48 protein-coding genes (2 of these 48 cut by a window edge) are annotated in these 57,671 nt (G+C 67.9%); 9 read left to right on the plus strand and 39 right to left on the minus strand.

Translation table 11 applies throughout. From position 1 onward, the window contains the following. Together ACQPYH_RS32180 and ACQPYH_RS32185 are read left to right on the plus strand one after the other, a co-directional pair. Positions 1-981, plus strand: partial view of a RuBisCO large subunit C-terminal-like domain-containing protein gene (locus tag ACQPYH_RS32180; RefSeq protein WP_432879044.1) — the 3' portion only. It extends 570 nt beyond the left edge of the window; 981 of the gene's 1,551 nt are visible here — the last part of the coding sequence; its start codon lies off the left edge, out of view; it ends in the stop codon at positions 979-981. Next, positions 974-2,755 carry a four-carbon acid sugar kinase family protein gene (locus ACQPYH_RS32185; RefSeq protein WP_432879045.1) on the plus strand — a complete coding sequence of 594 codons (1,782 nt, stop codon included), beginning with the start codon at positions 974-976 and terminating at the stop codon, positions 2,753-2,755. Before ACQPYH_RS32180 ends, ACQPYH_RS32185 begins: the two co-directional genes overlap by 8 nt. On the opposite strand, the gene ACQPYH_RS32190 is transcribed toward ACQPYH_RS32185, so the two are convergent. From ACQPYH_RS32190 to ACQPYH_RS32245, 12 genes are all read right to left on the minus strand, one after another. Continuing rightward, entirely contained in the window at positions 2,733-3,932 is a 1,200-nt protein-coding gene (locus tag ACQPYH_RS32190; protein ID WP_432879047.1) for a glycoside hydrolase family 28 protein, read from the minus strand. The two genes, ACQPYH_RS32185 and ACQPYH_RS32190, sit on opposite strands and share 23 nt — an antisense overlap. Before the next feature lie 64 nt (positions 3,933-3,996). After that, positions 3,997-6,057 carry a hypothetical protein gene (locus tag ACQPYH_RS32195; RefSeq protein ID WP_432879050.1) on the minus strand — a complete coding sequence of 687 codons (2,061 nt, stop codon included), beginning with the start codon at positions 6,055-6,057 and terminating at the stop codon, positions 3,997-3,999. Then, positions 6,057-7,211: a DUF5605 domain-containing protein gene (locus ACQPYH_RS32200; RefSeq protein WP_432879052.1), complete on the minus strand. Its 1,155-nt coding sequence runs from the start codon at positions 7,209-7,211 to the stop codon at positions 6,057-6,059. The genes ACQPYH_RS32195 and ACQPYH_RS32200 overlap by 1 nt, the downstream gene beginning before the upstream one ends. Continuing rightward, positions 7,208-8,626 (minus strand): DUF5060 domain-containing protein, encoded by a 1,419-nt coding sequence (locus ACQPYH_RS32205; protein WP_432879054.1) that lies wholly within the window; start codon positions 8,624-8,626, stop codon positions 7,208-7,210. The genes ACQPYH_RS32200 and ACQPYH_RS32205 overlap by 4 nt, the downstream gene beginning before the upstream one ends. Next, the gene (locus ACQPYH_RS32210) at positions 8,623-9,687 is read right to left on the minus strand and encodes a sialidase family protein (protein ID WP_432879056.1); all 1,065 of its coding nucleotides are present in this window, start codon (positions 9,685-9,687) and stop codon (positions 8,623-8,625) included. The genes ACQPYH_RS32205 and ACQPYH_RS32210 overlap by 4 nt, the downstream gene beginning before the upstream one ends. Then, entirely contained in the window at positions 9,684-11,186 is a 1,503-nt protein-coding gene (locus ACQPYH_RS32215; protein WP_432879058.1) for an ABC transporter substrate-binding protein, read from the minus strand. The genes ACQPYH_RS32210 and ACQPYH_RS32215 overlap by 4 nt, the downstream gene beginning before the upstream one ends. Before the next feature lie 14 nt (positions 11,187-11,200). Continuing rightward, on the minus strand, positions 11,201-12,208 hold the full coding sequence (locus ACQPYH_RS32220) for an ABC transporter ATP-binding protein (RefSeq protein WP_432879060.1): 1,008 nt from the start codon (positions 12,206-12,208) through the stop codon (positions 11,201-11,203). Beyond that, positions 12,208-13,209: an ABC transporter ATP-binding protein gene (locus tag ACQPYH_RS32225; protein WP_432879063.1), complete on the minus strand. Its 1,002-nt coding sequence runs from the start codon at positions 13,207-13,209 to the stop codon at positions 12,208-12,210. The genes ACQPYH_RS32220 and ACQPYH_RS32225 overlap by 1 nt, the downstream gene beginning before the upstream one ends. Before the next feature lie 8 nt (positions 13,210-13,217). Further along, complete coding sequence (locus ACQPYH_RS32230; protein ID WP_432879065.1) at positions 13,218-14,342, minus strand: ABC transporter permease; 1,125 nt, start codon at positions 14,340-14,342, stop codon at positions 13,218-13,220. A gap of 3 nt (positions 14,343-14,345) precedes the next feature. After that, positions 14,346-15,344 (minus strand): ABC transporter permease, encoded by a 999-nt coding sequence (locus ACQPYH_RS32235; RefSeq protein ID WP_432879068.1) that lies wholly within the window; start codon positions 15,342-15,344, stop codon positions 14,346-14,348. Positions 15,345-15,347: 3 nt separating this feature from the next. Then, positions 15,348-17,339 carry an ABC transporter substrate-binding protein gene (locus ACQPYH_RS32240; RefSeq protein ID WP_432879070.1) on the minus strand — a complete coding sequence of 664 codons (1,992 nt, stop codon included), beginning with the start codon at positions 17,337-17,339 and terminating at the stop codon, positions 15,348-15,350. 8 nt (positions 17,340-17,347) lie between these two features. After that, positions 17,348-19,723 carry an Ig-like domain-containing protein gene (locus ACQPYH_RS32245; protein WP_432879073.1) on the minus strand — a complete coding sequence of 792 codons (2,376 nt, stop codon included), beginning with the start codon at positions 19,721-19,723 and terminating at the stop codon, positions 17,348-17,350. A gap of 208 nt (positions 19,724-19,931) precedes the next feature. Here ACQPYH_RS32245 and ACQPYH_RS32250 point away from each other — a divergent pair, with 208 nt between their 5' ends. Next, the gene (locus tag ACQPYH_RS32250; protein WP_432879076.1) at positions 19,932-21,701 is read left to right on the plus strand and encodes a glycoside hydrolase family 127 protein; all 1,770 of its coding nucleotides are present in this window, start codon (positions 19,932-19,934) and stop codon (positions 21,699-21,701) included. After that, a complete protein-coding gene (locus ACQPYH_RS32255; protein WP_432879078.1) occupies positions 21,698-24,502 on the plus strand; it encodes a glycoside hydrolase family 2 TIM barrel-domain containing protein in 2,805 nt (934 codons plus the stop codon). Before ACQPYH_RS32250 ends, ACQPYH_RS32255 begins: the two co-directional genes overlap by 4 nt. Here ACQPYH_RS32255 and ACQPYH_RS32260 read toward each other — a convergent pair. The 10 genes from ACQPYH_RS32260 to ACQPYH_RS32305 form a co-directional block, all read right to left on the minus strand. Further along, a complete protein-coding gene (locus ACQPYH_RS32260; protein ID WP_432879081.1) occupies positions 24,486-26,585 on the minus strand; it encodes a DUF6351 family protein in 2,100 nt (699 codons plus the stop codon). The two genes, ACQPYH_RS32255 and ACQPYH_RS32260, sit on opposite strands and share 17 nt — an antisense overlap. 8 nt (positions 26,586-26,593) lie before the next feature. Then, positions 26,594-28,021, minus strand: a complete 1,428-nt coding sequence (locus tag ACQPYH_RS32265; RefSeq protein ID WP_432879083.1) for a cellulase family glycosylhydrolase — start codon at positions 28,019-28,021, stop codon at positions 26,594-26,596. A gap of 13 nt (positions 28,022-28,034) precedes the next feature. Next, positions 28,035-29,594 carry an FAD-dependent oxidoreductase gene (locus ACQPYH_RS32270; RefSeq protein ID WP_432879086.1) on the minus strand — a complete coding sequence of 520 codons (1,560 nt, stop codon included), beginning with the start codon at positions 29,592-29,594 and terminating at the stop codon, positions 28,035-28,037. A gap of 4 nt (positions 29,595-29,598) precedes the next feature. Beyond that, positions 29,599-30,636 carry a LacI family DNA-binding transcriptional regulator gene (locus ACQPYH_RS32275; RefSeq protein ID WP_432879089.1) on the minus strand — a complete coding sequence of 346 codons (1,038 nt, stop codon included), beginning with the start codon at positions 30,634-30,636 and terminating at the stop codon, positions 29,599-29,601. Next, positions 30,633-31,589, minus strand: a complete 957-nt coding sequence (locus ACQPYH_RS32280) for an ABC transporter ATP-binding protein (RefSeq protein WP_432879092.1) — start codon at positions 31,587-31,589, stop codon at positions 30,633-30,635. The genes ACQPYH_RS32275 and ACQPYH_RS32280 overlap by 4 nt, the downstream gene beginning before the upstream one ends. Beyond that, the gene (locus ACQPYH_RS32285; protein ID WP_432879094.1) at positions 31,586-32,557 is read right to left on the minus strand and encodes an ABC transporter ATP-binding protein; all 972 of its coding nucleotides are present in this window, start codon (positions 32,555-32,557) and stop codon (positions 31,586-31,588) included. Before ACQPYH_RS32285 ends, ACQPYH_RS32280 begins: the two co-directional genes overlap by 4 nt. Further along, complete coding sequence (locus ACQPYH_RS32290) at positions 32,554-33,414, minus strand: ABC transporter permease (protein ID WP_432879096.1); 861 nt, start codon at positions 33,412-33,414, stop codon at positions 32,554-32,556. The genes ACQPYH_RS32285 and ACQPYH_RS32290 overlap by 4 nt, the downstream gene beginning before the upstream one ends. Before the next feature lie 2 nt (positions 33,415-33,416). Further along, positions 33,417-34,424, minus strand: coding sequence for an ABC transporter permease (locus tag ACQPYH_RS32295; protein WP_432879098.1), 1,008 nt, complete (start codon positions 34,422-34,424; stop codon positions 33,417-33,419). A gap of 2 nt (positions 34,425-34,426) precedes the next feature. Then, the gene (locus ACQPYH_RS32300) at positions 34,427-36,073 is read right to left on the minus strand and encodes an ABC transporter substrate-binding protein (RefSeq protein WP_432879101.1); all 1,647 of its coding nucleotides are present in this window, start codon (positions 36,071-36,073) and stop codon (positions 34,427-34,429) included. A 116-nt stretch (positions 36,074-36,189) separates the two neighbouring features. Next, the gene (locus ACQPYH_RS32305; RefSeq protein WP_432879102.1) at positions 36,190-37,251 is read right to left on the minus strand and encodes a methyltransferase domain-containing protein; all 1,062 of its coding nucleotides are present in this window, start codon (positions 37,249-37,251) and stop codon (positions 36,190-36,192) included. Positions 37,252-37,479: 228 nt separating this feature from the next. Between ACQPYH_RS32305 and ACQPYH_RS32310 the strand changes: the two genes are divergently transcribed. Next, entirely contained in the window at positions 37,480-38,490 is a 1,011-nt protein-coding gene (locus ACQPYH_RS32310; RefSeq protein ID WP_432879105.1) for an alpha/beta hydrolase, read from the plus strand. Here the strand turns inward: ACQPYH_RS32310 and ACQPYH_RS32315 are convergent. The 13 genes from ACQPYH_RS32315 to ACQPYH_RS32375 form a co-directional block, all read right to left on the minus strand. Continuing rightward, a complete protein-coding gene (locus tag ACQPYH_RS32315) occupies positions 38,481-38,912 on the minus strand; it encodes a DUF2550 domain-containing protein (protein ID WP_432879108.1) in 432 nt (143 codons plus the stop codon). The genes ACQPYH_RS32310 and ACQPYH_RS32315 overlap by 10 nt on opposite strands. Positions 38,913-39,017: 105 nt before the next feature. After that, positions 39,018-39,407, minus strand: coding sequence for a F0F1 ATP synthase subunit epsilon (locus ACQPYH_RS32320; protein WP_432879111.1), 390 nt, complete (start codon positions 39,405-39,407; stop codon positions 39,018-39,020). Position 39,408: 1 nt separating this feature from the next. Beyond that, complete coding sequence (atpD, locus tag ACQPYH_RS32325; protein ID WP_432879113.1) at positions 39,409-40,863, minus strand: F0F1 ATP synthase subunit beta; 1,455 nt, start codon at positions 40,861-40,863, stop codon at positions 39,409-39,411. A gap of 5 nt (positions 40,864-40,868) precedes the next feature. Next, complete coding sequence (locus ACQPYH_RS32330) at positions 40,869-41,780, minus strand: F0F1 ATP synthase subunit gamma (protein ID WP_432879115.1); 912 nt, start codon at positions 41,778-41,780, stop codon at positions 40,869-40,871. Between the two features lie 3 nt (positions 41,781-41,783). Next, positions 41,784-43,421 carry a F0F1 ATP synthase subunit alpha gene (gene atpA / locus ACQPYH_RS32335; protein WP_432879117.1) on the minus strand — a complete coding sequence of 546 codons (1,638 nt, stop codon included), beginning with the start codon at positions 43,419-43,421 and terminating at the stop codon, positions 41,784-41,786. 49 nt (positions 43,422-43,470) lie between these two features. After that, positions 43,471-44,268, minus strand: coding sequence for a F0F1 ATP synthase subunit delta (locus ACQPYH_RS32340; protein ID WP_432879119.1), 798 nt, complete (start codon positions 44,266-44,268; stop codon positions 43,471-43,473). Beyond that, positions 44,268-44,837, minus strand: a complete 570-nt coding sequence (locus ACQPYH_RS32345; RefSeq protein ID WP_432879122.1) for a F0F1 ATP synthase subunit B — start codon at positions 44,835-44,837, stop codon at positions 44,268-44,270. The genes ACQPYH_RS32340 and ACQPYH_RS32345 overlap by 1 nt, the downstream gene beginning before the upstream one ends. Before the next feature lie 31 nt (positions 44,838-44,868). After that, a complete protein-coding gene (atpE, locus tag ACQPYH_RS32350; RefSeq protein ID WP_432879123.1) occupies positions 44,869-45,099 on the minus strand; it encodes an ATP synthase F0 subunit C in 231 nt (76 codons plus the stop codon). Between the two features lie 79 nt (positions 45,100-45,178). Next, positions 45,179-45,961, minus strand: coding sequence for a F0F1 ATP synthase subunit A (gene atpB / locus ACQPYH_RS32355; protein ID WP_432879126.1), 783 nt, complete (start codon positions 45,959-45,961; stop codon positions 45,179-45,181). A 130-nt stretch (positions 45,962-46,091) separates the two neighbouring features. After that, a complete protein-coding gene (locus ACQPYH_RS32360; RefSeq protein ID WP_432879129.1) occupies positions 46,092-46,307 on the minus strand; it encodes an AtpZ/AtpI family protein in 216 nt (71 codons plus the stop codon). Positions 46,308-46,397: 90 nt separating this feature from the next. Then, positions 46,398-46,862, minus strand: coding sequence for a hypothetical protein (locus ACQPYH_RS32365; RefSeq protein ID WP_432879131.1), 465 nt, complete (start codon positions 46,860-46,862; stop codon positions 46,398-46,400). A 204-nt stretch (positions 46,863-47,066) separates the two neighbouring features. After that, positions 47,067-48,185: a glycosyltransferase family 4 protein gene (locus ACQPYH_RS32370; protein ID WP_130448638.1), complete on the minus strand. Its 1,119-nt coding sequence runs from the start codon at positions 48,183-48,185 to the stop codon at positions 47,067-47,069. Continuing rightward, positions 48,185-49,018 (minus strand): L-threonylcarbamoyladenylate synthase, encoded by an 834-nt coding sequence (locus ACQPYH_RS32375; RefSeq protein WP_432879134.1) that lies wholly within the window; start codon positions 49,016-49,018, stop codon positions 48,185-48,187. Before ACQPYH_RS32375 ends, ACQPYH_RS32370 begins: the two co-directional genes overlap by 1 nt. 109 nt (positions 49,019-49,127) lie before the next feature. Here ACQPYH_RS32375 and ACQPYH_RS32380 point away from each other — a divergent pair, with 109 nt between their 5' ends. The 4 genes from ACQPYH_RS32380 to ACQPYH_RS32395 all read left to right on the plus strand — a co-directional run bounded on the left by ACQPYH_RS32380 (position 49,128) and on the right by ACQPYH_RS32395 (position 54,804). Further along, on the plus strand, positions 49,128-50,153 hold the full coding sequence (locus tag ACQPYH_RS32380; RefSeq protein ID WP_432879137.1) for an adenosine deaminase: 1,026 nt from the start codon (positions 49,128-49,130) through the stop codon (positions 50,151-50,153). Between the two features lie 17 nt (positions 50,154-50,170). Beyond that, a complete protein-coding gene (locus ACQPYH_RS32385; protein ID WP_432879140.1) occupies positions 50,171-52,975 on the plus strand; it encodes a BTAD domain-containing putative transcriptional regulator in 2,805 nt (934 codons plus the stop codon). A gap of 120 nt (positions 52,976-53,095) precedes the next feature. Further along, positions 53,096-53,926, plus strand: a complete 831-nt coding sequence (locus ACQPYH_RS32390; RefSeq protein WP_432879142.1) for a hypothetical protein — start codon at positions 53,096-53,098, stop codon at positions 53,924-53,926. After that, entirely contained in the window at positions 53,923-54,804 is an 882-nt protein-coding gene (locus ACQPYH_RS32395; RefSeq protein WP_432879144.1) for an endonuclease/exonuclease/phosphatase family protein, read from the plus strand. Before ACQPYH_RS32390 ends, ACQPYH_RS32395 begins: the two co-directional genes overlap by 4 nt. Positions 54,805-54,908: 104 nt before the next feature. Here ACQPYH_RS32395 and prmC read toward each other — a convergent pair whose 3' ends face one another. From prmC to rho, 4 genes are all read right to left on the minus strand, one after another. Further along, positions 54,909-55,730 carry a peptide chain release factor N(5)-glutamine methyltransferase gene (gene prmC, locus ACQPYH_RS32400; RefSeq protein WP_432879147.1) on the minus strand — a complete coding sequence of 274 codons (822 nt, stop codon included), beginning with the start codon at positions 55,728-55,730 and terminating at the stop codon, positions 54,909-54,911. Between the two features lie 224 nt (positions 55,731-55,954). Beyond that, positions 55,955-57,031, minus strand: a complete 1,077-nt coding sequence (gene prfA, locus ACQPYH_RS32405; protein ID WP_130448622.1) for a peptide chain release factor 1 — start codon at positions 57,029-57,031, stop codon at positions 55,955-55,957. A 90-nt stretch (positions 57,032-57,121) separates the two neighbouring features. Next, a complete protein-coding gene (rpmE, locus tag ACQPYH_RS32410; protein WP_130448620.1) occupies positions 57,122-57,328 on the minus strand; it encodes a 50S ribosomal protein L31 in 207 nt (68 codons plus the stop codon). 111 nt (positions 57,329-57,439) lie between these two features. Next, a protein-coding gene (rho, locus tag ACQPYH_RS32415; RefSeq protein WP_432879150.1) for a transcription termination factor Rho crosses the window boundary here: on the minus strand, positions 57,440-57,671 show its final stretch. Its footprint extends 2,006 nt past the window's final position; only the last 232 of its 2,238 coding nucleotides appear in the window; the start codon falls outside the window, past its right edge; it ends in the stop codon at positions 57,440-57,442.

Consider the following 57,671-nt stretch of genomic DNA (forward strand, 5'->3'; position numbering starts at 1 on the left):
CGCGGGACCCGCGAGCTGCTCGACCGGCCGGACGGCGTGCTGCTCGGGACGATCGTCAAGCCGAGCATCGGATTGCCGCCCGAGGAGCTCCGCCTACTCGTCCGCGAGCTCGCCGAGGCAGGCATCGACTTCATCAAGGACGACGAACTGATGGGCAACCCGCCGCACTCACCACTCGCCGATCGGGTCGCTGTCGTCACCGAGGAGCTCGACAAGGTCGCAGCCCGGACCGGCCGACGACCCATGTATGCGTTCAACATCACCGACGACCTCGACCGGATGGCAGCCAATCACGACCTGGTCCGCGCATCCGGCGGCACCTGCGTCATGGTCTGCGTGAATCTCGTCGGTTTCGCCGCCCTCGCCTGGCTTCGCGAGCGCTGCGCCCTTCCCATCCACGGCCACCGCGCCATGACCGGCGTGTACACCCGCGCGCCCCAGCTCGGGATCGACTACGTGGCGTGGTCCAAACTCGCCCGCCTCGCCGGCGCAGACCATCTGCACACCAACGGCTTCGCCAACAAGTTCTACGAGACCGACGAGGAGGTCCTCCGCTCCATCACCGCCGTCCGCACTCCACTCCTCGGCGGCTACGAAACCCTGCCTGTCCTCTCCTCCGGTCAGACACCCGGCCTCGCCCCCGAGACCTACCGCCGTGCCAACACCACTGACCTCCTAGTCCTCGCTGGCGGCGGCATCCACGGCCACCCCAGCGGCTCCGCAGCCGGCGTCACCGCCATGCGCGCCGCCTGGTCCGCCGCCGTCACCAATACGCCCCTCACAACAGCCGCCCGCCGATCCCCTGCCCTGCAAGAAGCCCTGACCACCTTCCCCACCTCACCCGGGAGCGGAGAGCAGGCCCTGGTCACCTCCCCCACCCCACCCGGGAGCGGAGAGCAGGCCCTGGTCATCTCGCCCACCCCACCCGGGAGCGGAGCCCTGGCTACGTTCCCCAGCCCGCCTGGGGGTGGGCATGGTTGAGGTGGCGTTCTACGGCGACGACTTCACGGGTTCGACGGATGCACTGGCCCAGTTCGCCAGGCTCGGGTTCCGGGCCGGCCTGGTGGTGAGGTTGCCGTCGGCATCCGAGTTGCGCGACCTCGCCTCGAGGTACGACGTGATCGGCGTCGCCGGCATCGCGCGCTCACTGCCACCGGACGAGCAAGAGACCGAACTCCGTCCGATCCTGGCGGCCCTCCGCGAGCTGAGGCCGAAGTTCGTTCAGTACAAGGTCTGCTCGACCGCGGACTCCTCCCCTACGCGCGGCAGTATCGGCCGAGCGCTGGAGGTCGGCCGCGACATCTTCGGGCCGGGGATCGTCCCGATCCTGATCGCTCAACCGGAGCTCGGCCGCTACACGGCGTTCAGCCACCACTTCGCCGCCGAGGACGGCATCGTCCACCGTCTGGATCGGCAGCCCACAATGTCCGCCCATCCCACAACCCCCATGCACGAGTCCGACCTCCGCCGCCACCTGGCCGACCAAACGACCCTCGACATCACGGGCCTGCACCTCACCGGCTACGTGGATCTCCCACACGTGTATGACGACCTGACCGGTGACGCGGTGGTCCTCGACGCCCTCACCGATGAGCATCTCCAAGCCGTTGGCAACACACTGCTCGCACACCAGCAATCCGCAGACGTCCCCACCTTCGCCATCGGCTCAGGAGGACTGTCCCGCGCCCTCGCACTCGCACTCCAAAGCACCAGCCCAGCCGCATCCCAACCGGACGCACCAGCCACTGACGGCCAGGTCCTGGTCGTCTCAGGCAGCCAGTCCCCACGCACCAGGCGGCAGATAGCCCACGCCCGCGAAGCCGGCTGGTCAGTGCTCAACCTCGATGGCAAGCCAGGTGAAGGGGATGTCGTCGGCCACGCGCAGGCGGGGTTCGCTGTTGAAGCCGGCCGGCCTGTGCTCAACCTCGATGGCAAGCCAGGTGAAGGGGATGTCGTCGGCCACGCGCCGGCGGGGTTCGCTGGTGAAGCCGACCGGTCAGTGCTCAACCTCGATGGCAAGCCAGGTGAAGGGGGTGTCGTCGACAACGCGGCGGCGGGGTTCGCTGGTGAAGCCGACCGGTCAGTGCACGATCTCGATGGAACGGCAGGTGAAGGGGATGTGGTCGGCAACGCGGCGGCGGAGTTCGCTGGTGAAGCCGACCGGTCAGTGCACGACCTCGATGGAACGGCAGGTGAAGGGGGTGTCGTCGACTACGTGGCGGCGGAGTTGGCTGTTGAAGCCTGCCGGGGCGGCGTCGACGGCGTGGTGGTGCATACGAACGAGCTCAGGCCCGAGCAGCTGGCCGAGGCTCCGGCTGGGTTGGCTCAGGTTGTGCGGCGTGTGGTCGCGGAGACCGACGTACGGCGGGTGGTGGTGGCTGGCGGGGATACGTCGGGGCAGGTGCTCAGGGAGCTCGGGGTCACCGCGCTCGAGCTGGCTGACCCGGCTGGCCCGGCTGGCCCGGCTGGCCCGGCTGGCCCGGCTGGCCCGGCTGGCCCGGCTGGCCCGGCTGGCCCGGCTGGCCCGGCTGGCCCGGCTGGCCCGGCTGGCCCGGCTGGCCCGGCTGGCCCGGCTGGTCCGGCTGGTCCGGCTGGTCCGGCTGGTTGCCGCCCTGGAGCGGAGCCGCCGGTAGCCGCGGGTGTGCACCGGTGCCGGGTTGTCGCGAGCGATCCGGTCCTGCACGGGATCGAGGTGCTTCTGAAGCCGGGCCAGCTGGGTGCGGCGGATCTGTTCACCAGGTATCGGAGGTCGTGATGGTGAAGTCTTCGATCGGGGATCGGGCGGTGTCGTGGATCTCGACGGTTCGCGGGGCGGCGTGGGCGGTGAGGTTGGTGATGGTGATGTCGCGTACGACGGGAGCGTGGCCGCCAAACTCGGCCGGTTCGGCGTGGCGGGTGGTGATGAGGACGGCGGAGGTGGTGACGGCATCGACGACGACGTTGTCGACGGTGATGTTCTCGATGCGGCCGCCGCGTTGGGAGTTGGTCTTGATGCGCAGTGCGTGGTCAACACCAGACCCGGTGACGTGCAGATCCCGGGCGTGGACGGAGTGGACGTTGCCGGAGACCTCGCTGCCGATGGTGAGAGCGCCGTGACCGGAGGTGAAGCGGCAGGAGTCGATGCGGATGTTCGCGGACGGGCGGCCGACGCGGCGGCCGTCGGTGTCGCGGCCGGACTTCACGGCGATGCAGTCGTCGCCGGTCGCGAAGGAGCAGCCGGTGATGACCACGTCGGAGCAGGAGTCGGGGTTGCAGCCGTCGTTGTTCGGGCCGAGGGAATCGACTGTGATGCCGCGGATCAGGACGTCGGTGCAGTAGACCGGATGCACGACCCACATCGGCGCGTTGATGATGCGGACGTCCTCGATCCGTACACGCTGGCAGGAGTGCGGCTGGATGAAGCTCGGACGGAACCCGTGACCGGGTTCGAAGACGCGCTCTTCGACCGGTACGCCGTCCTCGACCATCTGCAGCAGCCGTTGCCAGTCGCTGCGCGGCCGGGTGTCGCTCCACCAGTTGTCCGTACTCGCACCACCGTCGAGAGTCCCCGTGCCGGTCACGGCAACGTTCACCGAGTCGTATGCGTAGATGAGAGGTGAGTGGCTGAAGCACTCGATCCCCTGCCAACGTGTCCGGACGATCGGGTACGCCGCCGGGTCCGTGAGGAACCGCAGCGTCGCGCCGGCCGACACGTGCAGCTCCACGTTGCTCCGGAGGCGGATCGGCGCCGTCACATACTCACCCGCCGGCACCACGACCCGTCCACCGGTCAGCTCACACGCCTCGATCGCCAGCGCGATCGCGGCAGAGCAGTCCGTGCCGGGTCTGGCCCCGAAGGCGGTGATCAAGTAGTCGTGCGCCGGCGGAGCCTGTTCAAGCAGTTCTCGTTCCCGGGCGGCGTCCCGAGGCGAGCTGGACACGCGATCAGGCATCGACGGAGCCTGTTCGAGCAGTTCTCGTTCCCGGGCGGCGTCCCGAGGCGAGCTGGACACGGGATCAGGCATCGGCGGAGAGGGACTGGATGTGGAGGGCATTGGCCAGTGGGACGGCAATCACCCAGGACGGGTTCCAGGTGTTGGTGTGGCCCCGGCGTTGCCAATGCGTCTGGAAGACGGCTTCGCCCTGTTCACCGGGGAGCGGGAAGTTCCAGTCGCCGCCAGAAGTCGCGATGCCCCGGGTCAGAGCGTGCAGAGTGGTCCGGGCCGCGGCGACGTACTCCGGGCGGTCCGTCGCCAGACCGAAGGCGAGCAGCTCGAAGGTCGGGAAGAACACATCGAGGTGATGGTTCTGGACGCTGACGGCGGGCCAGCCGACCGCGTTGAATCCGGCACTGTGCAGCGGGGTGCCGGCGTCCTGCTCAGGCGACCACACGTAGACCCACGTGAGCAACCAGTCGGCAGCCACCTCGCACCATGCGGAGTGCAGCGGATCCGCGGTACGGCGGAAGAGTTCGTAGGCGGCCATGAAGTAGTACATGCCCGCCTCTTTGTCCTCGCAGGCCGCGTCCAGCGTGGACCGGGCGAACGGGCGGTCGAAGGTCCGTGCGTGCTGGTCGTAGTACCGGCTTAGCCAGGTGGTTGCCTCGGACAACAGCACCGGTTCGTCGAGCACGTCGGACGCCTTCAGCGCCGCGAGTACGCACGGAATCCCGGCCGCCGACACCGTGGTCGCGGCAGGCGTCCCGTCCAGACGCCATCCGATCGGGAACGTCCCGTCAGGCGCACCCCGGAGGAACGTGACCGCCTCCTCGAGCGCATCCAGCCAGGACGGCGGCACAGGTTCGTCGTACCGCCGGAACAGCATGATGATGTCGACCAGATCGGTGATCGTCTCGCCGTACGCGCGGCTGGAGATCATCGGTCGGTTGCCGGCGCGGAAGCTGATCCAGCGGCGGGTGGTGACCTGGTACGAGTTGTGCCGCAGACCCGGTGTCGGCGTCGAACTCCCCGCCAGGTAGAAGTCGACGGCGGCGCGGCAGCGATCGATGCGCAGCCGGTCGCGCGAGGTGAAGCCGATCTGCGCGTCGCACCAGGCCAGCTTGAGTGCCTGCCCGGTCCACCCGTACAGGAAGTGCAGCGGCTTCTCCGGTCCGTTGCCGGGGATCTCGCTGAACTTGGTGTACCCGGCCACCGTTCCCGACTTGTACCACCTGTTGTCCAGAGCAACCGTCTTCAACGCGATCAGCTCGTCGATCCCCAGTCCATCGGACCCGGGATCAGCGAACAGGTCGCGAGCGGTGTGCACGAGATGCCGGAAGGCATGGCCACGGACCTCCTGCGGCCCCCAGTCGAGCACCAGCTGCTGCGTGTAGGTCTCCCCCGGCCGCAGCGTCAGATAGCCGTCCTCGGTCACCGCGGTCTCGGCCTTGCTCACGTACCGGATGTCCTGCTTGCCGTCGAACATCAGCACGCCGCTCAGCGACGCGATCACCGGCCCCTCCTGCCGGAGCACGCCCAGCGAGCCGTACCGGACCTGCCCGTCCGGCGACCGCCGCACCTGCGGACGCGACAGCAAGGACAACCACCGCCGCTCGCGCCCTTCGCGCCACTCGAGATTGACGCCGGGGATCGGCAGCCGGTCCTCCTCCGCAACGAACCCGCCGCCCGGCGCCGGACCGACCCGCGGTACGGCGCGCGTCGGGTCCGCGGACGGATTGTCGTTGTAGATCAGCCCCGGCATCGTCAACTGGCTGTCCTTCACCCGGCCGAGGTCCAGCAGCAACCCCACAGCGAGGTCGGCGAGCCGCCGCCGGCCGGTATTCCGCCATCGCACTTCGAGGTTCAGCCGATCGGCATCGTCGAACGACAACCGCAGCTCGACCGCCACCGGCCCGCTTCGGCAACCGGCCCGATGCTCCGAAGGCCGCCGCGAGATCCACCAGCCGTCGGTCTCCGGCATTGGGCAGGGTTGCCACGGACGACCGGTCGAGCAGGTCAACAGACTCGCCACCGGCCGTTCGAAGTAGACCCGCCCGTCCGTCAGACCGAGCTGCAGCACGACGCCCTCGGGTGTCCGCCGCAGCTCGGCCTGACGCGGTCCGGATGTCAGCGCAGGCATCAGGACGCTCGCCGGATCTGGATCGCCTGGTACTGCGTCCCCGGCAACCGGACCGTCAGCGTGCCAACAACAGTCTCGCGCGTACGGCGTACCGAGTGATTCCACACGTCCAGCACGTCGACGTCGTACACCCCGGACGGCAGGGAGAACGTGCGGTCCGGGAACTGGTGCTCGCCGAGATACTGCAGGTAGTACGAGCCGGGCACGGCGAGCGTCGGCGCATCGCGGTAGTCGTCGATCGGCTCCACACCGTCGGGCAGTTCGTCGAGCACCTCGCGCAGCAGTCGCAGCCGCTGCGCCACCACCCCACCGGGCCGAGGGCCGCCGGCCGACCACGGTCCGGCTTCCGCGTCGACGTACCACTCGCCGTGGGTCACGTAGGCTCCGCGGACCGTGCCCTCCCAGATCCGGGTCAACATCTCCTCGGGTCGCAGGCTGGTGTCCGGTGTGACGCCGTTCCCCTCATGACCGCAGGCATCGACGAAGACCGGCTTGGCGAAATCACGACGCAGCACCGACACTCCGCGCAGATTCTCCAACCGCACACTGAGATGAGTCAGCCACGGCGTCCCGGGATCCGTTGCCTCATGCATCGAGATCAGGTGCCGGCTCGAATCGAGCTCCGCGACCAGCTCGGCGAGCTCCCGAGAACCGTCGGTCAAGCACCAGGTGACATTGCGGTACGCCGCCAGCCGGTTGACCGCGTCGCGAACGGCAACCGGATCAGAGGGCGGAAGCACGATGTCCGCGACGATCTCCGCCGCCAGCAAGTCCCGCACCTGCTTCTCAACGGCGTCGGTGAGCGGAAGACGGACGCGATCGAACGGCGACGCCGCCAACGCGGCGCTGGCAGTAGCCCACTGCGCAGCGTCGCCGGACCAGGTCGTCGTCAGCGGGTGGTACGCCGTCCCGTCAGCCCAACGCAGCGCGGTACCGGAGCGACGAACTGGGCCGCGCGACGTCGCGCGCGTGCACTCGACTGTCCGGCCGTCGTACGTCCAGACACCCTCCAGGTCAGGGCTGAAGCGGATCAGCCACCCACCAGAGTGAAAGGACTCCGCGTACGCCGAAGCGCCTGACGAGTGCCGGAAGGTCACGCCGGTCGGTCCGGACACAGGCAGTTCGAGCACGTCCCAGCGTGCTACTGACGTCATCGGGTCCCTCTCAGGGCGAGGTACGGGGTGGCGGGCAGCGGGATGCGACTCGGGCCGGAGTAGTCGGCCAACGGTGTGATGGTCATCGCGCGGGTGTCGATCAGGTCGAAGTGGAACGGCGACCCGGACGGCAGCTCGAGCTCGACGGCCGACGGCCGGCGATCGCCCAGGTAGTGCAGCACGCAGCGGTCGCCGTCGAGGTCACCGTCCGGCTGCCGCGGCAGTCCGGCGAACACGGCCCGAAGAAAGTCGATCCGCTCGGGGCTCTCGCCGTACAGCCGGCCGCCGACCGAGATCCACGCCCGGGTCTCGCGGTCGACGAACGACTCGCCGTGGCCGACGTACCCGCCGAGCGACATGCCCTGCCAGAAGCGGTGCACCATCTCGTCCGCGGTCAGGTTGCCCCAGCGGCGGCCGGCGTTGCCCTCGTACCCGATCTCGTCGATCACCACGGGCTTCGGGCAGTCCCGCCAGCCGGCGACCTCGGCGCCGTCCCAGTGCTGCACGCTCTGGTGGGTGATCCACGGCTTGGAGAAGTCGTACGGCGTGAAGACCTCGTACATCTTCGTCCCGTTGTGGATCGACCGCAGCCGCTGGTACGGGTCGTAGCGCTGCACCAGCTGCAGCAACCGGTCCCAGTCCGCGATCGTCTTCTCGTGGTTGAAGTCGTACTCGTTCGACACCGACCACCAGACGTTCCGGTACGCCGCCAGGCGCGCGACCACATACCGCAGGTACGCCGCATCCTGCGCAGGAGTCATCCGGTCGAAACCCCAGACCCCGCGGTCGTACGGGTGGAACAGGATCAGGTCGGCCTCGATGCCGAGGGCAAGCAGATCGGCGACGCGGCTCTCGAGGTGCTGGAAGAACACCGGGTCGAAGCGCGCGACGTCGACCTCGCCCGGCGTCGCCCCGGGCTCCCCCGCCGTCCCGCCCGCGAACGGCGTGCGCTCGGGGCGCATGCCGTCCGTGGGCAGTAGGCACATCCGGACCTTGTCGAAAGGGGCCTCGCGCAACGATGCGAGCGTGAGCTCCTGGAGATCCTTCGACTCGTACGTCCAGTGGTAGCAGGTCGTACCGATGCAGTCGCAGCGACTGCCGTCCGCATAGGCGAAATGGTGTTCGCCCAGGACGGTCACCGGGCCATGGTTACCGGAGCCCGGCGGGGTGCAGGTGAAGGCGCCGCGGAAGCCGTCCAGTTCGGCGGCGGAGCTGGACGTGACGTACGACCACTCCCCCTCCCGGTCCGGTGAGAAGCGGGCGCGGTACACGCCGTCGCCGTCGTAGAAGCCGTCGACGGTCACCATCCGGTTCCGGAACTGGTAGGTGACCTGGAACTCCACCTCGGCGAACGGGTTCCCGCCCGAGGGTCCGGACAAGGTCAGCTCGTGCAGGCCCCACAACTCGGTGCTCATGGCAATCGATCTCCTGCCTGGATCCACTCGGGCGCAAGGATCACGTGCTTGATGGTCTTGCGCAGGTACGAGTACGCGACGTGCAGGCGCCCGTCGCGGGTCTGCAGCAGCGTCGGGTACGAATAGCCGAACTCGTTCTCGCGATACTCCTCGTCCTGCACCTGCAGGTTCCTCCAGTACGGCCAGCTGGCGCCGTCGTCCTCGGACAACGCGAGCGTGAGCGGGGTTCGCAGGGTCTTCCGGCGTACGCCGCCTTTGCCGTCGTCGACCCAGCGGAACTGGTCCCGCTCAGCGGACGAGTCGTTGAACACCATGACGAGCCGGCCGTCGGCGAGCCGCAGTACCTGGATCGCGGAGTTGTTGTTCGGCAGGGCGGTCCGCTCGGGCGAGGTCCAGGTGCGACCGTTGTCCTTCGACACCGACCGGTAGATGCGGTCGGCGGCACGACTGCGGTAGTAGCCCACCAGCTCACCTGGCGACAGCTCGACCACACTCATCTGCACCTGCCCGACCGCGTCGGGCACGTCGACCGTCGTCCACGTCGCGCCGCGGTCGGTGCTCAGTTGCAGGACAGTGCGCTCGGCGGTCTTGTCGCAGTCGTACGCCGGCAGCAACCAATCACCGTTGCTCAACACAACAACCGGATTCCGGACAAACGAGCCCGCGTGCTCGAACAGTACGTCGGCCTCGCCCCAGGAGTGCCCGCCGTCCCGGGAGACCCGGCGGAGCACGCGCGAGGTGGACTGGTCATGCGGCTCGTTCGACGTGTGCAACAGCCACACCTCGTTGTCCCCAGCAACGAACAGGAGTGGGTTCTGTTCGGAGCGGCTGGGATCCGAGGAGAGCTGCTTCGGCTCCAGCCAGGTGTCGGTGCCGGCGGGGAGGCGGGAGAGGATGATGTTGGTGTCCGGCTCGCCCTCGCCTGGGCCGTTGAACCAAGCGCAGAGCAGGTCGCCGGATGGGGTCTCGACGAGGGTGGCTGCGTGGCTGTCGCCCGGGTGAATGGTGGGCAGGAGGGCCGCACCCTCTCGGATGCGGCCGTCGAACCTGGAGTCGTTCACCATGTGAGTCCGCGGGCGACCTGCGCCTTGATGTAGTCGGGAATGTCCACCTGCTCGGTCACCTGCAGCGACGAGTTGACGTCCATCCCGTCCTTGAGCACGTGCTGCCGGAACACCTTGTACAGCGGGATGTCCCAGTACTCGGTGTTCTGGTAGTTCTTGATCACCGCGTTCTCACCCCAGTACACGGCCGAGGTGTCGATCGCCGCGAGCTCCGGGATCGCCGTACCGAAGGCGTTCACCACGGCGTCCGTCTTCAGCACACCCTTCATCCCGTACGACGAGATCCGGGTCTGCATCTCCTCCGACACCAGGTACTTGATCACGTCCAGCGCCTGGTCCTGGTGCTTGGACTGCGGCGGGATGAACGCCGCCCGAGTGTCGGGCTGGTAGATCGCGTTCGAACCGCGGGACAGCACCGGCATCGAGGTGACGCCGATCTTGACGCTCTTGGCCCACTCGGCGTACTGCGCGGCGTCGTCCTCCTCGACGTAGTACGAGCTGAGCGCGTACGCGTTGAGTTTCGAGAGGTTGTTGACCGCCATCGCCAGGTGACCGGGAAAGCTCATGTCACCCTTGAAGAAGTCGTCCACCGTGGTGAAGTTGTTCCGCGGGATCATCAGGAACCGGTACATGTTGTTCGCGATGGTCTTCCACTCCGGACCGGTCAGGTTGACCTTCACGTCCTCCGGCGCGGGCTGCTCGCTGGAACCGGGCACGAACGGGTAGAGCCCGAGCTGGTTCATCGCGAGATAGTTGTCCGGGTGCTGCATGAAGCCCTTGTAGTGGTCGATCCCGTCCTGCCGGGTGAGCTTCTCCGCGATCCGGAAGATGTCGTCGTACGTCGACCCGGCGGTCGGGTACTTGACCCGGAACTTGTCGAAGATCAGCTTGTTGTAGAACAGCAGGCTCTCGTCGATCCACAGCGGGACGCCGTACAGGCCGCCGTCGGAGCGGGACTTGATCTGCTCGACCGAGCCGAGGTTCAGCACGGACAGGTCGATACCGGCCTGCTGGACCTTCGCGGTGATGTCCTGGGTCCAGCCGAGCGGCTCGAGGTCGCGGTCGATGCGCAACCGCGGGTCCTCCAGGATCAGGTCCGGCACCCGGCCGGCCTTGGCCAGGTCCTCGTAGCGGACCGGATAGTCCCAGGTTGCGTACTTCACCTTGATGTCCGGGAACTTCGCCCGGATCGCGTCGCCGAACACGGAGTCGAAGTACCGGTGCGCCTCGCGACCGTCGTCGTTGCCGCCGAGCTCGAACGGCTTGAAGTTCGCCGCGAAGACGAAAAGCTCGTCGTCAGCCACGGAGAAAGGCACGTTGTACTTGTTCGGGATGTCGACCACACCAGCCGCGGACTGCGCGGCGGCGCGGGGTACGGCGGTGGTGGAGCTCGCTGCGGCCGGTGTGGTTTGCAGCGCGCCGCCGAACGCGGCCAGGCCGCCGATCAGGGCGCCGTTGCGTAACAGACCACGACGGGACATGTTTCCTTCGGACATGGAAATGACCTTTCCTACGGGGCGGTGGTGGCCGTGAGGACACCCTTCAGATCGAGCTGCTCGGCGAGGTGGCACGCGACTTTGCGGCCACCGAGCTCGCGCAGCCGCGGGACTTCGGTCGCACACCGGGCTTCGGCGTACCCGCAGCGCGGGTGGAACGGGCAGCCGGCCGGCACCTTGGACGGATCCGCGATCTCGCCACGGAGCTTGATCCGCTCGCGTTTCCCGCGGGAGGCGGGGTCGGGATCCGGTACGGCGCTCAGCAGGGCCTCGGTGTACGGGTGCAGAGGCCTGGTGAAGAGCTCTTCGGTCGACGCGCTCTCGACGAGCTTGCCGACGTACATCACCGCGACGTCGTCGGCGACGTGCTCGACGATGCCGAGGTCGTGGGACACGAACAGGTAGGTGAGACCGGACTCCTCCTGCAGGTCGCGCAGCAGGTTGAGGATCTGGGCCCGGACCGACACGTCGAGCGCGCTGACGGCCTCGTCCGCGACCACCAGCCGCGGCTCGGTGGCCAGCGCCCGGGCGATCACGACCCGCTGCCGCTCGCCGCCGCTGAACGCGTGCGGATAGCGGTGCGCGTACTCCGCCCGCAGCCCGACGCGGCGCAGCAGCGCGGCGACCTTGTCGTCGATCTCGTCCCGCGAGCCGGCGTCCTGGACCTTCAACGGCTCCGCGATGATGTCGCGCAGCGTCTTGCGCGGATCGAGGGAGGAGTGCGGGTCCTGGAAGATCAGCCGCACCTGCGCGCGGTACGGCTTCAACTGCTTCTCGGACAGCGCTGCAAGGTCGACGCCGTCGAACATGATGCTGCCCGAGGTCGGCTCGTACGCGCGGACGATGCAGCGGCCGAGGGTCGTCTTCCCGCACCCCGACTCACCGACCAGTCCGAGCGTCCGCCCGGCCTCGATCGACAGGTCGACCCCGTCGACGGCCTTCACGAAGCCGCGGTTCCGGCCGAGGAACCCGCCGCTCAACGGGAAGTGCATGGTCAGCCCACGCGTCTCCAACAAGCTCATCAGTTCTCCTCGCCGTACAGCAGACAGGCCACGTCGATCTCGTCGCTGCGCACCCGGGCCGGCACGGTCGTGTCGCACTTGCCGGCCATGAACGCGTCACACCGCGGGTGGAACCGGCAACCCGACGGCCGTTCGTACGGCGGCGGCACCGTCCCTCGTACGGCGACCAACCGGTCCTTCGCACTCTGTCCGAGCCGTGGCACGGAACGCACAAGTGCTTGTGTGTAAGGGTGTTTGGGCCTGCTCAGCACGGCGGACGCAGGCCCCTGCTCGACCACTTCGCCGAGGTACATCACCGCGACCTCGTCGGCGACCTGCGCAGCGACGCCGAGGTCGTGGGTGATCAGCATGATCGCCATCCCCAGCTCCTGCTGCAGATCCTGGAGCAGGTCGAGGATCTGCGCCTGCGTGGTCACGTCGAGCGCGGTGGTCGGCTCGTCCGCGATCAGCAGCCGCGGCCGGCAGGACAGCGCCATCGCGATCATGGCTCGTTGCCGCATGCCACCGCTGAGCTGGAACGGGTACGAGTCCACGCGGCGCTTCGGGTCCGGGATGCCGACCCGGTCGAGCATCTCGATCGCCCGGTCCCGCGCGGCCTGCTTGCCGAGGTTCTCGTGCAGCCGGACCGCCTCGATGATCTGATCGCCGATCGTGTGCACCAGGCTGAGTGATGCCATCGGCTCCTGGAACACCATCGCGATATCGGCCCACCGGACCTGCCGCAGCCGCTTGTCCTTCGCGGCGAGCAGGTCGAGCGGCTCCCCGTCAGGGCCGTCTGTGTCGCCGTACAGCAGCACCTCACCGCCGACGATCCGCGCAGGCTTCTCCACCAGCCGCAGGATCGATCGCGCGGTGACGCTCTTCCCGCACCCGGACTCCCCCACGACGGCCAGCGTCCGGCCACGCTGGACCGTGAGGCTGACACCGTCGACGGCCTTCACGACCCCGTCACCGAGCTCGAAATGCGTCCGAAGCTCACGAACTTCCAACAACCGTTGCATGGGAGCTCCTACTTGTAGGGATCCGCGGCGTCGCGGAGACCGTCGCCGACGAAGTTCATGGCGAGTACGACGACCACGACCGCGAGACCGGGGGCCAGCAGCCACGGCGCGGTGGCGACCGCGCGGACGTTCTGGGCGCCCTCGAGCAACACGCCCCAACTGACCGCGGGCGGCTGCAGACCGAGACCGAGGAACGACAGGCTGGTCTCGCCGAGGATCATCCGCGGCACCGCCATCGAGACCGACGCGATGATGTGGCTGGCGAACGACGGCACCATGTGGCCGAAGATGATCCCGGTCCGGCCGACCCCGTCGAGACGGGCGGCCATCACGAAGTCCTCCTCGCGCAGACTGAGGAACCGGCCGCGGACGTCGCGGGCGAGCCCGGTCCAGCCGATCAGCGAGAGGATCACCGTGATCGCGAAGTACCGCGTCAACGGTCCCCAACTGCCGGGGAGTGAGGCCGACAACGCCATCCACAGCGGCAGCGTCGGGATCGACATGATGAACTCGATGATCCGCTGGATGATGTTGTCGACCGTGCCTCCCAGGTAGCCCGAGATACCGCCGATCAGCATGCCGAGCAGGAAGCTCGCGAACACCCCGACCAGACCGATCGACAACGACACCCGGGCACCGTGGATCAGCCGCGACAGCAGGTCCCGCCCGGACTGGTCGGCACCGACCAGGAAGAACGGCTGGCCGGCCGTGGTCGGGCCGATCAGATGGATGTCGGACTTCAAGGGTCCGAGGACCGAGTACTCGTCACCGTGTACGAACCAGCCGACGTCGACGATCTTCGACTTGTCGACGGTGAAGGTCTGCTCGAACGTCTCCTGGTTGCGCGTCGACGAGAACCCGTACACGAACATCCCGTGTTCGGTGTCGATCTGCACCCGCTGCGGCGGGGCGTACGGCAGCGCGGTGTGCGCGGTGTCGGCGCCTGCCGGGGCGAAGAAGCCCGCGAAGATCGCGATGACGTAGATCGGGATCAGCACGATCAGCCCGATCAGTGCCAGCCGGTGCCGGCGGAACTGCCGCCACATCAGCCGCCACTGCGGCAGCGCGCCGTGATCGCGGAGGCTCTTCACCACCTCTTGCGGCGCGACCAGAGCCTGGGTCTGCTGGGCCATGAGCTATCCCTTCTGGAACCGGGCGCGGATCCGCGGATCCCACCAGGCCAGGGCGAGGTCGCTGAGCATCGTGCCGATCACCGTCAGCGTGCTGAGAATGAGCACGAAGCTGCCGACCAGGTACATGTCCTGGCTCTTCACCGCGCCGAGCAGCAGCGGACCGCTGGTCGGCAGGCTCATCACGACCGACACGATCGTCTCGCCGCTGATCAGACCGGGCAGCAACCAGCCGACCGTGCTGAAGAACGGGCTGAGCGACATCCGGACCGGGTACTTGAGCAGCAGCTTCCACTCCGGCAGCCCCTTCGCCCGGGCGGTCGCGACGTACGGTTTGTGCAGTTCGTCGAGCAGGTTGGCCCGGGTGATCCGGATCAGTCCCGCCGTCCCCGCGACGCCGACGACGACGATCGGGATCCACAGGTGCGACAGCAGGTCGATCACCTTGCCGAGGTTCCAGGCCGCGTCGGCGTACTCGGGTGAGAACAGCCCGCCGACGCTCTGGCCGAAGTACCGGAAGCCGACGTACATCATCACCAGCGCGAGCATGAACTCGGGGACGGCCATCCCGATGAAGCCGAGGAAGGACGCGAAGTAGTCGCCGGCCGAGTACTGCCGCAGTGCGCTGTAGATGCCTATCGGGAACGCGATCGCCCAGACGAACAGCAGGCTGGCGATCGACAGCACCATCGACAACAGCACCCGGCTGCCGATCAGACTCGACACCGACTGGTTCCACGCGAACGACTGCCCGAGGTCACCGTGCAGTACGACGCCGCCGATCCAGGTCAGGTACTGCACCATGAACGGCTTGTCGAGACCGTAGTGCCGCTTCAGTTCGGCGATCTGCGAGTCCGGGATGTCCTGGCCGCGCGCCTCGGCGTTGGCGATCACCGTGGTGGTGTAGTCGCCCGGCGGCAGTTTGATGACCACGAAGGTGACGAACGAGATCGCCGCCAGCGTGATCAGCATCCAGACCAGCCGCCGGGCCACGAAGCGCAGCATCGGCTACTGCCCCATCGAGAACTGTTCGGGGTGCACGATGCCCGGTGCCACCGACTCGCTCATCTGCGCCGGCACGTTGTGGAAGTCGTTCTTGACCACCCCGTACGTGTTCGGCACCGAGCTGACACCGATGTAGTAGAACTGGTCGGCCGCGATCTGCAGCACCTGCTTGCCCAGCTCGAGGGTCTTGTCCGGATCCGGCTCCTGCCGCGCCTGGGTGAACAGCTCGAGCTGCTTCTGTACTTCGGCCGGCGGCTTCGTACCCTTCTCGCCCTTGGACTGGTACCACTGTGCCCAGGCGACGCCGTACCGCGCGCTGCCGTCGTTGGTCGGCACCCAGTAGTGGTCACCGCCGGTACCGGTCGGCAGCACGAAGGTCCCGCAGGTCCAGGTGCCGGCGTCATGGTCGTTGCCCTTGACGCGTTCCTTGTACAGGTCCTCGCTGACCGCCTGGGTGCGGAGCTCGATTCCGACCGCGGCCCAGCGCTTCTTGACGAACTCGATCGCCTCGACGTGGTCCGGGAACGACTCGCTGACCAGCACCGCGACGGACACCGGCTTGCCGTCGGCACCGAGCCGCTTGCCGTCCGCCGACTTCTTGGTCAGACCGGCCGCGTCCAGGTGCTGGTTCGCCTTCGCCGCGTCGAAGTCCAGGAACTGCGTCGCCAGCTGCTCGTTGTAGTACGGCGAGTCCTTCGGCGGCGCGCCCTGCCAGGGCTCACCCTGACCGGCGTACACCGCGTCGATGATCTCCTTGCGGTTGATCGCGACCGAGAGGCCGGCCCGGAACTCCTTGTTCGAGAACAGCGCGCGCTTGGCCGCGTCCTTGTGGGTGAGGTTCAGGCCGAGCACCATCGTGTTCGTCAGCTGGGTCGGCACCTCGAAGATCTTGTAGCTGCCCTTCTGCCGGTTCTGCGCGACGACCGGCTTGTTCTGCGGCGTACCGAAGTTGCGGTACTGCATGCCGAACTCGCCGTTCATCACCTTGAGCAGCTCGACCTGGGCGTCCTGGACGACCTCGACGCGGCAGTTGTCGATGTACGGCAACTGCCGGCCGGCGTCGTCGACCTTCCAGTAGTACGGGTTCCGGGTCAGGGTGACCGCGGAGCCCTTACCGAGCCCGGTCGTGACCTTCCAGGGAGCCAACGTCGGCTGGTCCGGGTTCGTCCACGGGTTCTGCTTCTGCGCGAACAGGTCGGTCCAGCTGCCGACCCCGGCCTTCTTCGCCAGTGCGTTCGCGTTCTTGTTGTACTTCAGGTGGAACTGCTGGAAGTAATGCTTCGGCAGCAGCATCCCGTAGGCGCCCTCCCGGAGGAAGATGCCGTCGGCGATCTGACCGAGCAGCGACGGCTGCGGCGCGGTGTAGGTGATCGTCACCGTGCGCTCGTCGGTCTTCTCGATCTTCGCGATCTTCTCGGTGTCCGGTGACAGGAACGCGTCGTAGATGCCGTCCGGGTGCAGACCCTCGTCGCACTGCACCTCGAGGATCGTGAACAACATGTCGTCCGCCGTGGCGGGCTTGCCGTCCGACCACTTCAGGCCGTCCCGCAGCTTGAACGTGAAGACCTTGCTGTCGGCATCGACGGTGAACTCGGCGGTGTTCGCCTCCATCTCGTCGTACCCGGGCTTGCCGGTCTTGTCCGGCTTCCAGCGGACCAGCGGCTCGTAGTTCATCGCGTACCACAGCCACTGGGTGTCTTCCTGGGTCAGCATCGCCGAGCGCCAGGTGCCGCCGTACTGCGCCTTGCCCTCGAGGGGCTTGATCACCGGCGGGTTCTTCGGGAGCCGGTCCGCCAGCGCGGGCAAGGAACCCTTGTCCACCAGGGCTTTCAGCATCGGCGACTCCTTCTCGCCGGCCGCCGCGACCTGCGCGCCGGACCCGGCCGGCTTGGTGTCGAAGAAGCCGCAACCAGGCAGACTTGCGACCGCCAGGAGGCCGAGCCCGCCCTGCAGCAGCCGGCGCCTGTTGAGAGTGCTTTCAGACCTTGTTGGCATGGGGATCCTCACTGCTGCTCGAGCGTGATGTTGCTGAACTGCGCGGTCCCGTAGTCGACGAGGTGGTTGTCCACACTGCCTCCGTCGATCGCGAACCCGATGTAGAAGGTCCGGCTCGGCATCATGATCTTCTCGTAGCCGAAGCGGTCCCACGTGACTTGATCCGTCGAGATGAAGGCCTCGAACTCGACCTCGCGTGCCTGCGGGCGCTCCCGCCGGAGCAGCCGCAGCCAATAGACCTTGGTGTGGTCCAGGTAGCTGCCGTCCCAGGGCCACGGGCCGACACTCGGGTTCGGTCCGTCGGTCTGGATCCGGATCGCCTGCGCCTTCATGCCGCCGTCGTCGGTGATGTCCGGCGCGGAGCTGGCGTTGTCGTTGACGGTGCCGATCCCACCGGCGACGCCGAAGCCGATACCGCCGTACATGAACGGCGCGGCCGGGTCAAGGGAGTCGCGGATCATCAGGCCCGCGGTCAGACCGTTGGCGATCTTGCTGAGCTTGTCCAGCCGCGCGGTGAGCTGCGAGACCGCACCGGCCCCGCCGACCGAGAGCTTGCGGTAGACGTAGTGGAAGTTGCTCGTCCGGCCGTAGATCCGCCCGGAGCCCTTGATCGTCAGGACGCCGTTCTCGAGGTTGCCGGAGCCCGGCACCGGCGGCTTCCCGACCGCGGCCGACGTCCAGTTCGACGTACCCGTCTGCTTGTTGACGTGCACCTGGACGGCGGTCGACTGGGTCGCCGTACCGTTCTGGTCCGTGGCCCGCGCCGTCAGCCAGTAGGAGCCGTCGGCAACGTTCTTCCACTGCAGCTGGTACGGCGCCTGCTCCGCCGAGCCGATGACCTGGTCCCCGACGAAGAACTCCACCTTCGCGAGCTGACCGCCCTTCGCGGCAGAGGCGTCGGCCTTGATCGTCACGGTCGGCGCGGTCCGGCCCGGGATCGCCTGGTCCTGGGTGGGGCTGGTGATCTGTACCGCCGGGTTGCCGACCGCGTCCGGGACCAGGGAGTTCAGGTAGTTCTCGAGGTAGGTGTAGCCGTTCGGTGCGATCTTCTGCGCGTCGGAAGGGTCGTTCGGGTCGAGACCGTTGGCCTTCTCCCACCAGTCCGGGATGCCGTCGTGGTCGGAGTCGACGGGCGGCTCGGTCTGCGCCAGCGGCGGGTAGCCGCCGACCTCCTTCTGCGAGTTGATCAGTCGCCCGATGCCACGGCGTACCTCGTCGACCACGCGGGCGTCGGCGGCGTCGCGCTTCGGCAGGATCGCACCGGCGTTCGCCAGCACGGCGTCGTACGCCTTCGCGGGGGCCTGGATGTCACCGCGGCCGGGGATCGGCTGCGGTTCGGCGAGCTCGACGATGCCGCCGATCGGGTAGCGGATGCCGCGGCGGTTGTGCGCGGTGACGTCCGGGTGACCGTCGACCTGGTTGCCGGCGACGTACCACTGACCGCCGCGGTTCGCGCTCAGCACGACCGGTGCGACGTCGCCGAGCGTGGTCGGGCCCGGCTTGTAGAAGTTGTTCATGAGGTTGATGCCGTTGGCCCACTCGCCGCCGTACACCGAGGTGTAGCCGTAGTCGTAGACCACGTTGTTGTAGTGGTCGACCTCGAGGTTGATCCCCTCGGTGTAGCCGAACCGCGGCTGGCGTCCGCCCTGGTGGGCGATCAGGTTGTGGTGGTAGGTGTTGCGCTCGCCGCCCCAGATCCCGCCGTACCCGTGCCGGTTCTTCGGGTGCGCGGACAGCGCGAGCCCCTCGGAGACGATGCACCACTGGACGGTGACGTCGAAGTTCCCGTACGGCGAGAGGCACTCGTCGACCGCCCAGCTGAACGAGCAGTGATCGATGATCAGGTTGCGGATCTGCGGACTCACCGAGCCGGGGACGTTGGTGTTGAACGAGTCGTCGGCGATCTCGTTCTCGTCGCCGAGCCGGAAGCGGAGGTGGCGGATCACGATGTCGTGTGCGCTGCCCTTGATCCCGGTGCTGTACCCGGCCAGGCAGATCCCGCCACCAGGCGCGGTCTGTCCGGCGATGGTCAGGTTGTTGCCGGAGATCAGCAGCTGGGACTTCAGCTGGATGATGCCGGAGACCCGGAACACGATCGTCCGGTCGGAACCGGAGACGCCTTCGCGGAGTGAGCCGGGTCCGGAATCGGCCAGCGTGGTCACCTCGTAGACGGATCCGCCGCGGCCGCCCTTGGCCCACTTGCCGGCGCCCTCGGCACCGGGGAACGCCGGCAGCCGGTCGTCGTTCACGGTCGCGCCGGCAGCGGTCCTCGCACTCGCGGTCGGAGTGATACCCAGTGACGCGACGCCGATGGCGGCCGCGGTGGTGCCGACGAATCCGCGCCGGGACCAACCGGGCGGGACGGAAGAGGATGTTTCGGTCATCGTCCAGGCCTCATCTCAGGGGACGCTGAATGAATATCTAGTCATGTCCGAATGGAACGACGGCCCTCATGGTCACGGAGATGAAGAGCCGATGTCAAGGGCGTAACGCCGATGAATTGCAAACGATTGCACCTTCCTGAATTCCTCGCCGCAATCGTTTGCACTGAACTCTTGCCCCGACCTTGCGGGCGGTGGTTACCTTGCCCCCATGCCTCTGCGCCCACTCCCTCCCGGCAGCTCCGAACTCACCGGCGGGTTCTGGTCGGACCGCCGGCGCGTCAACCGGGAGACGACCATCCCCGCCGCTGCGGAACGGTTGGAGGAGGTCGGCACGCTCACGAACTTCCGGCGCGCGGCCGCCGGCGAAACCGGAGGCTTCGCCGGGAAGCTCTTCGCCGACACCGACGTCTACAAGTGGCTCGAGGCGGTCGCCTGGGAACAGGCCCGCGAGCCGTCGGACGAGCTCGCCACCTGGCAGACCGACGCGAGCGCATTGGTTGCCGCGGCGCAGGAGCCCGACGGCTACCTGAACACGCACACCCGCCTCGCCCTCGACGGCACGCGGTACGGCGACCTGGAGAAGGGTCACGAGCTCTACTGCGCGGGCCACTTGTTCCAGGCGGCGGTCGCGCAGGTGCGGGCGACCGGGGATCGCACCTTGCTCGACGTGGCCTGCCGGTTCGCCGACGAGCTGTGCAAGACCTTCGGACCCGGCCGGCTGGAGGGCATCGACGGTCATCCGTTGATCGAGATGGCGCTCGTCGAGCTCTACCGCGAGACCGGCACCGCGTCGTACCTGGAGCTGGCTTCGTACTTCGTCGAGGCGCGCGGGCACGGGATGCTGACGGTCCCCGGGCACCATGGGCCGGCGTACTTCCAGGACCATCTGCCGGTGCGCTCGGTCCGGACGATCGCGGGCCACGCGGTGCGGGCGCTGTATCTGGCGGCGGGCGCGACCGATGTCGCGGTGGAGACCGGTGATCACGAATTGCTCGACGCGCTGCAGGCGACGTGGTCGACGATGGCCGAGAGTCAGACGTACCTCACCGGCGGCGTCGGTTCCCGATGGTACGGCGAGGCGTTCGGCGACCCGTTCGAGTTGCCGCCCGACACGGCGTACTGCGAGACCTGTGCCGCGATCGCCAGTGTGCAGTGGAGTTGGCGGCTGCTGCTCGCGACGGGTGAGAGCAAGTACGCCGATCTGATCGAGCGCACGCTCTACAACGCGGTGATCCCGGGTGTCTCACTCGCGGGCGACCGGTTCTTCTACGTGAACACGCTGAAGGTCCGGCACAACGCCTTCGCCGACGACCAACGGTCCGCGGTCGGCGGACGGCAACCGTGGTTCGGGACGGCGTGCTGCCCGCCGAACGTGATGCGGACCCTGTCGTCGCTGGATCAGCTGGTGGCGACCTCAGACGATGACGGGGTTCAGCTGCAGTTGTATGCGCCGGCCTCGATTGCCGTCGACCTGCCGACCGGGCGGGTGGCGTTCGAGGTGGCGACGGAGTACCCGTGGCACGGGACCGTGCGGGTGCGGATCACCGCGACACCTGACGAACCCTGGACGCTGGGTCTTCGGATCCCGGCGTGGGCCGACAGTCACCGCCTGACGATCAACGGTCTGGAGGGACCGCTTCGGCGGGTGTGGGCGGTGGGCGACGAGGTTGTGCTCGAGCTGCCGGTGGCGGCCCGTCGTACCCGGCCCGATGAGCGGATCGACTCCGTGCGCGGGTGCGTCGCGATCGAACGCGGTCCGTTGGTCTATTGCTTCGAGCAACAGGACGCGGACGTCGTACTCGACGAGACGGCGGCCGTCGCGGGTGAGCTGGTCGAGCGGGAGCGGGCGGATCTGCTGGGTGGAGTCACGACGGTCGAGGTACCCGGGCGGGACGGACCGCTGACCGCGATCCCCTACTACGCGTGGGCGAACCGAACGGTCGGCCCGATGACGGTGTGGATCCGGGAGGACGCGTGAACTACTGGGAAGATCCCGGCTCCGGGTACGGCGTGCTGCCCGCGCGGGCCGCCGTACGGTCGGATGCTCCGCGGCTGAGTCTGAACGGGCAGTGGCGGTTCCGCTGGTCTCCCACGGTGCCTGCGGCCGGATTCGAGGCGGTGGACTTCGACGACTCGGACTGGGACTGGTTGCCGGTGCCGTCGTCGTGGCCGATGCACGGGCACGGGAGTCCGGCGTACACGAACCAGAAGTACCCGTTCCCGGTGGATCCGCCGTACGTGCCGGACGAGAACCCGACCGGTGATCACCGCCTGGAGTTCCAGCTCCCGGAGTCGTGGAACGGTCCGACGGTACTGCGTTTCGACGGGGTCGACTCGTGCGCCCGGGTGTGGCTGAACGGCGTCGAGCTCGGGGTGACGCGCGGTTCGCGGCTGCCGGCCGAGTTCGCCGTCGGCGACATACTGCGTCCGGGGCGGAACGTGCTCGCGGTGCGGGTGCACCAGTGGTCCTCCGGTTCATACCTCGAGGACCAGGACATGTGGTGGCTGCCGGGGATCTTCCGGGACGTCACGCTGATCTCGCGGCCCGTGGACGCGGATGTGTTCGTGCACGCTGATTACGCGGATCGCGCCGGCGTGTTGATGGTCGAGTCGGTGCCGGGCGCGGTCGTGCGGATCCCGGCGCTGAATGTTGTCGTGCCGTGTGGGGAGACGGTGACGATCCCGGGCGTCGAGCCTTGGTCGGCCGAAGCGCCGCGGTTGTACGACGCGGTGGTCGAGCTGCCGGGTGAGCGAGTGTCGCTACGGATCGGGTTCCGTACGGTGGAGATCGTCGACGGCGTACTGCGGGTCAACGGGCGGCGGATCGTCTTCCACGGAGTGAACCGGCACGAGCACGATCCCGTGTTCGGTCGCGCCGTACCGTACGAACGGATGCGCGACGAGCTGCTGGTGATGAAGCGGCACAACATCAATGCGATCCGGACGAGTCACTACCCGCCGGACTCCAAGCTCCTGGAGCTGTGCGACGAGCTCGGGTTCTGGGTGATGGACGAGTGCGACTACGAGACGCACGGGTTCTTCCTGCTCGACTGGCGCGGGAACCCGGCCGACGATCCGCGCTTTCTCGACGCGTCGCTGGACCGGATGCGGCGCACGGTCGAGCGCGACAAGAACCATCCGTCGGTGGTCATGTGGTCGCTCGGCAACGAGGCCGGCGTCGGGTCCAACCTGACCGCGATGGCGTCATGGACCCGCGACCGGGATCCGTCGCGACCGCTGCACTACGAGGGCGACCTCTCGTGTGCGGACGTCGACGTGTACAGCCGGATGTACGCCTCCCACGCGGAGGTCGAGGCGATCGGCAAGCGCGCCGAGAAGCCGTTGGACGACCCCGGGCTCGACGCACGGCGCCGGGCGATGCCGTTCGTGCTCTGCGAGTATTCCCATGCCGGAGGCAACGGTCCCGGCGGGCTGCCGGAGTACGAGGCGCTGTTCGACGCCTACGAACGCTGCCAGGGCGGCTTCCTCTGGGAGTGGATCGAACACGGCATCCTGCGTCCCGACGGAACCTACGGGTACGGCGGGGACTTCGGTGAGGAACTGCACGACGGAACCTACGTCCTCGACGGCCTGGTGTTCCCCGACCTCACGCCGCAGCCCGTCCTCGCCGAGGTCCGCAAGGTCTACGAGCCCGTCCGCCTGTCGGTGGCCGGCGACCTCCTCACGATCACCAACAGGTACGACGTCCTCGACACGTCACACCTCGCCCTGCACTGGGACGTCGCCGACGAAGGCGAGGTCGTTGCTCGCGGCACCCTCGACCTGCCGGTCTTCCCGGCCGGCGCCACCGCGACGGTCAAGCTCCCCGGCCTTCCCACAGCCCAGAACCGCGAACGCTGGCTGACGATCCGGGCAGTCCTCGCGATCGACACCCCTTGGGCGGCCGCCGGCCACGAGCTCACCTTCACCCAGACTCAGCTCGGCCGACGACACCGTCGTTCCGAACGCACGAAACTTCACCTCGGTCCCGGGCGGTTCTGCGAGCGGACTGGACGACTGATCGGCCTCGGCGGCTGGGAAGTGCAGCACGTGCCTCTTGAACTGTGGCGCGCGCCCACGCAACACGACGCCCGCACCTGGGACGCCACCACCCTGGACCGGAAGACCCGCTGGGCCGACGCCGGACTCGACCGGCTCCGGTACCGGACCGTCTCGGTGGACCGAAGCGCCGACGAACTGACCGTGGTGTCGATGGTGGGTGCCGCCGCGACGGACGCGCGCGTGCTGACGACGTACCGCTGGACGACGGACGGGGACCGGATGACGGCGGACGTCGAGGTTCAGCCGTTGGGTGAGTGGACGGTGCCGTGGGCACGACTCGGCGTGACGTTCGGTGTGCCTGGCGGGTTCAGCCAGCTGACCTGGTTCGGTCAAGGGCCGGGGCAGGCGTACCCGGACTCGCGGTCCGCCGCCCGCGTCGGTCGCTACTCGAGCACCGTCGACGACTTCCAGGTCCCGTACCTCTACCCCCAGGAGAACGGTGCCCGTGGCAACGTCCGCTGGGCCGAACTGTCCGGGTCCGCCGGCACCTTGAGACTTCTGGGTGATCCGCACTTCGCCCTGACGGTCAGGCGCTGGACGATCGCCGACCTCGCCGCCGCCGAACGCCCGGCGGATCTCCACCCGACCGAGAACGTCTGGATCACCGTCGACGCCCTCCAGCACGGTCTGGGCAGTCCGACCAGCGGCGCGCCGATCCTGCCACCGCACGACCTGCAACCGCAGCAGCACCGGCTCAGGTTCAGTCTGGGAGGCTGAGCCAGGTGCCGGCCAACGGTTGCTGACCGACGCCGGGCTTCGACCAGTCGCAGACACCGCCGCGGAAGATCGTCCGCAGCCGCGCCCACTCCGCGTCGGTGAAGCCTGGGTAGTCCGAGCGGACCGGGGTGCGCAGCTTGCACTTGATCACGTCCGCCGCGACGCCCGCGCCGGCGACCTCGCGGGGGAACGACGCCGAGGGAAAGAGTTGCTCGCAGCGCGAGGCCGGGTCGCGGTTCAGCGGCTGCGCGACGAAACCGTCCGGCCCGCGACAGCCCTCCACGAGCGTGTCGGGCTTCGCCGCGACGATCTTGTCGATTCTCGGACGCGGTGTGTCGTCCGCGGTCAGTTGTGTCAGCCAACGGTCCATTTCATCGATCGCATACTGTAGGAGCGGGCTGTCCGTGCTGAACAGTCCGTAGCGCGCGTCCTCGAGCAGGCTCACCTGGTTCGCCGACGTACCGTTCGCCTTCTCGAGCCGGGCGCGCATCGAGAACGTGTGGTAGCGGACGTGGATATCGCCGTACGACTGGGTGTCGAAGTACGCGCGGTAGTCGATGATCGGGACGTCCTTCAGCCCTCCCCCGCCGTTGGTCAGCCGCCCGGTCCGGTACCCCGTACGCACGGCCTGCGGATCCGCGACGGTCCGGGCCGGCACGAGGTTCGCGTCCGCGTCGAAGCCGCCGATGCGCTCGTTCAGATCGAGGAACTGCGACGGCGTGATCACGCCGGACTTCAGTACGCCGAGCCCGTACTGCACGCCGACGTTGTCCAGCGGTCGCCGTACGAACCCGGTCGACGGATCCGCACCGTACGTGTTGACGGCGTGGTCGAAGACGTCACACGGCACCCCGCGAGGGTTCGCAACCGGGTCGTAGCGCTGCGCCGCCGGGACGATGTCGCAGTTGCGCCGCGGGTCGATCCGGTTCGCGCTGAGGGCCATACTCGGCAGCGTCGCGTACGTCGCGAACCCGGCCACCTGCCGCTTCTGCTCCTGCGTCCAGGCGATGCTGGACTTGTTGAAGTACGAGTCCAGCAACCACGAGTCGCTGATGAACGAGATCGTGCCGAAGCCGACCTCCGGGAACGAACACCCGACGATGATCCCGTCGAAGATGCCCGGGTAGTTGTCGGTGATCTGGTGCGCCTGGTACGACCCGCCCGAGCACCCGAAGCCGACCGTGTATTCCGGCCGTCCGTAGTGCTCGACGAACAACTCCTTCGTCATCATCGCCGACTCCGCCGCGGTCAGATCGTTGCAGTTCTGACCGAAGACGTTGAGCGACGAGGACATCAGCGCGTACCCACGACCCAGCAGGAACGCATCCGTCACGCCACCGGTCGTGGACCCCGATCGGTGCCATCCGCCGGCGCAGCCGCCGCCGAGCGTGAAGATCGCCCGCCCGTTCCAGCTCGCCGACCGCCGTGTCGGCGTCGGTGTTGCCTCGTGCAACGGATCGTGCAACATCGTGGTCTGGACGACGGCACGGTTCGCGCTCCCCGTCTCCATCCGGACGATGAACGGATCGCCGTCGTCGGTCTTCGCGAGATCCGCCGGGTACGCCGTCGTACCGGCCGGCCACTTCACGAAGGCCCCCGCGGTCGTCCGGTAGAAGTAGTCGACCCGCGGCTTGACTGTGCAGTCGGCGTCGAGCGGAGCGCCGAGCGTGCCGCCGATCACCGGGATCGTGAACTGCGCCGTCTCACACACGAACGGCTGCTCGTGCGGACCCGAGAACACCGGCCCTTGGCGTGGATAGTTGCGCACGTCAAGCGTCGTACGCCGTCCTCCAGCCTCCGCCTGGAGGACATTCGATCCCACGGTCAGGTTCCCGACCAGTCCGGTCAGACCGTGCCCGTCAGCGGTGAACACCGACGACACATCCTTGCCGTTCAGCGTGACGCGCACGTTGTCGTCAGCGCCGTCGACGTGGACGAGTGCATCGCCACCAGTGATCTTGTCCGGGCGGCTGGACAGGATCTCCAGCTTCACCTCCCGCGACGCCACGGCCGGAACCGCGGGAAGGACGAGCGCACTGGCGAGCAGGACTACGGCCAAACGAACTGGTCGGGAACCAATCACGCGTCCTCCTAGTGGGCGGCCACCTCGTACACGCGGGCGATGTCAGGAGTCGTGCTGGACGGATCGGTGATCGTCAACCGGATCTGGTCGATCGCCGCCGACGTCACCGGAGTGGAGACCAGGGCCTTCGTGTTGGCCGTGTAGCTTCCGAGCTGGACCCAGCCCGCGGACGTGTGTCCCTCGACCGTGAACGCGGTCAGAACGGTGCCGGTGGCAACATTCGGGTACCCGTACCCGCTGTACACGTCCACCTGACTCACATCCTTGTAGGTCCCCAGAGCCACTGTGAGCACCGGCGCCGTGTCACCGACGGCCGACATCCAGCGTCCGCTGTCCAGACAGGACCCGTCAACCGCTTTCGGCGCGCCCGAGTTCGCGTCGTACGTCGACGACGCGGTCACGGTCGCCCCGCGCGCCAGGTGATCGGAGCACGGCGAGACCGCCGGCGCCCCGGCCAGCCAGTCGCGGATGAACCCTCCCTCGTACTCGCCCGAGAGCAGGTTCCAGTTCTTGTCGAACATCACCGGAGCCCAGAAGTTGTCGAACACCCAGCCGACCCATCCGATCTGCGGACGGGCGTCCAGATACTGGCGCAAGGGCAGTCCCCAGCCGGAGGTCGTACCGGCCGTGACCTGGTTCGCCGACGACGAGGGGTCCCAGCCGAATTCCGTCAACACCACCGGCAGCGTCGCCGAGGCAGTGCCGAACTTCGGATCGAGACTGGCCGCGGTCGTCGGGCCTTGGTTCGGATACAAGTGGTAGACGTACGCGATGTTGCCGCCGATGATCGGGTCGGTCACGGCACCGTTGAGCCGGGTGCTCCACGACGGGCTGCCCATCAGGATCACGTTCGACGCCACCGACCGGATCGAGTCGACGACCGGCTGGATGTACGACTTCCACGTAGCCCAGTTGTCCGGCGCGATCGGCTCGTTGAACACCTCGAACAACACGTTCGGGTTGTTCGCGTACCGCGGCGCGATGAAGTCCCAGAACCCTTTCACATCGGACTGCGGTACGGCGCCGGCCGCGTCACCGTAGTTGCGGACCAGATGCAGGTCGATGATCACATAGAGGCCCTTGGCAACGGCATGGTCGACGTACGGCTTGATGTACGTCGCGTCGTACGCGTTCAGGTCCTTCCCGATGGCCTCGGTGACGAGCAGGCGGAGGGCCTTCGAGTTCCAGCCGTTCGACACCGTCATGTCGATCAGATCGTTGATCGGCTTGGAGTTGCAGTCGGTGCAGACGGAGTTCTGTTCGGGGGCGATGACCGAGAGACCCTTGAGGGTCACGTTGGTCCCGGCGCTGTTCTTGATGCGATTGCCTTCGGTGTGCAGGGCGGGTAGTGCGGTGGTGCTCGCTGCGGCATTCACCAGGGAAGCAGCAGAGAACAGCACCGCGGTACACAGGGCGGCCAAAGACTTTCGGAGCACAGCATCATCCCTTTCAGTCGCGATGGGTGCGGATCTCCTCCGACCACGCAAGCTTTGTGCCGAGGCCGTCGGTGAGGAGACGCTGGTAGTCGGCCAGGTGGGTGGGATCGTTGCGGACCTTGCGCGGTGACAGGCCTTCGGTCAGGCAGAAGCTGACCAGTGCGCCAACCGCCTCGCCGATGCTCCATTCGACCGGGTGCAGGCGGTAGCAACCATTGGTGATGTGCGTCGTGCCGATGTTCTTGTTCGCGGGCAGCAGGTTGTCGACGCGGACTGGGATCAACGCGCCGAGCGGGATCTGGAACGGGTACGCCTCGATGTCGACATACGTCCGTCCCGCCGTGCTCGGGTGCAGATCGATCCGGTAACGACCGAGCCCGACCGTGTCCGCGAACAACTCACTGCCCGCGCCGTCCGGCCGCGCTTCGACGCCGACGTGCTGCTCGAGCACAGTGAACTCGGCCCGGATCCGGCGCGATTCCCGGATGTACGGCGCCTTGGCCAGACCGTCCGCCGTACCGGTAACGTCCGGGCGCAGCGTCAGACCGGGGTAACCGCCTTCGGTCTGCATCCAGTAGAGGAACGACAACGACAGGTCCCGGCTGGCAGCGAGAGCCTTTGAAGGGTCGGGCCCACCGAGCAGTGGCTGCTCCCAGTAGTCGAGTTGGGGCCAGTTCACCACGGTGACATCCGGGATCGCCTTGTCGACAAAGTTGCTGCTGGCAAGGATTTGTCGATAGCGCCAGAGCGAGAACGGCGCCCGGTGATCCTGGTTTGCCTCGAGCAACTTCCACTCGCGCTGCTCCAGCGTCACCGGCACGACGTCCGTCCAGGACAACTGCGGCCCCGGCCAGAACGGCGCGACCGTGTCCCGCCAATGCTCGTAGGTGGCCGGGCGGTCGATCGTGTGATCCTCCCCCGCCCGATGCTCCAGTGCGAAGCACCACGAGAACGCCTGCTGATCAAGGGGATTCGCGATCTCAGGCGCATGCAGCTCGCCGGTCTGGTCGTGGCCCTCGGCACCGATTACGTGCTCGACGTCGGCCAGCTCCAGCAGGTCGCCGAGCTCGGTCGCGTCGACGACGTACGTCGCGGACACGGTCAACTCGTCGCCGCTCCGCACATCCTGGAGCGTCACGGCCCGGATCTCGTCGCCGTTGGTGGCCGCCGAGATCGCCGAGTGCTCAAGTAACACGCGGAGCCGACCGGACGCGCGCCACGGCGCGAGCATCTCCTCGATCACGGCGGCGGCGACCCGCGGCTCGTGACAGAACCGGCTGACGACTCCGAGGCCCGGATCGAGCAGCGGATCGGCAGCGGCCTCGGGCGTCAGCGGGTAGTTGCGGCGGTAGTAGTCCCGGATCCGGCGGCGCAGTTCGGCGTACCCGCCGGCGGCGTACTGCTCGATCCAGGGGTGCTCGTCGGGCGGCACAAGCTGGCTGGTCAACTGCCCGCCCAGCCAGTCGGTCGGCTCGGTCAGCACAACGCGGTGACCCAGCCGTACTGCGGTCAGCGCAGCCGCGACCCCACCGAGTCCGCCACCGACGACCAGTACATCCGTCTCGAGCTCCACCCGTTCACTCCTTTACTCGCGACTTTTGAATGGATGGCGCGGCGACGGTTTCGCCGGCCACCAGATCACAGGCCACCAATTGGCTGACCGGTTCCTCCTCCGGGTTCTCGACCCGCGCCACCAGGGCGTCGATCGCGATCCGGCCGATCTCCTTGCGCGGGATGACCAGGCAGTCCCAGCGGTGACCGGGCTCGTCACCCGACCCCTCCAGCACCGCGACCGACAGGTCCGCCGGGATGCTCAGCCCGCGCGCTGCCAGCCCAGTCCGCAGGTGCTCAGCCAGGCCGATGTTCTCGGCGACCACCGCGGTCTCGGGACCGGACGCCAGTTCGTCCAGCCACTCCTCGGTCAGCTCCGGCTCGCCGCGGAATCCGGGCGAGCGGTCCTGCAGACCGAGCCGCTCGATTGCCTTGCGGTAGCCGGCCCGGCGATCGGCGTACGCCTCCTGCTCGATCCCCGAGCGAAGGTACGCGAAGTGCCGGTGACCGCGCTCGGCCAGCGACGTGACGAGCCGGTCGGCGGCCGACACGTAGTCCGGGATGATGCACGGGATCTCCGCGCCCGGGACCTCGCGGCGGCCGATGTGCACGAACAGGTATCCGTCGTGCCACAGCCGCGCCAGCTCCTCGCGATCGGTCGCGGCACCGAGCAGGACGGTGCCGTCGGCGAGGTTCAGCCGGTTCGTGCCGTCGCGGTAGATCCGGCGCCGGCCGTCGCTCGTTCCGGTCGAGGTGAACAGGACCAGGTCGTACCCGATCTCCTCGGCACGCTCCTCGATCCCGAGCAGGAACTCGAAGTAGAAGTCCTCCCGCGCGTGCGGGAACACGGCCTCGAAGGTGTGTACGCCGAGGAGCCGGTTGCGCTTGTTCCGGAGGTTCCGCGCGGCCGCGTTCGGGACGTACCCGAGCTCCTTCACCGCGGCCCGGATCCGCTCCTGGGTCTCCTCCGGGATCCGGTCGATATCCCCGCTGACCACCCGGGACACGGCGGACTGGGATACGCCCGCGAGCCGGGCGACGTCGGATTGTCGTGGCGCTTTCATGCGTTCTCCTGCAACCAGCAGTGGGTCCATCGCCCGTCGGGCAATTCGGTCCGGGGCGGCGTCTCGGTGCGGCATCTGTCCATCGCGAACGGACACCGCGGGTGGAACCGGCAGCCCGCCGGCGGGTCGATCAGGCTCGGCGGCTCGCCCAGGTCCTCCGCGTCGAACAGGTCCGGCCGGTCCCTGCGTTCAGGATCGGGAGACGAGTCGATCAGCAGCTGCGTGTACGGGTGCAGAGGGTTGGCGATGACGTCCTCTTTCGGACCGCCTTCGACCATGCGTCCGGCGTACATCACGACGATGTCGTCGCACAGATAGCGCGCGCTGGCGATGTCGTGCGTGATGTAGAGCAGGGCAAGGCCGTCCTCGGTCCGCAGCCGGTCGAGCAGGTTGAGCATCTCCAGCCGGATCGACACGTCCAGCATCGAGATCGGCTCGTCGCCGAGCAGCACCTTCGGCTCGACCGCCAGCGCCCGTGCGATCACCACCCGCTGCCGCTGCCCACCGGACAACTCGTGCGGGAACTTGTCGAGGTACTGCTCGGTCGGCGTCAGACTGACCCGCTCCAGCAGCTCGTCGACCCGCCGGTCCAGCTCCGCCTTCGTCCGTACGGCGTGATGCAGCTTGACCGCGCGCTCCAGGTTGTACCGGACGCGATGCAGCGGATTCAGCGAACCGAACGGGTCCTGGAAGATCAGCTGTACGTCGCTGTAGTACGCCCGCGGCTTGCCCTTCACGGTCTCGCCGTGCAGCCGGATCTCACCGGACGTCGGCGGATAGAACCGCGCGAGCAGCCGCGCCAGCGTGGTCTTTCCGCTCCCGCTCTCACCGACCAGTGCCACGATCCGGCCCGGCTGCAACGCGAGCGTCGCGTCCTCCACGGCACGGACCGTCGACCGGCCCGCCGGGAAATGCTTCGAGACCGCGCGGGCCTCGAGAACAGGTTGGCTCATAGCTGATCATCTCCTGACGGGTAGAGCCGGCAGGCGACGGCGTGATCCTCGATCGTCAGCAATTCCGGTCGTTGCTCGTCGCAACCGTCGAAGCGGTCCGTGCAGCGCGGGTGGAACGGGCAGCCGGGCGGCGGATTGCGCAGATCCGGCGGGCTGCCGGGGATACCGTTCAGCTTGCGGAGCGGCGAACGCAGCGGCGGGAACGAGTCGCGCAGGCCGCGCGTGTAGGGGTGCCGGGGCTTGGTGTAGAGCGATTCGGCCGTGCCGATCTCGACGATGCGGCCGCCGTACATGATCGCGATCCGGTCCGCGAGCTCCAGCAGCAGGGAGAGGTCGTGAGTGACGAACACGACCGCGAACCCCAGCTCGCGGCGTAGACGCAGTACCTGGGCGAGGATCTGGCGTTGCATCACCACGTCGACGGCTGTCGTCGGTTCGTCCATCACGACCAACTCGGGGCCGCAGGCCAGCGCGAGGGCGATGCTCGCGCGCTGCCGCATGCCGCCGGACAGCTCGTGCGGGTAGCTGCGCACGCGGTCCGCGGAGATCCCGACCATCCCCAGAAGCTCGGCCGCCCGCGCCCAGGCGTCCTTGTTGCCGAGCGTCTTGTCGTGGGAGCGCAGTACGTCGACGAACTGCGCGCCGACCCGCATCACCGGGTTGAGCGCATCCATCGCGCTCTGCAGAACGATCGCGAGCGAGGTCCAGCGCAACTTCCTGAGCTCGTCGGCGTCGAGCGAGACCAGGTCGGCGCCGTGGAACTCGATCCGCCCGGCCGTCGTGACCGCCGGCGGTCGCTGCAGCCGGGTCAGCGCGGTGATCAGCGTCGACTTACCCGACCCCGACTCCCCCGCGACACCCAGGATCTCGCCCCGGCGCAGCTCGAACGTCACGTCATCGCACGCCCGCACAGGCCGCTCGCCGGTCACGTAGTCGACCGTCAGACCTTCCACCGTCAACACACTCACGCCTCGACCACCTTTCGCGCGCGGACGACGACCGACCGGCGGGCCTGGCGCAGTTTCGGGTTGGAGATCTCGTCGACGCCGAAGTTCACCAGCGTTGCCGCTGTACCGATCAAGGCGATGCAAAGCCCGGGTGGCACGAACCACCACCACAGCCCTCGCAGTACTGCGCTCTGCTGCTGCGCGGCCTGGATCATCGTGCCCCAGCTGATCGATCCGGAGTCGGTGATGCCGAGGAAGGCCAGCCCGGCCTCGGCCATCACGCCGCCGATCATCCCGTGCAGGAACATCGCCGAGATCCAGCCAGTCAGATGCGGGAGCACCTCGAAGAAGATCAGCCGGCGGTGCGACTCGCCGATCATCCGCATCGCCAGCACGAAGTCACGACTGCTCAGGCTGAGCGACTGTGCCCGCAGCGTCCGCGCGCCGCCCGACCAGCCGAACAGGCCGATGATCAACGCGATCACGAACGGTCCGGTGCCCTGCACGTAACCCGCGACGATCAGGATCAGCGGAAGGACCGGCATCACCAGGAACAGGTTGGTGAGGAAGTTCAGGCCGTTGTCGACCGCACCGCCGAAGTACCCGGCCGGTACGCCGACGAGGATCGCGATCAGCGTGCCGATCGCCGCGGCGAGGATCCCGACCAGCATCGAGCCCCGCGCGCCGGCGATGGTCTGTGCGAGCACGTCCTGGCCGAACTGCGTCGTACCGAAGAGGTGCTGCGCGCTGGGCGGCTGCGAGATCGAACTGATGTCGTTCGCTCGTGGGTCACCGCCGATCACGGGTCCGAGGACGGCCAGCAGTACGAAGAAGGTGAGGACGGACAGCCCGATGCGGACCTTCCAGCTTTTGAGCATGGTCATCCCCTCGCCCGGATCCGCGGATCGAGCAGCACGTAGGCCAGGTCGGCGACGAGGTTGGCCAGCAGTACGGCGAGCGTGATCAGCAGGAAGACGCCCTGCATCATCGGGTAGTCCCGCTTCTGCAGCGACTCGTAGAGCAGGTAGCCGATGCCGGGATAGCTGAACACGATCTCGGTGAGCAGCGCGCCGCCGACGACACCGCCGAGCGCCATCGCGAAACCGGTGAAGCTCGGCAGCATCGCGTTGCGGGCGGCGTACCTGAACATCACGCGCCTCGGCGACAGACCCTTCGCCTGCGCGAGCAGGACGTAGTCCTCGCGGACCGTGGTGACGGTCATGTTGCGCATCCCGAGCAGCCAGCCGCCGAAGGCCGAGAACACGATGGTTGCTGCTGGCAACACACCGTGGTGCAGCACGCTGCCGGCGTACGCGAGGCTGAATCCCTGCGGCAGGTCGGCGTCGTACCCGCCGGACAGCGGGGTCCAACCGAGGACGAAGCCGAAGATCCAGAGGGCGAGCAGCGCGACCCAGAAGTACGGGACGCTGCTCAGGAACGTGGTGAACGGGGTGAGGATCGCGTCGAGGCGGCTGCCTGCTTTCCAGCCGGCGACGACGCCGAGCAGGGTGCCGATCGCGAACGCGGTGATCGTCGTCGTACCGACGAGCAGCAGCGTCCACGGCAGCGCCTGCCAGACCAGGTCGGCGACCGGGACCGGGAAGTTGACCACGGAGACGCCGAGATCACCGTGGGACAACTGACGGAGGTAGTCGGCGAACTGCTGGGCCAGGTTGGCGTGCGGGTTGCCGAAGATCGCGCGGATCGACATCAACGTCTCGGCCGGGACCTGCTGACCGCTGACCCGTTCCAGCTCCTCGACGATCGCCGACGACGGGTCGCCCGGCATGAGTCTCGGGAGCAAGAAGTTCAGCCCGATCGCGGCGGCCGCGGCGGCCAGGTAGAAACCCAGCCGCCGGGCCAGGAACGCCCATCGCACCGCCAGCATCGTCAGCTCCCCCGACGCTGGAGCTTCAGCATGGTCAGGATCGTGTCCGGTCCCATCCCGACGAACGGGATGTGGTCGAAGTCGTCCGGCGTCGGCCAGCCCGTCCAGCGGGTCGCGTTGATGTCGACGAAGTAGAAGTTGTTGTAGATCGGGCTGAACGGGACCTTGTCGACGACGATCTTCTGCAGTTCGCGGCCGAGTGTCTTCAGCTGGTCGACGTCGTCGGTGCGTTCCATCGAGGCCAGGATCGAGTCCGTCTGCGGGTCACTCCAACGACCTTGGTTCAACGTCGCGGACTTGCCGATCGGGACTTTGTACGAGCTGCTGAGGAAGCGGTAGACGCCGTACACCCCGGAGCCGCCGGTCGATGCGGCCGCCAGGTCGAACTGGCCGAGGTTCTGCTTGTCGTAGTACCCGGCGCTCGGCTGGCCGGCGCCCTTCACCTGCAGGCCGAGGTTCTGCTTCCAAGTGTTGATCAGGATGTCGGCGTAGTTGCCCCAGCCCCAGTCGGAGTTGAACAGGATGCTCGGCTGGTACCGCTTGCCGTCCTTGACCAGCGCGCCGTTGTCGATCGTCCAACCGCCCGCGGCCAGCTCGGCCTCCGCCGCGGCGGCGTCGACCTTCTGGACCTTGCCCTTGTACGCCGGGTCGAGCCAGTCGGCGAACAGCTGGTCGGACAGTCCGGTCGGGCCGGCCTCGGTGCCGGGGCGCTGAAGCGTGGTGACGACGGCGGTGCGGTCGATGGTGAGCGCGAGGGCCCGGCGTACGTGCACGTCGTCGAAGGGTGCCTTGGCGGTGTTGAACAGGACCGACATCGCGCCGCCGTTGGAGTAGAGCTGGTACAGGTGCTTGTCCGGGTCCTTGGCGACGTACTCCTTCTCGCCGTTCGGCCAGCTCGCCGACGCCCAGTCGATATCGCCCTTCAGCAGCTGGGCTTTGAGCGCGTCGGCGCTGGTCGGGATGATCTTGTACGTCGTCATCGGCAGCTTCCCGCCCCAGTAATCGGTGCGGGCCTGGAGCGTGATCTGCTGCGGCTTGAACTCCTTCAGCGTGAACGGGCCGGTGCCGATCGGTTCCGGGTTCGTCCAGGTGTTGAGGTTCTGCGTGGACCAGATGTGCTTGGGGACCATCGGGAGCAGGATGTTCGCGAACTGGTTCAGCGTCGCGTACGACGGCTCGGCGAACGTCACCGCGACCGTCGCGTCGTCGACCTTCTTCACCGACTTGTAGGTGACACCGGCGATGCTGAAGTCCGGCTTCTCGATCGGGAGGCCGAGCGAGTAGACGACGTCGTCCGCGCTGAACTTCTGCCCGTCCGACCAGGTCACGTCCTTGCGCAGCTTGATCGTCAGCTGTTTGCCCTGCGCGGAGAACGTCCAGCTCTCCGCCAGCCACGGCTTCACCACGCCGCCGTCGCCGTAGTCGACCCGCATCAACGGCTCGTAGACGAGCTCCATATTCGGCGCCTTGTCGGTCGCCGGGCCCATCACGTTGTAGTTGTGGACGAACGTCGTACCGCCGTCGGTCTTCGCGTAGACGACCGACGCGTCCGCCGCGCCGCCGCCGCCCGCCGGCTTGGCGGCGGGGCCTGAGCACCCCGCCGCCAGCACCGCACCGACCACCACTAGGACCCGCCACCGACTGCGCATATCTCTCACCCCAGACTAGAGCGGCTGCACGTTCATACGTATGAGCACTCTGGTATGAGCTATTTCCGGGTTGCTCTTACGTATGCGCAGGAACCTACGAACGTTACGCGCGCATGTCAAGACCGAGACGGCTCAGCAACAACAATCCGCGGATGTTGCCCCGCCACAGCCACCTCATACACAGCCCGAACCCGCCACCCGCGGTCGATCTGGGCCGCCTGCTGAGGGTTGACGATCGCCACCAGCACCCCGTCGAGCACCTCATGCCACCGCCGGACGTACGGCCCCAGATCCCCGATCTGCAGCCGGTGATCCCACGGCGGGTTGGTGACGATCCGCTCAACCCTCCCGCCCAGGCAAGCCGCATCACCCCAACACCACCTGACCCCCGCGCCCCCCGCGCCTGCGGCGCGGGGGGCGCGGGAAGTGCGGGCGAGGCCCTCGGCACCTTGCGCATCCCGGGGGGCTGCCTCGGCCGCGTTCTCGCGGGCAGCCGCGCCTGCGGCGTTCTCGTGGGCGGCTGCGAGTGCGGCGGGGTCTTGGTCGATGCCGGTGTAGCTTGCTTGCGGCTCGATGGCCTGTGCTTCTAGCAGTAGGGTGCCGGCGCCGCAGAACGGGTCCACGACTCGGTGGGCGGGCTCGATGCCTGCTAGGCGTGCCATTGCGGCGGCGACGGGTGGATGCAGGCTGCCCCGGACGGTCCGGGTTCGCCAGGGCCGGCGATGCAGCGGTACGGCGTACGGGCGTAGGCCGACCCACAGCGTCTTTCCGTCCAGCACGACCCGCCACTCGGACCGCTCGACCGGCGGCACCGCACCATCGCGCCGCGAGTAGTACCGTCCGCCGAGCCGCGCACCCACCAGGTCCTCGATGTCGAACCGGTTGAAGTTCCGCACACCCACGAACGACGCACTGACCGCAAACGCACCCTGCCCCGCCGGCAACTCCAACGACCGAACCGCCGCCGCCAGCGCATCCCTGGTCCGCCCAGGATCCACCGCAACGCCATGGACGACGAAGACGTCATCCGCCAGCCGCGGCGGACCGGACTCGCCCGGCGTCCACTCGACAACCACCTGCCGCTTGGACAGCTCGACCACCCGATGCCCCGCAGCGACGACTTCCTCAGCCGCCAGCTTTTCCAACCCCGCAACAGCCCGCACCAGCACCAAGTGCATGGAGAATCTCCCGGATAGCACCCGGGAACAACCAACCGGTTACTCCCGCATCGCTGACCACGGGAAACCTCGAACAGGCCAGCGGAGGCTAGCCGACGCGGAAGAAGTATGTCTCCATGGCGGAGATCCTGGCACACAAGCGGGGAACTACCCAGCGAATTTCCGCTGTGCCCTTGAGTAATGAACTCGCATGGTTTTAATCTCGGGTTCCCGCCCCGGAGGTTGCTCGTGCCCAGACAGCTGTCTTGGATCGCCCGGCGAGCGTTGCTCGTCGCCGCCCTGCTTCTCGGACTCTCCCCGATCGCTCCCGCACAGGCGGCTCCCACCCCGACGGTGGTGGCCCAAGCCGCGTCGCGCGGCGCCGAAGTCGTTGCGGTCAAGCAGGTCGCGGACCGGCTGACGGACCTGACCGTGCGCTCCCAGGCGCTCGGCGGCCGTACCGTCAACGTCCGGCTGCTCACCCCCGACGGCTGGAATCCCGCCGACCGCACGCAACACTGGCCGACGTTCTGGCTGCTGCACGGCTGCTGCGGGGACTACACGTCGTGGTCAGGCACGGATATCGCGACGATCCCGAGCCTGCGCAAGGTCCTCGTCGTCATGCCCGAGGCCGGCTGGAACGGCTGGTACAGCGACTGGTGGAACTACGGCGCCGGCGGCGATCCGGCCTGGGAGACGTTCCACACCGTCGAGCTGGCACACCTGCTCGAACACGGCTGGGGCGCGAGTTCGAATCGCGTCGTGGCCGGCCTGTCGATGGGCGGCCAGGGAGCACTGCTGTACGCCGCCCGCCATCCCGGCATGTTCCGCGCGGCCGCGGCGTACTCCGGCTCCGCCCATCCGCTGCTGAACGACGAGTCGATCAACCGGATCATGGGATTCTTCGCCGGTCAGGGCAACGACCCGCTCCGCGTCTGGGGTGACCCCGTCGCGCAGCGCTCGATCTGGGCAGCGCACGATCCGTACTATCTCGCCCACCGGCTCAAGTCGCTGCCGGTCTACCTGTCCTGTGGCGACGGCACCGCCGGACCGTTCGACCCGCCCGGAAAGACCGACGCGCTGGAAGCCGACTTCAACCGCCAGAACCACGCCCTGGCCGCGGAACTCCGGCAGCTCGGCGCGAAACACCTCACCACGAACTTCTACGGCCCCGGCACCCACGCATGGGCCTACTGGCAACGCGAACTACACGCCTCGCTGCCGATGCTGCTCCAGGCCCTGCACGTGAATCAGAGGTAGGTCTGGGTGCTCGGGGGTGCGGATTCCATCCAGGCCAGGACGCCGGTGAGGGCTTCTTCGGTCATGGCGAAATGGACGGTGCGTTCCTTGAGGTCGGCGTCGACGATGACATGGCCGGCGTACGTGACCAGGGGCTCGTTGCCCATCGGACGGCGGGTGTTGATGCCACCGAGCTGGCGGCGGTTGACGACGAGCTTGGGCCACCAGGCCAGGCTGAAGACGCGAAACCACTGCAGCTCGTCGCCGACGTACCGGGCCAGGCCGAGGGCCCAGCCGCGGCCGTGCTCCTTCTCGGCGAGCTGGAGACTGCAATCAAAAGTTCCGCCGTCCCTGGACAACCAGCGACGGCGGAACGCGACAAGCACGATGAACAGCACGGCCGCAAGCAAACAGACCCCGACGACATCGAGGACTGTTCTCATACGTTGCCGACCTTCCCAAAACAATCGGTGCTGCCGGGGCCCGACGCCTCCGCGCAGCGGCGGAGAACCGTACCGTTCGTGACGATATTTGATTATGGCAGGTGGTCAGGAGGTCTGCTCGGCCGCCCGCACCCTGGCCTCGGCGAGGCGCAACTCGTCGGCGTCGGCGTCGGCCAGACCGGCCGCCAGCGCCTGCTCGAGCTCGCGCCGAGCCTCCTCCAGGTCGATGTCGTGACCCATCTCGGCGTTCTCGGCCAGGATCGAGACCCGGTCGTTGGCTACCGAGATGAACCCGTCCGGCGCGGCCGCGACGAAGTACTCGTCGTCGACGGTCCGCACCTGGACGGTGCCGCCCTGCAGCAGGCCCAGCAGCGGCGCATGGCCGGGCAGGATGCCGACGTCGCCGTCCGTGGTCCGGGCGATCACGATCTTCGCCTGCCCCTGCCAGACCGTCCGCTCGGCGGCGACGAGCGCCACCTCCAAGTGGTCAGCCATCTCAGTTTTCCTTCTGCAGCTCGGCCCACTTGCGGTCGACATCGTCGAGCGAACCGACGTTGAAGAAGGCCTGCTCGGCGACGTGGTCGTACTCGCCCTCGGTGATCTTCTTGAACGACTCGATCGTGTCCTTCAGCGGCACGGTCGAACCCGGGATGTTGGTGAACTTCTCCGCCATGTAGGTGTTCTGGGAGAGGAACTGCTCGATCCGGCGCGCCCGCGCGACGGTGATCTTGTCCTCTTCGGAGAGCTCGTCGACACCGAGGATCGCGATGATGTCCTGCAGTTCCTTGTTCTTCTGCAGGATCTGCTTCACCCGGACGGCCACGTCGTAGTGCTCCTGGCCGATGTACTGCGGGTCGAGGATCCGCGACGTCGAGGTCAGCGGGTCGACGGCCGGGTACAGACCACGAGCGGCGATGTCACGCGAGAGCTCGGTGGTCGCGTCCAGGTGCGCGAACGTGGTGGCCGGCGCCGGGTCGGTGTAGTCGTCGGCGGGCACGTAGATCGCCTGCATCGAGGTGATCGAGTGACCGCGGGTCGACGTGATCCGCTCCTGCAACACGCCCATCTCGTCGGCCAGGTTCGGCTGGTAACCGACGGCGCTCGGCATCCGGCCGAGCAGCGTGGAGACCTCGGAACCGGCCTGGGTGAACCGGAAGATGTTGTCGATGAACAGCAGCACATCCTGCTGCGCGACGTCGCGGAAGTACTCCGCCATCGTCAGCGCCGACAGCGCGACGCGAAGACGCGTGCCCGGCGGCTCGTCCATCTGACCGAACACCAGTGCGGTGTCCTTGAAGACGCCGGCCTCGTCCATCTCGTTGATGAGGTCGTTGCCCTCACGGGTCCGCTCGCCCACGCCGGCGAACACCGACGTACCACCGAAGTTGTGGGCGATCCGGTAGATCATCTCCTGGATCAGAACGGTCTTGCCGACACCCGCACCGCCGAACAGGCCGATCTTGCCGCCCTGCACGTACGGCGTGAGCAGGTCGAGCACCTTGATGCCGGTCTCCAGCATCTCGGTCTTGGACTCGAGCTGGTCGAAGGCCGGCGCCTTGCGGTGGATCGGCCAGCGCTCGGTGATTTCGAACTCGGACTCGTCCTGGCTCAGGCACTTGCCGGTGACGGACCAGACCCGGCCCTTGGTGACGTCGCCCACCGGGACGGAGATCGCCGCGCCGGTGTCGCGCACCTCGGCGCCGCGGACCAGGCCGTCGGTCGGCTTCATCGAGATCGCGCGGACGATGTTGTCGCCGACGTGCAGCGCAACCTCGAGCGTGATGGTCTGAACGTCGTCGTTGAGGTCGATGTCGACCTCCAGCGCGTTGTACATGTCGGGCATCGCGTCCGCGGGGAACTCGATGTCGACGACCGGGCCGATCACCCGGGCGACGCGACCGATGCCGGTGGCACCCGCCTCGTTGTTCTTCTCGGTAACCGTGGCAGTCATCTCTCTCACTCGCTCCCGGCGTTCGCGTCGGCCAGCGCGCTGGCGCCACCGACGATCTCGCTGATTTCCTGGGTAATTTGTGCCTGCCGGGCCTGGTTCAGATCCCGGGTCAGGCTCTCGATCAGGTCCTGCGCGTTGTCGGTCGCGGACTTCATCGCCCGCTGCCGGTTGGCCAGCTCGGAGGCCGCAGCCTGCAGCATGCAGTAGTGGATCCGGCTGGCGACGTACTTCGGCAGCAGCCCGTCGAGCACCTCTTCGGCCGACGGCTCGAACTCGTACAGCGGCAGGACGTCGTCCGCCGCCGGCGCCTCCTCGCCTTCGACGACCTCCAGCGGCAGCAGCCGGATGACGTCCGCGCGCTGGGTCAGCATCGACACGAACCGGGTGAAGACGATGTGGATCTCATCCACGCCGCCCTCCTCGGTCGGGGTCAGGAAGGCCTCGATCAGCGCGTCGGCGATCTCCCGGGCGCGGGCGAACGACGGCGAGTCGGAGTCGCCGGTCCACGACTGCGCGACCTCGCGCTGCCGGAACGTGTAGTACGCGACGCCCTTGCGGCCGCTGAGGTAGGAGACGAGCTGCTTGTCGTCCTCGCGCAGCATCTGGTGCAGCCGCTCGCCTTCACGGATCACGTTCGCCGAGTACGCACCGGCCTGACCGCGGTCGGAGGTGATCAGCAGAACGGCGGCCCGCTTGGGGTTCGGCTTCTCGGTGGTCAGCGGGTGGTCGACGTTCGAGAACGTCGCCACCGCCGACACGGCGCGGGTGAGCTCACGCGCGTACGGACCGGCCGCCTGGGCGCGCTGCTGCGCCTTGACGATCCGGGACGCCGCGATGAGCTCCATCGCACGGGTGAGCTTCTTGATCGTGGAGACCGAGGCCTTCCGATCACGAAGCTCCCGCAGGTTGGCCGGCATCGGTCAGCTCCGCTTCTGCTTGACGATCTGCTCCTGCTCGACGTCCTCTTCGTCCATCGCCACGGCCTCGGCCTCGGTACCCAGCAGGGTGCCCTCGGAGGTCTGGAACGTCGGCTTGAACGCCTTCAGGGCGTCGGTGACGGCCTGCGCCTCGTCGTCGCCGAACAGCCCGGACTCACGGATCGCGTCGAGCACCTTGCTCTCGCGCCGCAGGTAGTCCAGGAAGTCCCGCTCGAAGCGGAGTACGTCGTTGACCGGCACGTCGTCGAAGTGGCCGCGGGTACCGGACCAGATGGAGACGATCTGGTCCTCCACCGGGTACGGAGAGTACTGCGGCTGACGCAGCAGCTGGACGAGCCGCTGACCGCGGTCGAGCTGCCGGCGGGAGGTGGCGTCGAGGTCGGACGCGAACATCGCGAACGCCTCCATCGCACGGAACTGGGCCAGGTCGATCTTCAGCGAACCGGACACGTTCTTCATGCCCTTGACCTGCGCGGCGCCGCCGACCCGGGAGACCGAGATACCGACGTCGATGGCCGGCCGGATGTTGGCGTTGAACAGGTCCGACTGCAGGAAGATCTGGCCGTCGGTGATCGAGATGACGTTGGTCGGGATGAACGCCGAGACGTCGTTGGCCTTGGTCTCGATGATCGGCAGACCGGTCATCGAGCCCGCGCCGAGCCCGTCGGACAGCTTCGCGCAACGCTCGAGCAGACGGCTGTGCAGGTAGAAGACGTCACCCGGGTAGGCCTCACGGCCCGGCGGGCGGCGCAGCAGCAGCGACATCGCGCGGTACGCCTCGGCCTGCTTGGTCAGGTCGTCGAAGACGATCAGCACGTGCTTGCCCTGGTACATCCAGTTCTGGCCGATGGCCGAACCGGTGTACGGCGCGACGTACTTGAAGCCGGCCGGGTCGGACGCCGGGGAGGCGACGATGGTGGTGTAAGCCATCGCGCCGGCCTCTTCGAGGGCGCCGCGGACCGACGCGATCGTCGAGCCCTTCTGGCCGATGGCGACGTAGATGCAGCGGACCTGCTTCTTCGGGTCGCCGGAGTCCCAGTTCGCCTTCTGGTTGATGATCGTGTCGATCGCGATCGCGGTCTTGCCGGTCTTGCGGTCGCCGATGATCAGCTCACGCTGGCCGCGGCCGATCGGGATCATGCCGTCGATCGCCTTGATACCGGTCTGCAGCGGCTCGCGGACCTCCTGGCGGTCCATCACGCCGGCCGCCTGGATCTCCAGCGCGCGGTCGCCGTCGAGGTCGGTGATCTCACCGAGGCCGTCGATCGGCTTGCCCAGCGGGTCGACGACGCGGCCGAGGTAGCCCTCGCCGACCGGCACCGACAACACCTTGCCGGTCCGCCGGACCTGCTGGCCCTCCTCGATCCCGTCGTAGTCGCCGAGGATGACGACACCGATGTCGCGGACGTCCAGGTTCAGCGCGATGCCCTGGGTGCCGTTCTCGAACTCGAGCAGCTCGTTGGTCATCGCCGAGGGCAGGCCCTCGACGTGGGCGATACCGTCACCGGCGTCGACGACGGTGCCGACCTCTTCCGCGGACGTGTCGGTGGGTTGGTACTCGTTGACGAACTGATCCAGGGCGTCCCGGATCTCCTCCGGCCTGATCGTGAGCTCAGCCATCTCTATATCCTGCTTCCTTGACCCTTGCTGGCCTGTTGTCTGTGAGCCGTCAGCCCGCGATGCGCCGCTGCGCTTCGTCGAGCCGGGCCGCGATGGTTCCGTCGATCACTTCGTCGCCGATGTCCACCCGGACGCCGCCGACCACGTGCGGGTCGACGATCACGTTCAGCTGGATCTGCCGGCCGTACTGCCGGCTGAGCGCGTCGGCCAGCCGGGTGCGCTCCGCCTCCGACAGGTCGGTGGCCACCCGCACGGTCGCGATGCTGGCGTTCCGCCGGGCCGCCGCGGCGACCTGGTAGCTCCGCATCGACGCCGCGAAGCTCCGGCCCCGCCCGTCCACGGCCCGCTCGGCCAGCCGCACCGTGCTGACGTCGGCCTTGCCCTGCAGCAGTCCGCGGATCAGCTGCTGGCGGTGCTCGACCGGGATCACCCGGTCCCCCAGCTTGTCGGCCAGGGCCCGCTCGACCGCGACCACGCGGTCCAGCCGGAACAGCTCGTCCTCGACCTCGTCCAGCTTGCGCCGGCTGTCGGCGTACGCCACCTCGGCCTCGACGCTCAACTGGTCGAGGGCGTCACCCAGGTCACGACCGCTGACCCAGCGGCCGGACACCGCGACGGACAGGATCTCCAACGCCTGGGGGGAGATCTTGCCGCCGAACAGCTGCTGTGCCAGGCCGGCCTTGGTGTCCTTCGGCCGGGCCGGGTCGGTCAGCGCGCGCCGGAGCGCGCCGTTGCTGTCGAGCAGCTTGGCGATCGAGAACAGCTCGCCGCCCAGCGCCTCGGCCGGGCTCGCACCCGCCAGGGCCTGCTCGGCCCGGGCGAGTGACTCGTGCGACGCGCCACGCATCAGCGGTCCGTTCCGACGGCCTGACGAGCCGACTCCGACTCCTCCAGCTCCGCCAGGAAGCGCTCGACGGTCCGGCGCTGACGCGCCTCGTCCTCGAGCGACTCACCGACGATCCGGCCGGCCAGGGTGGTCGCCATCGTGCCGACCTCGCTGCGCAGCGAGGCGACCGCCTGGGCCCGCTCGGCGTCGATCTGGGTGCGCGCGTGGGTGACGATCCGCTCGGCCTCCACGTTCGCCTGCTCGCGCATCTCCGCGATGATCGCCGCACCCTGCTCGCGGGCGTCCTCGCGGATCTTCGCAGCTTCCTGGCGGGCCTCCGCCAGCTGCGCGTTGTACTTGTCCAGTGCAGCCTTCGCCTCGGCCTGGGCCTGCTTGGCATCTTCCATGCCGCCTTCGATGGCCGCGGTCCGATCGGCGTACGCCTTCTCGAACTTCGGGACGACGACCTTGGCGAAGAGGATGGCCAGCAGGATCAGGAAGACGAAGCCGAAGATGATCTCTGGGGTGTGCGGCAGCAGTGGGTTGACCTGCTCACCTTCCGCGGCCAGCGGTAGCACCAAGGTCGTCATGGCTGAGTCCTGTCAGTCGTGGGTGAGTAGCTCAGGAACGGAAGACGAAGGCGAGCGCGATACCAATGATCGCGAGCACCTCGGTGACGCCGAAGCCGATCCACGCGATCGACTGCAGCTTGCTCTGTGCCTCCGGCTGCCGCGCCGTGCCGTTGATGACGGCGGCGAAGATCAGGCCGACGCCGACGCCCGGGCCGATGGCGGCAAGGCCGTAGCCGAGGACCGCGATGTTGCCGGAGATCGCGAGAGCGATGTCGCTCATGTGCACTACTTCCTTTCGGTACGGATAGGCAGTTGCTATCCGGTTTCCGTTTACTACGGGTCTATTGGGTGGTGCGGAATCAGTGGTCTTCGGCGATGGCGCTGCCGATGTACTGCGCGGTCAGCACCACGAAGATGTACGCCTGGATGGTCTGGACGAACAGCTCCAGCGCGGCGATGGCGATGCCCATGATGAACGTGATGACGCCGACGCCGCCGAGGAAGATGCTGCCGGACTCGAACAGCATGTAGTGGCCGCCGAGCACGAACACCAGCAGCAGGATGTGCCCGGCGAACATGTTCGCGAACAACCGCAGGCTCAGCGAGATCGGCCGGACCACGATGTTCGAGATGAACTCGATCGGGATCATCAGCGGCATCAGCCAGACCGGGACACCGGCCGGCATCGTCTGGTGCTTGAAGTAGCCCCAGAGGCCCTTCTTCCTGATACCGACCGCGTTGTAGATGATCCAGCTCATGATCGCCGCCGCGTAGGCCCAGCCGGCATGACTGAAGGTCGGGAACTGGACCAGCGGGATCGTCCCGGCGATGTTGTTGAGCAGGATGAAGTAGAACAGGCCGCACAGGTACGGCACGTACTTCATGTACTCCTGGCTGCCGATCGCGTCCCGGGCGATCGAGTTGCGGACGAAGTTGTAGCCCAACTCCCCCGCGAACTGCAGTCTGCTCGGGACGATGGCGGCCTTGCGGGACGCAGCCCAGTAGAACCAGATGATCACGACGACGGACAGCGCGCTCACCAGCACAGGCTTGGTGAACCAGTCCACACCGTCGATGATGGGCGGGGTGTCGAAGCTCTGGGGACCGGGCGGGATGAACTCGGTCGGAACGCCGGTAATCACCGGGTCTCCTCTCGCGTCGTGCTCAAGTCGGACGCCTTGTACGTAAGGGCAGGGCGGCTCAGGGCATGGCGGTCAACAACGTCAGACCCGGTGCGGATCGCGCCAGTCCCCGAAGGAATCAGGCCAACTTCTAAGATCTCGGTCCGTACCGGAAGTGCAGCAACAGGATGGTGAGCCCGGCACCGAGGACGATGCCCACCGGAAGCAAGAATTCGGTGCCGAAGAGGCGATCCAGCCCGAAGCCGATGCCCCCGTAGATCAGGACACCGCCGATCAAGTAGGACAGGACCCGCCAGCCGTCGCCCGAGTTCGGGGGTGATGGCTTCGGATCCTGATGCTCGCTCATTGGCACCCGAAACGTACCAGTTGGCGACAGATGCGGTCACATCGGGCCACGTAATCCTCACCACAGCAGGGAGATCGTTACTTAAGGTGCTCATGCGGTCACCTCTTTGTCGAGGTCGTAGATCGGCACGCGGAGCCGGGACCAGGCCCAGATCTCCCCGGCCATCCAGCCCATCACGACGACCAGGGCGACCAGGCCGAGCACGGTGAGATTCACGTGCCTGGCCAGGCCGTCCGAGCTCAGCGCGACCGCGAGCAGACCGCCGAAGAACGCGATCCGGCCGGTGTAGCTCGCCATCGCGACGGCGAGCTGCATGGTCGGAGAAGTCTTGCGGGACAGGTGCATTGCGATCAGACCGGCGCCGGAGAAGACGATCACCATCAGCAGGCCGAGCAGGGCACCCCAGAGACCGGTGACACCGGCGGCAACGGTGGACACCGCGGTCGCGTTCACTCCGACGACCAAGGCGGCGATCAGAGCGCCACGCAGCATTGCCAGCGCCGGGTGCTTTGTCGCTTGTCCGGCGGGTTTCGGGCTGTGATCCGTGGGAGCCATCTGGTGGTTCCGTCCTGCTGGCGAAACTGGCTCGCGGCCAATTCGTCGGGTGGGCGGGGTCAGGGGTGTCGCTGTTCTTTGCTGGTGCTTGTGAAAACTAGCACAAAGTCTGCACAGTCAGCAAAACGAGGGTCCCTCCCGCTGTACAGCCACACCTTATCGGTATGCCAGGAAGCCGAGTGGTCTGGTCCCTGCCCGCAGGGATCAAACCTTGGCGAGCGGTTTCCGGGAACGCCTCGGGAGACCGGTCGTGAGCAGGACCGCGGTGACCGCGACGGCCAGCACGATCAGGGCCGTCCACCAGTACAGGACGAGGCCGAGCACCACGACGCCGTACGCGATGAGGGCGGTCCACAGGTACATCAGCAGGACGGCGCGGCGGTGCGAGTGGCCGCGTTGCATCAGGCGGTGGTGGAGGTGCTGCTTGTCGGCCGCGAACGGCGAGCGGCCGGCCTTGGTACGGCGGATGTAGGCCAGCGTCAGGTCCAGCGCGGGGATCGCGAGGATGGCGATTGGGAGCACCAACGGAAGCAGTGCGGGCAGCAGGCTCGAGCCGCCGACCTCGTACGGGACGGCGTTCGGGTCCATCTGGCCGGTCAGGCTGATCGTCGACGCGGCCAGCATCAGGCCGATCAGCAGGGCGCCGGAGTCGCCCATGAAGACCCTCGCGGGGAAGAAGTTGTGCGGCAGGAAGCCGAGGCAGGCGCCGGCCAGCGCGACCGTGATCAGGGTCGAGGTGGTCGCGCGGTCGAGGTTCTCGTGGAAGTTCAGCAGGTACGAGTACGCGAAGAACGCGGTCGCACCGATCGCGGTGACACCGGCCGCGAGGCCGTCCAGGCCGTCGACGAAGTTCACCGCGTTGCAGGAGACCAGCAGGATGCCGGCCGTCAGCACGGCCAGCTGCGCGGGCGACGGCGAGATCACGCCGCCGGGCAGCGGCAGCCAGTACAACTGGATGCCTTGGACAACCAGTACGCCGACCGCGAGGACCTCGCCGGCCAGCTTGGTGATCGCGTCCAGCTCGTACAGGTCGTCGACCACGCCGACCGCGCAGATCACCACGCCGCCGATCAGGATGGCGCGAGCATCGTGTGCGACCTGCAGGCTGTTGCCGAGGAACGGCAGGCTGGACGCGACCGCGAACCCCGCGATCAGGCCGCCGAGGATGGACAGGCCGCCGAAGTACGGGATCGGTACCTTGTGCACGTCCCGGGCCCGGACCTTGGCGACCGCGCCGTACCGCAGCGCGATCTGCCGGGCGACGCCGGTCAGCAAGAAGGTCGTGGCCATCGCCACGAACAGGACCAGCAGGTACTCGCGCACTAGTCGGCAGGCCTCACATCAGGATCGGTGGGCTTCTCGTCATCCGTCTCGGACTTGGACGCCTCGACCGGCTCTTCAGTTGGCTCGTCTTCGGCCGGCTGCTCTTCGTCCGGCTTGTCTTCGGCCGCCGGCTTGTCTTCGGCCGACTGCGCTTCGTCCGCTTGCTTGTCTTCGGCCGGCTTCGGTTCGTCGTCCTCGGTGCTCACCTCGGGCACGACGGCGCGTAGCTGCTCGAGGGACAGCGCACCGACGCGGACCACCCGGGGTGTGTCGCCGGTGATGTCGACGATCGTGGACGGTTCGCCGCCGGTGACCTGCCCGCCGTCGAGGTACACCGCGACCGATTCGGCCAGTTGCTCCTCGGCGTCGTACACGTCCATCGCCGCCGGCTGCCCGGACTTGTTCGCCGAGCTGACGGCGAGCGGTCCGGTCCGGGACAGCAGTTCGCGGGTGTTCTCGTGGTCGGGCACGCGGAGCGCGACGGTGCCCTGGGTCTCCCCCAGGTCCCACATCAGCGAGGTCTGCGCGTGGCAGATCAGCGTCAGCGGCCCGGGCCAGAACTCCTGCGCGAGCTTGCGCCCGTTCTCCGGTACGTCGGTGGCGAGCGCGTCCAGCGACTCGACCACCGAGATCAGCACCGGCGGCGGCATGTCCCGGCCGCGCCCCTTGGCGTCCAGCAGCCGCTGGACGGCGTCGGCCTTGAAGGCATCCGCGGCGATGCCGTACACGGTGTCGGTCGGCAGCACGACCAGGTCGCCGGCCTCGATGGCGTCCACAGCCGCGCGGTACGCCGGTGCCAGTTCGTCCCCGGTGAAGTCGAAGCGCTCACTCACGGGGTGAATGGTGCCACTCTGGCAGGCCCGGACTCCAACCGGGGCGTTGCTGACAAACGATTGTCAGATTTACACCCGAACGCGCCCGCCTCTCCTTAAGATCCCGGTCATGACTGTGTCGCGTGAGTTCCTCGCCGGTTTGCCGAAGGCCGAGTTGCATGTCCACCACGTCGGGTCCGCGTCGCCGCGGATCGTCGCCGAGCTCGCCGCACGGCACCCGGGATCGCCGGTTCCGGCCGACCCGGGCGCGCTGACGGAGTACTTCAAGTTCAGCGACTTCGCGCACTTCATCGACATCTACCTGTCCGTCGTCGAGCTGATCAAGACGCCGGAGGACGTGCGGCTGCTGACGTACGAGATCGCCCGCGAGATGGCCGAGCAGCAGAACCTGCGGTACGCCGAACTCACGGTCACGCCGTACACCTCGGTGGTGCGCGGGATCCAGGCCGAGGCGTTCTGCGAGGCGATCGAGGACGCGCGGGTCGCGGCCGAGAAGGAGTTCGGTCTCGTACTGCGGTGGATCTTCGACATCTCCGGTGAGGCAGGGATCCCGGCCGCCGACGAGACCCTGCGGATCGCGACCAAGATCCGGCCGGAGGGGCTGGTCGGGTTCGGGCTGGGCGGGCCGGAGATCGGCGTACCGCGGCCGCAGTTCCAGCCGCACTTCGAGGCGGCGATCGCGGCCGGGCTGCACAGCGTGCCGCACGCGGGCGAGACGACCGGGCCGGAGACGATCTGGGACGCGGTCCGGGTGCTGAAGGCCGAGCGGATCGGCCACGGTACGTCGACGATGCAGGACCCGAAGCTGGTCGACTACCTGCGCGAGCATCGGATCCCGCTCGAGGTCAGCCCGACGTCGAACATCGCCACCCGCGCGGTCGCGTCGTACGACGTCCACCCGCTGCGCGCGATGGTCGACGCCGGCTTGGTCGTCACGATCAACTCCGACGACCCGCCGATGTTCGGCACCGACCTCACCAACGAGTACGTCGTCGCCTCGCGGCTGCTCGACCTGGACGCGACCGGCGCCGCCGAGCTGGCGAAGACCGCCGTCCGGGTGTCGTTCGCCGACGACGCGGTGAAGGACTCCCTGCTGACCGAGATCGACGCCTACGTCGAGCAGAACAAGGAGTAGCTGCCAGACTGTGCACCGTGACGGATAACCTGCGGCTGGACCTCCTGGGCCCGCTGCGCGGTTGGTCCGGTGACCGCCGGCTGGACCTCGGGCCGGCCCGCCAGCAGACCCTGCTCGCCGTACTGGCGTTGCGGTCCAACCAGGTCATCTCCGCGGACGAACTGGTCGAGCTCGTCTGGAGTGATGCACCGCCGTCGACGGGCGCCAAGATCGTTCCGCCGTACATCTATCGGCTGCGCAAGCTGCTGCCCCAGGGCGTGCTGGTGCACAGGCGGGACGGCTACAGCTTGCGGCTGGCTCCTGGTGCGCTGGACCTGGATCGGTTCGAGGGCCTCATCAGTGCGGCGCATGCGTGCCGGAACAAGGACGACGCGGCGGCGAAGTTGTCAGAGGCGCTGGAGTTGTTCACCGGCGAGGCGTTGAGCGGACTGGCCGGCCACTACCTCAGCGTGCAGCGTCACCGGCTGACCGAGCGACGGTTGAAGGTGCTGGCCGAGCGGATCGAGCTGGACCTGGAGCGCGGCCGGTACGGCGATCTCGTACCGGAGCTGGTCGCGCTGGTGGAGGAGGACCGGCTGCGGGAGCAGTTCGCCGGGCAGCTGATGCTCGCGTACTGGCGCAGCGGCCGGATCTCCGAGGCACTCGAGACCTACACGCGGACGCGGCACGAGCTGATCGAGCAGCTCGGCGTGGAACCCGGTCCGGAGCTGCGCGCTATCCACGAGCGGATCCTGCGCAACGACGAGCCGTTGGCGCGTCCAACGGTGCGTGACGAGCTGCCGTACGACGGAGCCGCGTTCGTCGGGCGGGACGACGTACTGAAGCGGGTGGTCGACGCACTGCGCACTGCAGGGCCTGCTGTCGTCGCGATCGACGGTATGGCGGGTGTCGGGAAGACTGCGCTCGCTGTGCGCGCTGCACGACAGTTGGCTGACGTCTACCCGGATGGACGGCTGTTCATCGACCTGCACGGGTACACGCCAGGGCACGAGCCGGTGTCGGCGTTGCAGGCGCTCGATCGCTTGCTGCGCACGCTGTCCGTTCCGGCTGACCGCATCCCCGCCGACCTCGAAGAGCGGGCTGCGCTGTGGCGGTCTGAGTTGGCTGGGCGGCGGATCCTCGTCGTACTCGACAATGCGCCGGACAGTGCGGCGGTGCGGCCTTTGCTTGCCAGTGGGCCGCGGTGTGGCGTGCTGGTGACGAGTCGGCGGCAGTTGACTGGTTTGGACGCCACTGCGCGGCTCGCACTCGACGTACTGCGGCCTGAGGACGCACGGGAGTTGCTGGCGGAGATCGTCGGCGCGGACCGTGCCGGCTCTGCGGATGCTGCTGCAGACGTGGTGGACCGGTGCGGTTATCTGCCGCTGGCGATCCGGGTGGCTGGGGCACGACTGCGGCATCGGCCGAGCTGGACGATCGAGCACCTGTCCAAACGACTCGACGCCGAGGACAGGCGGCTGGCCGAGCTCAGCACGGACAGCGGTGGGGTCTCCCCCGCGTTTGCCTTGTCGTACGAGCATCTGCCGCCGGACCAACAACGCCTGTTCCGTCTGCTCGGCGCGATGACCGGACAGGACATCGAGATGTACGCCGCTGCCGCGCTGGCCGATCTGGACGTGGTGGAAGCAGAGGACCTCCTGGAGCAGCTCGTCGACGCCAATCTGCTGCTGCAGTTGCGTCCTGGGCGTTTCCAGTTCCACGACCTGCTGCGACAGTACGCACGGACGCTGGCGCCGGAGCCGGACGCAGTACGGCGTTTGCTGGACTACTACCTCTACGCGACCGCGGAGGCGAGCGCGGCGATCTTCAGCAGTCGGCCGCAGCCCCTGCCTGAGCCGACGCCTGTGCGGCTGCCTCAGTTCGATTCGGCGGCTGACGGGTTGGAATGGATCGACGCTGAGGGTGCGAACGTGCTGGCCACGCTCATGTCTGCGGAGTCGTCGCCGGAGCATGTCTGGCGGACCGGTCTGGCGGTGGCGTCGTGCTTCTTCCAGCGTGGACGGGTCTATGAGATGGATGAGGCGCTCCAGCTGGCTCTGCGCGCAGCTGTAGGCGACGCGGAGGCGGAGTCTCGGGTGCTGTTGTCGATCGGCAGCCTCGGGCGATATCGGCTTGGCGCTGAGGCCAGTCTGCGGACACTGCAGGAGGCGCGAGACAAGCTGCCTGCGGATGCGGACCTGGCATTGCGTGCGCGGTTGCTGGCGTCGATCGGCTACAGCCTCGCGAAGCTCAGTCCGGACGACGAGGCGCTCGCAGTACTGCGGGAGGCGCTGGAGGTGGGGCGGCGGGCTGGTGATCAGAGCATCGCGTCGCGCGTGCTGGCGTACCTCGGGGCGACGTACGGCGATCGCAGGGAATTCACTCAGGCGCTGGTGGCGTACCAGGACTCGCTGGAGCTGGGCGATCCTGCAGTACAGGCCGAAGTACTGAACGGGATCGGTGAGTGTCTGCTGGAGCTGGACCGGGTTGACGAGGCGGTTGCGGCACTGACGACGGCGCGGGACCTGGGTGTCGAGCGTGGGGCGGACTACAGCCTGATCTATACGTACGCGTTCCTTGGTACGGCGTACGCGCGGCAGCGGCTGTGGAGTGAGGCCGTCGACGTCGGGCGTAGTTCGCTGGAGCTGGCGCTGGAGAGCGACTCGAAGCAGTCGCAGCAGAACGCGTACCTGCGGCTCGCGGAAACGCTGCTGGCCAAGGGGGATCTGGCTCAGGCACGTCCGCATTTCGCACGGGCGCTGGAGCTGGCGCTCGAGGAGGGGCTGGAGGCGACAGTCGAGCGGGCCGCCGACGGGCTGGATCGGACGAGTCCGGCCGCTTGAGTGTGGTTGGCTGGTGCGGTGCGGAGAGTCTGTGGGGCACTGGCCGTCGGCCTGTTGTGCCTTGCGGCCTGCAGCGACACACCCTCGCCCGCGCCCGCTGGCTTGCCGTCGCCAACGCCCGTGCGCGCCACAGCGACTCCGCCTCCCCCGCCTGCGGACGGTGAGCTGCCGCGGGGCGGGCGGGTGATCTTCCCGAAGTACCAACTGGTCGGGTACGTCGGTCTGCCGGGATCGCCTGCGCTCGGCCCGCTGGACAAGGACCTCGACGCGAAGGCGGCCAAGCTCGAGAAGCTGGCAGCGGCGTACGCGGGCGGTCGGACGCCGCAGCCGGTGATGGAGCTGATCGCCGTCGTCGCTCGCGGGTCCCGCGGCAAGGACGGCCTGTATCGCGGGCGGTTGGACGACTCGGCGATCGAGCAGTATCTGACGGTCGCGCGGAAGCACAAGATGCTGTTGCTGCTCGACATCCAGCCGGGGCGGGCGAAGATCCTGCCCGAGGTGAAGCGGCTCGAGCGATGGCTGAAGGAGCCGGACGTCGGGCTCGCGTTCGATCCGGAATGGGCCGTCGGTCCGGGGCAGGTGCCGGGGCGGGTCTTCGGGCATACGACAGGCGCGGAGCTCGACAGCATCGCGGCGTACCTCTCGGGGCTGGTGACGGCGAACGATCTGCCGGAGAAGGTGTTCGTGTTCCATCAGCTGTCGGCGCGGATCGTCAGCAACGAGAAAGCGCTGAAGCCGCATCCCGGCGTGGTGACGATCAAGTCGGTCGACGGGATCGGCGCTCGCGAGGTCAAGCTCAAGACATGGGCGAAGCTGACGACGAGTCTGCCGCCGGCTGTGCACGCCGGGTTCAAACTCTTCTACACCGAGGACACACGGCACGGTCCGTTGATGACGCCGCCGCAAGTGCTCGCGCTCAAGCCGCGGCCCGAGCTGGTGATCTACGAATGATCTCTGTTGCTTTCGCGAACGTCGCCGGCGGTCGCTTCGTCGATTCTTCCGGACGCTACGTGGACGAGGACCGTACTGCGGACTTCGGGCGGGCGCTGGCGGGGTTGCGTCCGGACGTGCTGATCGTCACCGAGCTCGACCCTTCCGGCGACCAGCTCGCGCGGTTGGCCGCGGCGGCGATGCCCGACGCGCAGTTGGTACGGCACGCGTTCTCGGACTCGCACATCCCCGGGGTTGCGCGTCTGGGAGTCGGCATCGCGTCGTCGTACCCGCTGACCGAACTCGACCGGATCGATCTGCCGAACCCCCCGATCGACTACCTGCACTGGCGAACTGGCGAGCCGCTTGTTGCCCACAGCAAGGGCTTCTTGGTGGTGCGGGGTGACTTCGGCGCGCTCGGCGAGATCGACATCGTGGGCGGGCAGGTGTGTCCGATCCACATGTTCCGCAGCGCCGAGGGGGTCGAGTACACGTACCGCGAGGGGCCGGGGCGGGAGGCCGGCGAGCAACTGGCGGCGTACTTGCGGGAGGAGTTCGCGGCGCGCGGTGTGCAGCGCGCGATCGTCGCCGGCGATCTCAACATGCCGAACCCCGGGGACTTCTTCGGCAGATCCTTGGGCCTGGTAGACGCCTTCGGCAACCCACCGCCCGCCACCACCCCCGACGGCCGCTCTATCGACCGCCTCTTCAGCACTCCCGACCTGGTCGTCCGCGATGTCGAGGTACTCCGGCTCCCCGGCGCGGACCACTTCCCGGTCGTCTGCCGCGTCGACCGCCGGCAACTCGATGCGCCGGCAACCGGTCGGATCCGCGAACAGGACCTGACCAGACCACCGGCCCGCTCCGCCCCGGGCCGCCGCGGCTTGTCCCGTGGATGAATGTGCAACTCGACAGGACGTATACGTCCACTGAGCGATGCGGACGGCACACGCGAGCGCGCGGAGGGCCGCCGGAAGCGCACACCTCCTGTCGAGATGCTGATTCAGATGCGGCGGCCGGTGGTGAAGCGGTGGCGGCCGGAGAGGTCCAGTTGGTCGCGGACCTCGGTGAAGGAGCCGGTGGTGGTGAATACGGCGGGGGCTGATTCGCCCTGGACGTCGGCGTGTTCGCAGGCGAACCAGCCGCCGGGTTTGAGCAGGCGGGCGGCGGTGGCGGCGACCACCTTGATCTCGTCGAGGCCGTCGTCGCCGGACCACAGGGCGAGCGCCGGGTCGTGGTCGCGGACCTCGGCGGTCACGGACTCCCAGGCGGTCAACGGGATGTACGGCGGGTTGGAGATCACCGCATCCACCTGACCGTAGAACTCGGGCAGGCAGCCGTCGATGTCGCCCTCGTGCAGGATCGCGCCGGTGCCGTCCAAGTTGCGCCGGGCCCACACACACGCCTCCGGTGACAGCTCGACAGCGTGCACGATGCTGTCCGGCCGCTCCGTCGCCACTGCACCGGCGATCGCACCTGAGCCCGAGCACAGATCAACCACCAGCGGGTTCTTCACGCCGGCGATCCGCTCGAGAATCCAGCCGACCATCACCTCGGTCTCCGGCCGCGGCACGAACACCCCAGGCCCGACAACCAACTCCCGATACCGAAACCCCGCCGTCCCCGTCAGATGCTGCAACGGCTCCCGAGCCGCCCGCCGCTCAATCAGCTCCCAATAAACCCGCAACTGCTCCCCACTCGGCTCAGCCAAATGCATCCGACTAGACCCAGTAACAAACGCCAACAACTCCCCAGCGTCATACTCAGCCGAAGCAACCCCCGCCGCCGCCAAGCGCTCAGCCGCCCCCGCAATCAACCCCCGCACTCCCCCGACGTCCCGCCGGCCCGGGCCAGCGTCCGCACCTGCGGACTCTCCGCGAGCATCTGGGCGGGGCGAGCCGTCTCCCACACCCCCGGACCGGGACGAGCCCTCTTCTACTCCCCCGCCGTCGCGCCGGTCCTGGCCGGACTCCGCACCCGTACCCCGAGCCGGGCCCTCTTCTACTCCTCCGCCCCCGAGCGGAGCGAGGGGGCGGAGTTCTTTTTCGTTCACTTGGAGTCGACGGCCTCTAGGCGGGCGGTCAGGTCGGCTTCGGTGAGGGCTGTGATTACTGGCTCGAGTTCGCCGCCGAGGACCTGGTCGAGGTTGTGGGCCTTGTAGCCGACCCGGTGGTCGGAGAAGCGGTTCTCGGGGAAGTTGTAGGTGCGGACGCGCTCGGAGCGGTCGACGGTGCGGATCTGCGAGCGGCGGGCGTCGGAGGCCTCCTGGTCGGCGGCCTCCTGCGCAGCGGCCAACAACCGCGCCCGCAGTACGCGCATCGCCTGCTCACGGTTCTGCAACTGGGACTTCTCGTTCTGCATCGACACCACGATGCCCGTCGGCAAGTGCGTGATGCGTACGGCGGAGTCGGTCGTGTTCACGCTCTGCCCACCCGGACCCGACGACCGGAACACATCGATCCGCAGATCGTTCTGGTCGATCTCGACGTCGACGTCCTCGGCCTCCGGCAGCACCAGCACGCCGGCCGCGGACGTGTGGATCCGCCCCTGCGACTCGGTCACCGGCACCCGCTGCACCCGGTGCACGCCGCCCTCGAACTTCAGCTTCGCGTACGGCGCATCGCCCGGCTCCGGCGTACCTTTCGCCTTCACCGCGACCGTGATCGACTTGTACCCGCCCAGGTCGGACTCGGCCGAGTCGAGCACCTCGGTCTTCCAGTTCTGCGACTCGGCGTACTTCAGGTACATCTTCAACAGGTCGCCGGCGAACAGCGCGGACTCGTCGCCGCCCTCACCCGCCTTGATCTCGAGGATCGCGTCCTTGTCGTCGTTGGGGTCCCGCGGCACGAGCAGCGTCTGCAGCCGCTCGGCCAGCTCCTCGCGGCGAGCGGTCAGCCGCGTCGCCTCCTCGGCGAACGTCGGGTCCTCGGAGGCGAGCTCCCGCGCGGCCTCGATATCGTCGCCGGTCTGCTGCCACTCGTCGTAGGTACGAACCACCGGCGCCAGCGCGGCGTACCGCTTGCCGACCCGGCGGGCGTTGGCCTGGTCGGAGTGCAACTCCGGCTCAGCCATCTGCCGCTCCAGCTCGGCGTACTCCGCCTTCAGCGTCTCAACAGCCTCGAACATCCCGCACTCCTCCTCTCGAACCAACCCTGACAACACAAACCGCGCGCCGGTCCCGCCCATGACAGGCAGAACCGGCGCGCGGCAGGACAGCTACTTCTTGGCGTACCGCTTCTCGAAGCGGGCGACCCGGCCACCGGTGTCCAGAATCTTCTGCTTGCCGGTGTAGAAGGGGTGGCACTGCGAGCACACGTCGGCGTGGATCACGCCGTTCTCCGCGGTCGAGCGCGTGGTGAACGTCGAGCCACAGGTGCAGGTCACCGTGGTCTCCACATACGTCGGGTGGATGTCGCTCTTCAAGACAGTCTCCTAGGTTCAGGTGCCCCGGGTCGTCCACACGGTGTGAACGTGAACCGGAACCGACGTACCAGTTTGCCACCCGAGGGCGGCAAACTGGTAATCGAGGGTCGTTCAGTCGCCGTTGGTGGTGCTGTGGCCGGAGCCGGTCGACGGCGTGGTCTTGTTGACCTGGAGCAGGAACTCGATGTTCGACTTGCTCTCCTTGAGCTTGCCGATCAGCAGCTCCAGCGCCGCCTGACCGTCGAGTGCCGAGAGCACCCGGCGCAGCTTCCAGACGACCTGGGTCTCGTCCTTCGACATCAGCAGCTCCTCGCGGCGGGTGCCGGAGGCGACGACGTCGATG

It is taken from the genome of Kribbella sp. CA-245084 (genome assembly GCF_050942355.1).
Lineage (GTDB): Bacteria > Actinomycetota > Actinomycetes > Propionibacteriales > Kribbellaceae > Kribbella.

Bases quoted from the DNA above. Each gene is read 5' to 3' on its own strand.
- ACQPYH_RS32185 (WP_432879045.1), top strand. From the start codon at position 974: ATGGTTGAGGTGGCGTTCTACGGCGACGACTTCACGGGTTCGACGGAT.
- ACQPYH_RS32190 (WP_432879047.1), bottom strand. From the start codon at position 3,932: ATGCCTGATCGCGTGTCCAGCTCGCCTCGGGACGCCGCCCGGGAACGA.
- ACQPYH_RS32195 (WP_432879050.1), bottom strand. From the start codon at position 6,057: ATGCCTGCGCTGACATCCGGACCGCGTCAGGCCGAGCTGCGGCGGACA.
- ACQPYH_RS32200 (WP_432879052.1), bottom strand. From the start codon at position 7,211: ATGACGTCAGTAGCACGCTGGGACGTGCTCGAACTGCCTGTGTCCGGA.
- ACQPYH_RS32205 (WP_432879054.1), bottom strand. From the start codon at position 8,626: ATGAGCACCGAGTTGTGGGGCCTGCACGAGCTGACCTTGTCCGGACCC.
- ACQPYH_RS32215 (WP_432879058.1), bottom strand. From the start codon at position 11,186: ATGTCCGAAGGAAACATGTCCCGTCGTGGTCTGTTACGCAACGGCGCC.
- ACQPYH_RS32220 (WP_432879060.1), bottom strand. From the start codon at position 12,208: ATGAGCTTGTTGGAGACGCGTGGGCTGACCATGCACTTCCCGTTGAGC.
- ACQPYH_RS32225 (WP_432879063.1), bottom strand. From the start codon at position 13,209: ATGCAACGGTTGTTGGAAGTTCGTGAGCTTCGGACGCATTTCGAGCTC.
- ACQPYH_RS32230 (WP_432879065.1), bottom strand. From the start codon at position 14,342: ATGGCCCAGCAGACCCAGGCTCTGGTCGCGCCGCAAGAGGTGGTGAAG.
- ACQPYH_RS32235 (WP_432879068.1), bottom strand. From the start codon at position 15,344: ATGCTGCGCTTCGTGGCCCGGCGGCTGGTCTGGATGCTGATCACGCTG.
- ACQPYH_RS32240 (WP_432879070.1), bottom strand. From the start codon at position 17,339: ATGCCAACAAGGTCTGAAAGCACTCTCAACAGGCGCCGGCTGCTGCAG.
- ACQPYH_RS32245 (WP_432879073.1), bottom strand. From the start codon at position 19,723: ATGACCGAAACATCCTCTTCCGTCCCGCCCGGTTGGTCCCGGCGCGGA.
- ACQPYH_RS32250 (WP_432879076.1), top strand. From the start codon at position 19,932: ATGCCTCTGCGCCCACTCCCTCCCGGCAGCTCCGAACTCACCGGCGGG.
- ACQPYH_RS32275 (WP_432879089.1), bottom strand. From the start codon at position 30,636: ATGAAAGCGCCACGACAATCCGACGTCGCCCGGCTCGCGGGCGTATCC.
- ACQPYH_RS32280 (WP_432879092.1), bottom strand. From the start codon at position 31,589: ATGAGCCAACCTGTTCTCGAGGCCCGCGCGGTCTCGAAGCATTTCCCG.
- ACQPYH_RS32290 (WP_432879096.1), bottom strand. From the start codon at position 33,414: ATGCTCAAAAGCTGGAAGGTCCGCATCGGGCTGTCCGTCCTCACCTTC.
- ACQPYH_RS32295 (WP_432879098.1), bottom strand. From the start codon at position 34,424: ATGCTGGCGGTGCGATGGGCGTTCCTGGCCCGGCGGCTGGGTTTCTAC.
- ACQPYH_RS32300 (WP_432879101.1), bottom strand. From the start codon at position 36,073: ATGCGCAGTCGGTGGCGGGTCCTAGTGGTGGTCGGTGCGGTGCTGGCG.
- ACQPYH_RS32305 (WP_432879102.1), bottom strand. From the start codon at position 37,251: ATGCACTTGGTGCTGGTGCGGGCTGTTGCGGGGTTGGAAAAGCTGGCG.
- ACQPYH_RS32315 (WP_432879108.1), bottom strand. From the start codon at position 38,912: ATGAGAACAGTCCTCGATGTCGTCGGGGTCTGTTTGCTTGCGGCCGTG.
- ACQPYH_RS32320 (WP_432879111.1), bottom strand. From the start codon at position 39,407: ATGGCTGACCACTTGGAGGTGGCGCTCGTCGCCGCCGAGCGGACGGTC.
- atpD (WP_432879113.1), bottom strand. From the start codon at position 40,863: ATGACTGCCACGGTTACCGAGAAGAACAACGAGGCGGGTGCCACCGGC.
- ACQPYH_RS32330 (WP_432879115.1), bottom strand. From the start codon at position 41,780: ATGCCGGCCAACCTGCGGGAGCTTCGTGATCGGAAGGCCTCGGTCTCC.
- atpA (WP_432879117.1), bottom strand. From the start codon at position 43,421: ATGGCTGAGCTCACGATCAGGCCGGAGGAGATCCGGGACGCCCTGGAT.
- ACQPYH_RS32340 (WP_432879119.1), bottom strand. From the start codon at position 44,268: ATGCGTGGCGCGTCGCACGAGTCACTCGCCCGGGCCGAGCAGGCCCTG.
- ACQPYH_RS32345 (WP_432879122.1), bottom strand. From the start codon at position 44,837: ATGACGACCTTGGTGCTACCGCTGGCCGCGGAAGGTGAGCAGGTCAAC.
- atpE (WP_432879123.1), bottom strand. From the start codon at position 45,099: ATGAGCGACATCGCTCTCGCGATCTCCGGCAACATCGCGGTCCTCGGC.
- ACQPYH_RS32360 (WP_432879129.1), bottom strand. From the start codon at position 46,307: ATGAGCGAGCATCAGGATCCGAAGCCATCACCCCCGAACTCGGGCGAC.
- ACQPYH_RS32365 (WP_432879131.1), bottom strand. From the start codon at position 46,862: ATGGCTCCCACGGATCACAGCCCGAAACCCGCCGGACAAGCGACAAAG.
- ACQPYH_RS32380 (WP_432879137.1), top strand. From the start codon at position 49,128: ATGACTGTGTCGCGTGAGTTCCTCGCCGGTTTGCCGAAGGCCGAGTTG.
- ACQPYH_RS32395 (WP_432879144.1), top strand. From the start codon at position 53,923: ATGATCTCTGTTGCTTTCGCGAACGTCGCCGGCGGTCGCTTCGTCGAT.
- prfA (WP_130448622.1), bottom strand. From the start codon at position 57,031: ATGTTCGAGGCTGTTGAGACGCTGAAGGCGGAGTACGCCGAGCTGGAG.